The following is a 53975-nucleotide window of genomic DNA, read 5'->3' on the forward strand; positions in this document are numbered from 1 at the left end:
GAAGGTGTCGCCGAACTCGCCTAGGTCTTCGATCTCGCCGACATCGACGTAGGTGTCGGCCTTGTACTTGGTTTCGGTGTCGGCGCCGGTCTTGCCACCAATGGCGAGGCGGCAGCCGGCGGCTGTGTTGAGGTTGTCTTCGGCCATGGGGGTTCCTCCAAAGGCACATTGGATTGAGCCGCGGCGCGGCCGGTGGGGGTTGATCAGTGGGTGGTGATCACGCGGACGGTGATCGAGCCCTGGTAAGTGATGCCGTCGGCGTCGCGTTGGGCATCAGCCTGCAGCACGCGAACGGACACGGCGCGGCCCACCGTCAGCGGCAAGCGTCGCTCATCAAGGGCCGCGATCACCTCGCCGTTGATTTTCTTCACCTCAGCCTGGCCGACGGCGTCGGACCAAACGGACAGGTACAGCAGGCGCTCCTCGCGCTTGCGGCCGGCGATGGGCCGGATGTTGGTGGAGATCTCGCGATCGATCGACACATAGGGTTTGGGGGTGTTGATGGCGGCGCCGTCATAGACTGGGCAGCTGACTTCGGCTTGGAGCCGAGCGAACAGCGCCGCCTGGAGCGCCACGGATGGATCAGCCATTGCCTACCCCCTGGCTCGCCTTGCGCAGCGTTCGCCGCACGGCTGCCTCGATATCTGCCATCACATACTCCCTGTTGACGTCCATGGCCGGGCGCAACCATGGATGCGCCGGGCGGGCCGGTATGTCCGGGTGCTTGCCGAAAAAGTTCTGCCCGTCGCTCTTGTTCTTCGTTTGGCGATTCCGGTTACCCGCACGCTTGTCACCGGTGTAACCCTTCGTGCCGTACTCGAGGAAGCGCAGGTAGAAGAACCTCCGGTTGTCGCGCTTGCCGCGGATCCCGATCTGCGCGTCCAGCCCGCTGGGCGAGACGTAGACCTTCAGCGCGGCAGCAGCTGCGCCGGTGTCCTTCGGAATCAGCTGCCGCTGGGATTCAAGGATACGGTTGGCCGCAATCTCCATCGCCGGCTTCAGCTCGTTGTCCATGGTCTTGTGAATGTTGCGGAGCGTCCGGCGCAGCCGGATATCGCCCCGGATGCTCGAGCGCCTGGCCATGGACTACTCCTTGGCCTGGTCGGCCTTGTCTGGCTTCGCGGGCTTCTCGGCGGCGCCTTGCTCCGCCACTTCCTCGGCGTAGCCGCGGGCGATGAGGCCGGCGCCGTACTCCTTGTCGATCACGAACTCGGCGCCCTTATCGCGTTCGCCGGTGGCGCCGGAGAGCCGGCCCAGTGCACGAATTTTCATGGCTCACCTCATGGGTTGGGGACGCTGGAGCACAGCAGGCGCAGCATGTCCCGTTCGTTGTTGGGTAGAGGCGCCTCGACCTTGTAGGTCACGCCGGTGCGCTTGTCGGTCAGCCGCCAACCGGCAGCGATGTCGGCCCGGGGGCGGATGCGGATCTCCGCGCTGATGACTGCCTCCACTTGCTCGGCCACCGGCGTCACGCGGCCGGTGGGCAGGGTGATCTCCGCCCAGACCTCACCGACCGGCACCCACACCTGGTCGTAACCGCCGGTGTTGTTCTGCACCCGCTCGTACTTGCTCAGGCGGCATCGGTGCCGCAGCGGTCCGGCTCTCATCAGAAGCGCTTCCTGTACCAGAGCAGCCTTTCGACTGCGAGGGGCATGGCAGCGGCGATGGTGCCCACGGCCACAGCCTCGCGGTTGGCGTACCAGTGCCCGACCAGCAGCAGGACCGCCTGCTCGACATCGCGGGTCAGGCCCATTTCGTCGGGCTCGACCGGGTCGACTTCCACCAGCTTGCGGTCACAGTGCTGCTCGACGTGGGCCTTGGCCGCCTCGATGTAACCGCTGATCAAGGTGTCTTCTTCATCGCCGTCGACCCGCAGGTGCAGCTTGACGTTGGCCAAGTCCAACATCTACTTGGTCTCTTTCGGGGCTGCCGGCTTGGACTGCTTCGGCTTGGTGGCTTTGGCATTGCCGTCGGCATCAACCTCCTCCGCCAAGCCTTTGCCGATCAAGGTGTGCGCGTACTCGTCGTTGGCATCCTCGAAGGTCTCGCCCGCCTTGATCTTGTTGGTTTCAGCGCCAAGCAGCGCACCATTGCCGACAAAGCCCCACAGAATATTGATTTTCATGCTGCCTCCAGAAAAGAACAGACCGGCGATAGGCCGGCCTTCGGTGGGGTTAGGCGGTCGGGAAGCGACCTTTCACCAGGGCTTCCTTGCGGCGCACGCCGAGGCCCAGGCGCTCTTCGACCAGCAGCGCACGTTCGTTCTTGATGAACTGATCGTTAATCAGGCCCATCTTGAACAGGAACGACATGCGGTCGAACAGCGTGGTGGAGCGGGCGAAGTTGGCGGTCAGGAACTCGCCGCCGTTGGTGCCATCGCCCTCATCCATGCTGTCGGAGGTGATCACCGGGCGGCCCCACAGGATCGGAGTGACCAGGCCTTGCAGATTGGCGAACAGGTAGCGGTTCTCGCCGTCCTTCTGCAGTTCGATGTTCATCCAGTCCAGCTCGGTCATCACGACCCCGTCGGCGGACATCTGCGACTGCTTACGCACCTGGTAGATGGCGCGGCGAACCAGATCGATGGCGGTGTCGCCGGCCTTGCTGAGGGCGGTGTCGTAGGCCGTCGCCTGGGTCATCAGGCCTGGCAGGTTCTCGCCGGTACCATCGCCTTTGAGGATCTGCGCTTCCTCCTCCAGCTTGAGGTCATAGCGCAGCAGCTGCTGCAGGTAGGCGAGCATCTGCGGCACGTCATCCAGCGCCTCGTCGGTCACCGGCATCCAAACCGCAATTTTCTTCACGCGATCAGTCACCGTCTCAAAGGTGACGTTGCTGGTCGGTTTGAGGCCGCCCTCCGCCACCGGCGCAGCGCCACGGGTGTGCAGCTTCTCGCGGAAGTAGGTGTAGTTCTGGCCGGCGACCGGGACGGAGGTGAGCAGATCGCGGATACGCAGTTCCTGGCGAATGCCAGGCTGAATCACCGGGTCGTAGACGGGCGCAACGATACCAGCGCTGGTCACCTTCATTTCCTTCATGCTGGCCAAGTCCGACTTGGTCACATCCAACTCAGCCAGGCCGCCGCCCTTCTTCAGCGCCTTGTACCCGTCATCACCCTGGATGAGGTCAATGAAGCTTTTGCCCTCGCCTGGCTGGCCGCGCAGCTTGACGCCTTTCTGCTCCAGGTCAACGACTTGGTCGATGACCTTTTGCAGCTCGCCCTTGGTGTCTTCGATCTGCTTCTTCAGGTCGCCGGCAACCTTGTTGCCCTTCTCGACTTCCTCCATGGCTGCGTCGTACTTCTTCTGCAGGTCGCCGAAACCGGTCTTCAGCTGCAGTTCGAGGGAGTCCTTGATTTCTTTAACTTCGCTCATGGCGATACTCCAAAATGGTGGGTGAACAGGGTGGAAATTTCTTTCAGCTCATCCACGATCGCCGTGGCCTCGCTCCCGCCGTCACGGCGGAGCGCGGTGTAGCCGAGCGAAGCGACTGCCGCCGCTTCCTTCTGCGAGAGGCCCATGCGTTCGCGTAGCGCCTTCTCGAAAAGCCTGATGTCCGACTTGACGCTGAGGACCTGAGCCTCGGGGTTCATGCCGAACGGTACGAAGGAGGCCTCCCAGAGTTCAGCCTCCTTGATGATGCGGACGCGCCGGCCGGCGCGATCTTCGAAATCTGCCTTGATGGTGTTGAAGCCGATCGACATGCTGTCGAGGATGTCGGCCTTCATGAGCTCGTAGGCGTCACGGGCATAGCTGACGTTGAGGTTGACCTGCCCTTTCAGCAGCAGGCCATGATCGTTCTGGGTGTAATCGGCGGCGCCGACCAGGCGAGCCAGGTCGTGGTACAGGGCCAGCTTGAGTTGGCCTTTGCGGGTTGCCTTCACGCGGGTGAAGGCGCCGGGCAGGATCACGTCGTCGCCCAGGTCAACGTTGTTGAACACTGCGGCGTAGCCTTCGAAATTGCCGGCTTCGTCCACGGCCTTGAGCTCGAACGGGCATTCAAGGTTCGCCATTTTTCTGTATCTCCCACCGGGTGACCCGGGCGTAGTCGCCGCCCAGCGGCGGGTAGTTTTCCTTTTCGCGGACCTCGTCAATCGACAGCCACCCCGAGCCGCCAGAACCGCCCAAGGCGGCCTGGAAGTACGAGGCACGGCCGGCGCTGTCAGCGCGCAGCAGGCCCTCAACAACGAACTCAACAAAGCGCTGGCCGGAGCCAAACAGCTTGTCGTTGAGCTCGTCCTCGACGGAATCGATGTAGGGCTTGAGGCCGAAGGTGATGAAGCCGGTGAGCTGCTGCTCAAGGTTCGAACCCATGATCGAGGTCTTGCCAGCGCGGTTGGCCAGCCACAGCGGCACACCGTAGATGCCCGCCAGGGCCTCCTCCTGGAACTGCTGCGACTCGATGAACTGGGCATCCTTCTGGCTGATGCCAGCCGGGACGATCTTGGGGTTGCCCTGGAGGATGGCCATCTTGCCGATGTCGTCGGCATCACCCTTCCGCACATCCGGGAACTTCGCCAAGATCCGGGCCTGCTGGGCCTCGGTCAGGAACTGCTCGTAGATGACGTAGCCACCGGTAAAGCCGCCCTTGCGCATGAATCGCGCCGACCACTGCTGCCCAGCCTTGGCGAGCCCCATGGTCTCGGCCTGGTACTCGATGGGGGACAGACCGACGATGCCGTCCAGGCTGAACAACTTGAAGTGCAGCATGTACTCCGGCGACACCGGGAACGTCTCCCCCTCCTTTGGAGTGACCAGGTAGGTCAGCTCCTCCTCGGTGTCGATCTTCACGGACCGGCCATCCAGCGGCACCAGGCCAATCGGAGTGCCATGCACGTTGCGCTCGATCAAGGCGAAGGCGTTGCCCCGGAGGGCCATGTTCACAACCACGAACTTCAGGAAGTTCAGCCTGGTCATGAACGGGTTGGGCTTGCGCAGCAACTTGAGCATTGGGTCGTTGCCGGCGACCAGCGCCCGCCTGCCCTGCTTGTCCTCGTACAGTTTCAGCGGCAAGCCGCTCAGCGACTCGGAAAGGATCTTGACGCAGGACCAGACCATGCTGATCGACAGGGCCGTCTTGACGGTGACCCGCACGCCGGCCTTGGTGCGCTTGCCACCGACCTCAAGGTCAACTTCGACATAGTCACCCGTGGCCGGGTCGGTGTAGCCGAAGAAGCCCCAGGTCATGGGGTTGTACCATTTGAATGCCATGGTCAGCCTATAAGTCCGAAGAACCCGTTATCCAGGTAGTCAGCCATTCCGCCTTGGGCTTCCGGGTTGAGAGCCAGGAGCGTCACAGCGTTGAACAGCGCCATCAGCGGGTCGATCTTTGCCGAGCCACTGGCCTGCTTGGTGATGAGGATTGCGTTGCCGCGAGGCTCGACACGGGCGTTGCCACAGCACCAGGCCATCATGGGCTGGCCGCCATGCCACAGGCCGCCCTCGGCCAGCTTCCGCTCAGCGGTCTTGATCGCGCCGCCCAGCGTGTAGCCCTGCTTCACGCCGCCGATCTTCTCGCGAGGAATGCCGCGGGCCTCCAAGGCGTCGAGGATGGCGCCGATGCCGACCGGGTCGAGCCCCACCTGGTCGAGCAGGCCGGCCTCCTCCACCTGGGCAACCAGCTCAGCGATCTGGTCGACGTCATCACCAATCCGCTCAACCAGGGTCAGGTGACCGTCGTTGGCGAAGTCGCGGATGCGCGGCGCCTCAGCTTTGCGCCGCTCCAGCACGGACGGATGCGCCCAGGCGTGGGTCCAGGTCAGCCAGCGCCGGGTTTCCCGCTCACGCCCGACAGCGGCGAAGCCAAGCAAGTCATCCAGGCCGCCGCCGTCGATACCGATGTCGATTACCTCGCAGCGCTCGAGCAGGTCGTTCAAGGTTCGGCAGTCATCCGAGGCCTGCCGCTCCCAGTAGTCAGCGCCGGCCCAGCGGTCCGACAGCAGGGCCAGGCCGATCTCGACGTTGAGGTGCTTGGCCAGGAAGCCACGGAAAGACTCCTCGCCGTCCATCTGAGCTTGGGCATAGCCCCGCTCGATGAACGGCTCATCCACCGACAGCCCCAGGTTGGGGTTGGTGATGTAGGCGTTGGCGAAGTCCCGGTGGGCGCCGGCATCGAGCATCGCTTTCGGGAACTCGTACAGCACCGGCAGGAACGACTTGTCGATGATCTCGCCGTCCCGGACCTTGCGGGCGTACATCAGCTTCTGCCGGAAGACACCGGCCGGGGGTGCATCGGACTGGGTAGTTGCCCAGATGATGAAGCCCTCGGGACGAGAGGCCAGGCCGCCAGTGGCTTCCCGCAACATGGCCTCGGCATTGGCACGCTTGCCGAACACCCACAGCTCATCAACGAAAACGCCGATCGCCTTCTTGCCTGACACCGTCTCGCTGTCGGCCGCCACCACCTTGAGCGTGGCGGTGGTCTGACGGTGGGTGACCGTGCGCAAGTGGTCCTGAACCTTGAGCAGGGCGTCCAGCTCCTCGTCCGCCCGCACCATGTCGCGGATCGGGATGTAGGAGTTGTCAGCGATCTCCTTCGTCGGCGCCAGGATGATGAACTCGCCGGATGGTCGCCAGTTGAGGACCAGGGCAGTGAGCATGATGCCAGCGGCGATGGTCGACTTGCCGTTCTTCTTGCTGATCAGCAGCATGAACTCGCTGACCATGCGCCGGCCCTCGTCCGGGTCATAGGCGCCGAAGATGGCGGCGACGAACTGGTTCACCCAGTCGCGGACTGTCTCGCACATCAGCGGGCTGCCGGTGGCGTCGACCATTCGCAGGGCGCCGAACACGTCGAGCGCTTCCTCGGCTTCTGCCGGGAACAGCGGCTCGAACGGGATCAGGCTTTGGCGCGCAACGATGCGCCGCTCCCAGTCAGGGCATGCGGTTGACCACTCCATCATTTCACCGATCGCAGTGGGCCGCGGCGGGCGCCGAATTTGCCGGAGGCTGCCTCAGCAGCTTTGTCTTTCGCCTGTTCCTTCTTCCCGCTCTCCCCCTTGCGAGGATGCACGAAGGGCATCAAGGCCTTGGCCGCATCGACACGCAGCTTCGCCTCGGTGCCCATGTCGTTCATCACCGCCAGAAGGAAGTCCTTCGGGTCCTTGTGGGACAGCGCTCGGGAGAGGTCAAAGCCCGCCGGCTCCCACTCCCCTTCCAGGCTCTGGGGTGCCTCAGCAGGCTCAGCGGGCGCTGTGTCACCGGCAGCAGCCGAGCCGCTGCCTTTAACACGTTCTTTAACATCTGCTTTAACATCGCCGGGCAGTTGCCCGAGAGCCCGCAGCTTGGCCAGCTCGGCGACGACGTCGGGATCCTTGGCCAGTCGCGAACCTGCTGCAGACGCTGATTTCTCTGGGCATCCGGCCGCAATGGCTGCGTCTCGATTGGACGCACCTCCCCTGAGCGCGGCGATGAAGGCGCGCTTCTTGGGTGTTAAAGCCATTTAACAAAAATCCTGTGCGGGAAAAAAATCTGTACGTGGGGTCGGAGGCGGTCTAGCTACGGCGGAGCCCCAATATTTTGGGTACCCCCCTCCCCATGACCCGATTTTTCGATCTAGAGCCTTTGTCGTGCTTTTTTTCTTAGAAAAATAAGAATCTTATGGCGCTATAAGATCCCAGCAGCCTCCTCGGCCTGCTTCACCGAGTCGTGGCAGGGCTTGCACAGCGACTGCCAGTTGGTCTGGTCCCAGAACACGTCCCTATCGCCTCGGTGTGGAACGATGTGGTCGACGATGAACGCCGCAGTGGTCCGGCCTTGCTTCGCGCAGTAGACGCACAGTGGGTTGTCGCGCAGGTACTGCTCTCGCGCCTTCTGCCACCGGTAGTCGTAGCCGCGCTGGGAGCTGGTCATGCCGCTACGCCAGCTGCCAGGCGTCACCACCTTGACCCGCGAGCCTGCGCTCTCCTTGATGCGAGCGCCGAGCGTCTTGAGCCTGGCCATCGTTACCGGCTCCTGGGTCGGTTGAGTGCACGGCGGCCGCAGCGAGCCAGCACCATGTCCTGCACCTGGTGAATAGCCATGCAGAACTCATGCTGCTCAAGAGGATGCTCGATGGGTAGCTTCAGGTACTCATCCCATGCATCAGCGAGCAGCTGAGCAACCTTGGCTTCCTGCTCAGTAAGTTCGGTCTTCATGCCTCACCCCTGCGCCTTGCGAGACAGGAACAGGTCGGAGTAGCCGCGAAGCTTCTCCACTCCCATGAAGCCGACCGCACCGCCGGCAAACGTCGCCATGCCCTGCGGCAACCCCATCCACTCAAGGAGGGGCACCAGGGCCAGCGTGATCATTCCGCACAGTGCGCCTTCCAGCAGCATCTGCCGCGTGCTGCCACCGCCGTACACCACGCGCAGGGCGGCGATGGCGACCGACAGGCCGGCGGCGTAGAGCTGTGGCTGATGTGCAATCAACCACGCGAACACAGCGGCCCACAGGCCCGGGTCCTTTTCTGGCATGTTCGGCATCTCGATTCCTCCCGTTGCGGGGAGCGGAAACAAAAAAGCCCCGGCAGATGCCGAGGCTTATGGTGGGTGTCGGTGATGCCGAGTTTGCTCTCGCGCACCTACCGCAAAGTAACACGAAAGATACGGGCGAGGACCGGGGATGTCAAGCGGCCTCACGCCGAACATCCAAAGCACCATCAACCCATGCCACACCAGCTTTCCACAACTGGCGGGTCTTCTCCTCGCCGAACCCCAGTTTCTTGCCCACATCACGCAGGGAAGTGTCCCGCGCGGTGTAATACTTCATGATGACTGCGCCGCACTCGGCATAGCGCTGCAGCAGCCGACCGACCAGGCGATCAACGAACAGGGCCTCGTCGTCGGTGATGATTGGGTCCAGGATCGTGTTCTCCCGAGATGCACAGCACGACACGCCCGACCCCAGCACAACCCACCTCCCCCAATGCTCCAGCAGCTCCTCGGCACTTCTATCCAAATGGCTCATGTTCTTCCCCCTCAGTCCCCGGTGTAGTTTGTGCCGCCCGCGCCGCGGCGGTTGTTCTCGTGATACTGCCGCTCTGGTCCCTGGCCCGAACTGCCAGCCCCAAGCAGCTGCCTGGCCTTTGCAATCTCGGCCAGGGCGTCCTTGAGACGACTATTGAGCACTGGAACGATGTCGCTCGCCGCAAGGGGCTTCAGTGAGTGCCCGCAAAGCCATCCAGAGCCCAAGCAGTGCGGACAATCCATCTGATGGAACACACCAATGAAGAGGCCGGTGCCGCCGCAGGTGGTGCACTCAACGATGAATTTGAGCTCGCGCCGGAAGGCTGGCCCATGGCGCTTCCCTGTCATTTCGAATCCTCGCCTATGGTTGGTCATTGGGTGCGCTAGAAGCCGCGTCGTGATTGGCCTGCACGGGAAACTGCGAAACTTCGCGTAATGGCTCGGCAATGGTGTGGATGCCGCTGAAACCACGCTCATCAAGCCAGGTGTGCCACTTCTCCAGCGCCTCGCGCTTGCCGGTCTCCACCCAGGAGTGGATGTAGGTCTGCACGTTGCGGCCCATCGCGTGGTTGAGCAGCAGCTCGCCGATCAGGAAGTCGATGCCCAGGTCCACCCAGGCGGTGCGTGCGACCTTGCGCAGGTCATGGCTTGTCCACTCGCCCTGACCCAGGCGTGCGAAGATGGCGAACGCCTGGCTGTCACTGATGGCCTTGCCAGACTTGGCGGGGAACAGGTACAGGCCGTTGTAGCCGGTCGCGGACTGCTGCTGGTGGTAGCGATTGAGCAGCGCGCACACCTGGTCGGTCAGCGGCAGGTTCAGCTCAACTCTGGTCTTGGTGTGCAGCGCCGGGATGTGCCACTGGCGATCCTCCAGGCTGAAGTCCCGCCACGACGCCAGCCGAGTCTCGGACACCCGGGTGCCGTGGCACAGCATCATCAAGGCGAGCATGGCCTCGGCGGGTGCTTGTTCGAAGTGTCCGGCCAGTTGGGCGAGCAGGCCCTCTACCTGGCCATCGCGCAGCCGCGCCGCCTTGGGCTTGATCTTGGCCTTGGAGAAGTCGCTGAAGCGGATGGCGGCCATCGGATTGGTGTCGATCTTGTTGAGTTTGGCCGCCTGCTTGAAGGCCAGGGCCAGCAGCCGGAAGATCAGTCGCAGGTACTCGAGCGACAGCTCGGCCTGCAGGGGCCACATCAGGCGCTGGTCGATCTCTGCCTTGCTGACGGCTGCCAGCGACAACTCGCCGAGGCGCGGAATGAGGTGCTTGACCATGGCCGAATGAGCGGTAGCCTTGCGCTTTGTCGACAAGTTGCGGTCCTTACTCATCCGCTCATCGAACCAGGACAGCAACTGCCCTGTGGTCTGCCAAGTGCCCACGGCCACTTCAGCATCAGGCGTTGCCGTCAGGCGTGCGCGCACCTCTGGCAGCACGGCCAACACCGCTTTCGTGCCCAGGTCGGGGTAGTTGGCGATCTTGTTCCACCTGCTGCCGGTGACCAGGTACCACGACCCGCGGGAGCGGTCCTGCTTGTAGCGAAAACGGAAGGCCGGCTGCCGGGCGTCCCTCAGGTCGCGCACCTCGCCAGTGGCATGCCGGCGGATCTCGGCGTCGGACAGGGCGACGGTCAATGTCTTGCTCATGCGACCAGTACCCCCTCGCGAACCAGTATGGCCTGAGTGCGCATCACGCCCTCGGCGTGGTACTGCCGGGCGGTGTCGCGATCAACGATGCGGCTCCGCCCGTCGCATGCGTCGTGACAAGCGCTGCAAGCCCAGGCGCCTTGCATGTCGTGCGGTTTGATGCCCACTCCACAGGTGCCCGCCAGACGATAGTGGGCCAGCACGGTGGTTTCGGGGTTGCCGTTGCACACCCCAGGGATGCGCACTTGGCATTCTCGGCCACGGGCGGCCTTGGTCAGTTTGGTCTGGCGCACGGGTCGCCTCCTTGCAGGTTGATTGATCAGCGGCCGGCCAGACGAGCGCGCATGGCTGCCAGAGCGGAATTGCCGACCTCAGGCGTACGGCTTCCAGCTACCTCAGCGGGCAAGGCCAGGGGCATTTTCAGCAGAGGCTCCCCGGCCATGATCCGGCGCACAGCGATGGTGTAGTTACGCTCGAACAGCTTCGAGCTGGCATCGGCGGGCAGTTTGTTTAGGTTCTCGAATCCGCACTCCTTTGCCGCGTGCCATACCGCGTCATGGCTCCATTTGCCCTTGCCGGCCATGGCTGGATGGGCATTACGGCACGCTTGGCGGAACGCCACGGCAAGCACAGGTAGGCCCAGCATTTCCGGAGAAGGCTGGCACCACTGGATGAACTCTCCCGGGGGCGGGATGAACGCAGTACCCGACTGCCTGCAACGCATGAGGCCGAACTGGAGCTGTTCAGGGCTGCTGATGCCGGCCTCAAGGAAGGCGGTTAGCCATTGCTGCTTGGACGCGGTGTAGGTGGCCTGGTCTGGCCACGCTTGCTTCCAGGCGGTGCAGATCGAACGCAGGTCGCGGAACAGGTCATTGATCACCGCCGCGGTCTTCCGGTTGAGCTCGGCCTTCACATCAGCCGGCAACTCGTAGCCAGCTGAGACATGCTGGCCAGCCTGCACCTTGGCCCATAGACCATGCGTTACGACGGCAACCGGATTCATTGAACACCCCCGCTCTCGATCCACGAGGTATCGCCGTCATCGAGCGGCTGACCACCAGTAACAGAGCGCAGAGGAACGACCTTGGCCGCGCTCGCAAGGTCGCGCTTGATCCAACCGACCAGCTCGGCAATCCACTGACTCTCGGTCTTGGCCAGTCCCTTGGCGTCATGATGGACAACGAACTGGGCAGTGGCCTTTTCCGAGAACTCTGCGATAGGGACGCCTGATCGCTTGGCGTAAGCTTCAAGCTGCGCTTGGTCAGGAACCCAATCGAGGAACATCGCGAACGGCTCACGCGGAGAGTGTGTATTACTTCCCTTCCCTTCCTTTCCGGGGGTGAGGCATAGACCATCGCTAGACGAGCCCTCGCCATCGGCTCGAAGAGCATTCGGCGAAGTCTCTACGAAATCCGGGTGCTTCACTGTCGGCCTGTCAATCTTCTGGTGATGCCAGCCGTTGACGTGCAGGTACTGCTTCGACGCCGCCTCGTAGACAGTGATCAAGCGGTTAGTCACCAGCTCGCCGAGCAGCCCCTCGACCGCCTGCGCAGTGATGTCGTCGCCAGGAAAAACGAGCGCCTTGATGGTCTTCGGAGACATCGGGTGGTTGCCTGCGTCGTCGCAGAAGTTCCAGATACCGATGAACAGGAGTCGAGCCATCGCCGAGCACTCCATGACCTGCTCGCTAGTCCAGAACTCCGGCTTGATGGTGCGGATACGAGCCATTACTGACGCCCTCCATGACTGATAGCCTGACGCGTCAGATTCAGCGATAAGCCAAAAACTGACGTGGAATGCGCGGTATTGCCTGCATCGTCTGTGCGGTGCATAATCGACCTCGTTGTTGTTTCAGAAGACCGCCCCGCCAGGCGGTTTTTTTATGCCCGCAATTCGGGCGTTATGGGTGTCCGGCGCATCCGTGGTAGCTTTTTGCTTCCACACGAAAAGGCCATCGGAGGCCGGACATGACTGAAATCGTTGATAAAATCATTGCCACGCTGAACTCCCAGAAAGGTGAGCTGATCGGCGTGCATGCGATGCTCGCAGCAGTTGCAAGATCGCTTCCGGCGAGCCAGCTGCAGGTGCTCTTCGATGAGTTCGATACCGAACTGGCTGTAGCTCGGTCCACGCTTGCGTACTCGCCGGTGCCTGAAGAGGTCATTTCTGGCCTCGAGAACTACGTCCAGATGTGGAATGCGATTCGCACCGAACCAAACCAGTCTTAAGGGACATCTCGTAGTAGGCGGCCCTGCACTCTTCGCCCGCTTTCAGCTGTGCCTGAGGCGGAAGCGTGGCCTGGGAGATCTGGGCCGCGATGTACGCAAGCTTCTCGTCGGCACCGCCGTCCACTGGGTAATGCTTGTCCATCTGCTCTCTCCTACTGGTTAAATTCACAGCTGGTTCAGATCACTACTGGCGCAAGGCCAGGTCGCGCATAATTCGTTTCATCAGGCTGCTGACTGGTTCGCTGCCTGATGGCAAAGCTCCTTAGCTGTCACCACTCCACCGGTTAGCTCCTCGGCGAGGAATGCCCGCTTTGCGCTTATGGTGGTGGTGCCAGTGAACCAGTACGAAACCGCTGCCTGGCTAACGCCGAGCGCTTCTGCGGTTTTCGCTTGCCCGCCAAAGAAATCGACGAGCTTTTCAATGGGGGTCATGGATTTAACTCCTGATAAGCGTGCTTATACTGTATGAATAAGGAGCCTTATTTGCAAGCCTATAAGTTGCCTTATAGATTCCCGGGCATGGATACCCTCGCAGACCGAATCAAGGTAGCGCGTAAGCATGCGCAGCTGACCCAGCGCTCATTGGCCGAAAAGGTCGGTGTAGAGCAGCCCGTCATTTCCCAGCTGGAGACAGGGAAGAACCTCCGTAGCGTCCACCTCACCAAGATCGCCCAGGTATGCCGGGTTAGCCCCCTCTGGCTTGCCGAGGGCGTTGGCCAGATGACCCAGACTGATTCGCAACCAGCAAATCAGCCCATAGCGCACGAGCTGGAGCTGCTTGGAGAGCTGTCCGCATGGGATGAAGGTGATCCGCTTGATGATGATGACTGCGAAGTGCCCTACTTTGCAGAGGTGGAATTCTCAGGTGGCAATGGAATGACAGAAGTAGTTGAGGTCGCTGACCGCAAGCTGAGGTTCAGTTGCGCGACCCTTCGAGCGGCAGGCGTCGACAAGAAGAGCGCCGCAGTGGCACGCGTCAAGGGTCGAAGCATGGAGCGTCTCATCCTAGATGGCGCAGCCATAGGATTTGACATGAGCGATACGTCGATCATTGACGGCGAGATTTACGCCTTCAACCATGGCGGATTGTTGCGGACCAAGTACCTCTATCGCCTCCCCCAGGGCGCCGTCCGCATCAGTAGTGAGAACGACGACGAGTACCCCGACGAGGTCATGACAGCTGAGCAGTGGCAGGACGAGGTTCGCATGCTTGGCCGAGTCTTCTGGTGGTCAACCGTGCGCAGGTCGCCTCGACGCAAGTAATCCTCCCCGATCTTGAATAGCCCGCCGCGAGCGGGCTTTTTCATGCTTATCAGAAAATTTATAAGGAGGCTTATTGACACGAATGATAAGCGTACTTATATTTTGGTCATCGCCGGATCGACACCGGCCGCAGCAAAGGCAGCGATGGACAGGCCTCAACAGTCCAGAGGGGTGGCAACTGCCCCGGGCGTGCAGCGTAAAGCGCGAAATCAGTTATCTGGCGGGCGAATGCCGCGGTCGGAGTCACCAATTTGATTATCGATCCCGGCCTGTCGCCAGTAGCGAGGCCGCGAATCTACCGGAGTACGGCAATGCCAAGACTCACGATTGGCGCTTGGCTCTTCGTGATCTGCCTGTTTGCTGCCCTTCTGGGCAGTGCCTGGGCGCTGTATGAGCTGATCGCATGATTTCACTGGCTGGCCTTGGCGACAGGGCCAGACGGGAAATCAACCGCCACGGAAGTGAACTGCAATGGCGAAGTCGTTCAAGCAAATGATCAAGGATGGCGAGGTGCGGCGCGCCGACGCCATGAAAGTTCAACTGGAGGATCTGCACGAAGAGCCGGGATTCAACCTGCGCACCGAAGGCGAGGCCCTGGAGTTGAGCATCGACTCCCTTGCGGAGTTCATCGCCGCAGGCGGTCAAGTTCCACCGCTTGAGGTGCGGCCCCGCGCTGAAGGTGGCGTTTGGCTCGTGGATGGTCACCGCCGGCGGCGGGCACTGTTGAAGCTTGATGCTGCCGGGCGCCTCCCGCGCACGCCGAACAAGGACGACCCGGCCGTACTTGAGGCCTGGGTGCCGGTGATCGCGTTCGAAGGCAGCGATGCCGATCGGGTAGCCCGCATCATCACAAGCCAGGAGAACGAGAAGCTCTCCCCTCTCGAACTGGCTGAGGGTTACAAGCGGCTGCGGGCATTCGGCTGGTCGCCCGAGCAGATCGCGAAGAAGGTCGGCAAGACTCGACAGCATGTAGAGCAGGTTCTCACGGTGGGCAACGCGAACACCGATGTGCAGAACCTGGTAGCCGCTGGGCACGTCTCTGCCACGACAGCCGCCCAGGTTGTTCGCGAACACGGAGACAGCGCAGGCAAGGTGCTCGGCGCCGAGCTGGAGAAGGCGCAGGCCCACGGCAAGACGCGAGTCACTGCCGGCACGATCAAGGGTCCGTCGATACCCAAGCCCCGCCTTGAAGCTGTTCACACCGCCTCGCGCAATTTGATTGCATCACTAAACGCCATCGACGAAGACAGCCGCAGCCTCACGATTTCTACCGCGCTCGTCATCGAGCTGCGCAAAGCCCTGGAAGGCGCTCAACCGAGATAACCCATGGACACGATCACCGTAGGGCAATGGATTGGCCATCTTGGCCGGGGCCTGGCGCCCCGCGAGCTGGAATGCGTACTGGACGTTGCCCAGGGCATGACCTCGAAACAGATCGCGCGCCGCTTCGGGATCAGCGAGGGTGGCGTCGAAAAGCGCATCGCTGCGGCAATGTTCAAGCTCGACGTGCCGCGCCGGGCGGCCCTGGTCGCCGAGGCCATGCGCCGCAACATCATCAGCCCCATGTGTTTCCTGCTGGCTTCTCTGATCGCCATGCACGCGGTCAGCGGTGACGGCGACCCGATGCGCCGCGACCGCCGAGCGCCCGAGCGCCGCACTGCCCAAGTTCGAATCGTTCGCAAGGCCGAGGCCTTCGAGCACCACGCCTGAATCCCACCAGAGGATCATCCCATGCACCTTGCCTTCCAGGATCGCCGGCAAGTACTTGCCGCTATGCGCGCTCGATCGGTCATCGCCACCGCCGAGCTCTACCGGATGATTGGCCGCCCTGCCCCGGCGCCTGGCCCGCTTTACAAGGCCGTCACCAAGGGCAACGCCTGGCACATCATTGAGATCGCCACCGGCAAGACCAAAGGTTTCTGCTTCAGCTACAAGGCCGCGATGGTGTTTGTGGATGCGATGGAGGCAGGCGCGGCGACAAAGCGAGGGGCGCTGCAATGAACGGTGAGCCAATCCCCAGCCAGCGCGAAGCCGTGCTGGCCAAGCTCAATGCCAGCATTGACAGCTTCTTCCAAGCTGGCGGCGCAATTCAAAGCCTGCCAACCAGCGGCTACGTGCCGCATCGCCCACATCGCGCCCCAGAACGCGCCGAGGCCCATGAAAGGCCTGCAAAGGCGTCCCGCAAGAAAGTCCGCGAGCCTGGCAAGCGGACGGCGCAGCGCGAGCAGCGCATTGCGGAGGTGCGAGAGCTGGCCAAGCGCATGACCTACGCCGAAGCACGGGCACACACCGGCCTATCGATGGCCTGCCTGGGACGCTACGCCCTCGAGGGCGGATTTAAATTCAAGCCAGACCCAAATCGCGGCAAAGGCAACCTCGGCAAGCAGCTCACAGACCCAGCCAAGGACAAAGCCCTGGCCGAACGGATCACCGCCATGCGCGATGTCGGCGTGACCATGTCTCAGGTGTGCCGGCACCTGGAGATCTCGTATACGCAGATTCACCGGCTCATGCGCTTGTTCGATATCAAGTTTCCCACCACAGCAGAGAAGCGAGCACAGCGCAAAGCATGAAACGCATCACCGCGCGCATCCGGCACGGCCGGCGCCAGCAACACATCAATCTGCCGCCCAGCGGCTTGGGAGGTATCGGCCATGGCGAAGACGCCAGCCCAGCGAAAGAAGGAACAGCGCGAGCGGGACAAGTTGTCAGCGGAGGAGCGCGAGGCGCGATTGCTGTCACGCCGGATTGTCACGGACCTCTACCACAACACCGACGCCGCACTTAAGCGATCAATGGCCCGTGCCGGGATCGACGAAGAGCAGGACCTGATTTCGCGCCTCATCCACGGCGCAGATCGCCTCACCGACAAGCAGCTTGACGCACTGATTCGCACAGCGTGACGTGCCGCCGTGACAGGCGGCCCGCAAACACCTGACCCATCGCCACCATGCCGCCCGCCGGCCACGGAGAGTTACCCATGCCCATTCGCCACGCAGTGATGCACTTCATCGACAAGAAGCCGGACGGAAGCCCGGCGGTTCTTCACCTAGCCGGCAACACCATTCCCGAAAGCAGCGCCATCGAAAGCCTGCTGCATGACGTGAACGACACCTACAACGCCAAGACCGGCAAGGGCTGGGGCTTCTTCCATCCAGAGTCAGGCGCCTATCCGTTCAGTGGCTGGCTGGCCAAGACAATGACCGACGATATGGCGTTCATCGACTTCACCCGCACCGCGGCGGATCACCTGACCAGGCTGATGGAGGAGTCGAGCCTATCGGTCGGCGGGCACGTCCTGTTCGCCCTCTACACCCAAGGCATGACCGACTACCTGACGATCGCCATCCTGCAGCAAGTCGATACCGTTGCCGTCGCCCATGACCTGACCGTCGCGCCATCTCGCCAGCTCGACGCACGCACGCTGCACTTCGCTGCCCGCATCAACTTGAGCGAGTGGATGAACAACCCGGCGTCTCGGCAGTACGTGTCGTTCATCAAGCCCAAGGGCGGGCGGAAGGCTACAGCCTACTTCCGCGACTTCATCGGCGCCCAGGAGGGTGTTGACGCCCCGGGCGAAACTCGGACCCTGCTCAAGGCATTCACCGACTTTGTGAAGGATCAGGACCTGGCCGACGACACTGCCAGCGAGAAAAGCGGCGAGCTGGTGGCCTATGCCCAGGCGCAGGACAAGATCGGCGCACCGGTCAGCCTGGCTGAGCTATCTGCCCTGCTGGACGAAGATAAGCCGACGACCTTCGCCGACTTCATCAAGGCCGGAGACTACGGGATCACCGAGAGCTTCGCGCCCGACAAGCGCACCCTCACCCAGTACCGCCGCTTCACCGGTCGCGCCGAGGGCATGTCGATCAGCTTCGAGGCGCACCTGCTGGGCAAGCGCGTCGAGTTCGACCAGGACAGCGCCAGCCTCACCATCAAGAACCTGCCGACGCATCTGATCGACCAGCTCAAGCGCAACGCAGCCGCCTGACCATCCGGCGCTGCCCGCCAGCGCCTTGCCATTTTCAACGATAACGCCGACCCGGCGAGGGCGGCGCCTGCAATGGAGATTGCCGTGAGCATCCCTGTGAATGCCCTGAAAGAAGATGAGCTCCTGCACTACGCCGCGCTCGATCCGGGCGCAGCAGCGGAGCTTGCGCGACGTATCACCGAGCAAGGCCTCGACCCCAGCGCCTGCGCCGAGGAGTTGCGCGAAGAGATACGCAGCCTAGAAAGCCAGCTCGACGACGAGTCACGCGACGCTGACGAGTTGCGTGACAACGCTGAGGATGCCTGCCGCTGGATCCGGCGTGCACTCGACCCCGATGACCGCGAGCTTTCGGTGGAGCAGCTGCTCCAGAAGGCCCTGGATTGCCTGGAGTAGAACATGAGCACATTCGCAGTGTTCGGCATGACCGCGAGCGCAGCGCTTGCCGATGCCAGGAAGCAGACCAAGAACACCAGGCCCAGCGGCAAGGTGAATTGCCCCCCCATAGAGCTGACGCTCACCGAATGGACTGAGGCCGTGCAGCGCAACGCCGACGCCATCATGGCCGGCGAGAAGGTGAAGCAGCTCAGCGTCCTCTTCGATACCCCGCAGCATGCTCAGCACTTCATCGAGCTGGCCAAGAAGGCCGGGGCCTGTCGCGACCTTCGAGTACGCGCCAAGGCCGCACTGGTCGATGAGAAGGGCCGCACGATCATCAACCCCAAGACCAAGATGCCCGTCATCGGGTGGGCAGATTGGACTCCAGAGATTGCCAAAGTCGCCTGACGCGGAGGTATCCCCATGCCCACAGAAAACCGATCCAGCAACACAGAGATGGTCAGCGACAGAGAAATGACGGAGTGCCAGTTCCACAACAACTGCGGAGGCTGGTGCGAAACACGCCGAGAGCTTGAACACAACCTGTGCGAACACTGCCTTGAATCGCATGACGAAGAAATGTCCGAGCCAGCTCACGTCTCGCAGCCCCAGGGCGATCTAACGGCGCCATATGGCTGGCACGTTGAGTGGGCTGACTCAGGCGATCACTACCTGTTCACGAAGGTCGAGAAGCGTATTGAAGCCTTACGTCTCGATTCAGACGTCAAGGTCGTCCAGCTCTACACCCACGCCGATTCTGGCGAGGTTGAGCGGCTGAATCTTGAGATCGAGAAACTTCGCCTGAATTTGACGCTGAATGATGACGCGTTAATACAGGATGGCTGTGTGCGAATCGAAAACCGCGACCTTCGCTCCCTGCTAGCTGATCAGAATAATCTGTTGCGCGAAATCAAAAACGCCCGAGATTGGAATGGGTCGTACAGTTCGCTAGCGAAGAAGATCGACGCAGCCCTATCCGCCAGCGCAGAGCCGAGCGAACGAGAGTTACAGGCGCTGCAAGCAGAGAAGACCCTCGGCATTGAACGGCTACCGGCAGAGCCGAACGTGCCGGTTGAGCGCGATGAGCCGGTGGCATGGTTCACCGATGACCACATGACCGATAAATCGGCTACGACCTGGGACAGCACGGTAGCCGAGCGCTGGCGTACGAAGGGCTGGCCAGTCGGCGAGCTGTTCGCCCGCGCCGCCCTGGAGCGCAAGTCGTCCTGATCGACGGAGTACATTTGTGCTCCTTTCGTCGTAACCCCTCTCCCCTCTATTCACTGCCGCGAGCGAGCGGCCAAGGCGAAGCTATGTCCAATTACCAGTTCTGCCTGATCCTGTCCTTGTTGTTCTTCATCGCGGCCAACGGAGTCGGCTCCAATGGCGCCGCAGCGATCGGCTACCTCATCGGTATCGCCTGCGGCTTTGCAGCGCTCGCCTGGTGCTTCTTGGAGCGCAAGAAATGACCCGCCTCGCCCTCTGCCTCCTGCTGCTGGCTACCGGCGCCAGCGCAACCGAGAACGTCATCGACGTGCAGCACGACAGCCAGCGCGGCGTCACCTGCTACCTGCTGAATGGGGTCGGCATCAGCTGCATCCCCGACAGCCAGCTGCAGGCCGGCAACGAGCGCCAGCTCTCCCCGCACGAAACCCAACCCGAACCTACACCCGCAGGCGCTTCAGGGCGCTGGATTGATGAGAGGTATTCGCTGTGAAACTGACCGACAACGATCTGCTCTTCCTGGCGGCCAAGGCCATCGGCGGTGCTTTCGATGCACCTACTGAGTCCATCACCCTGGATGGTGGAATCGAGTACACACAGTGGAACCCGCTGGAAGATGACGGCGATGCTCTGCGATTGGCGATTGAGCTGGCGATCGAGATCAGCCCGTGCCCAGCCACCGACAGCGTGATGTGCGAGCCCAAGGGTAAGCCGGAGTCGATCATCACCACCGAAGCCTTGGACGACTTCGGCGCACGTCGCGCCATCGTTCGTGCTGCCGCAGAAATTGGCAGGGCTCAGCCATGACCGCCCTGGCCGAAGCGAAAACCTGCACCTGCCCGAGTGGCGACGGCTCACTGCGCTGGCCGTGCCCGCGCCATCCGCCGAAGAAGCGCAAGAAGAAAGGGAAGCACAGGAGGAAGTCAGAATGATCGCCCTCGCCTACATGGCCTACCTGATCTATCGGGGGCCGCGATGACCGACGCCAGCCTTTACCACGGCGACTGCCTGGAGGTCATGCAGTCGATCCCCGACGCCAGCGTCGACCTGGTGCTTGCTGACCTGCCATACGGCACCACCCAGTGCGCCTGGGATGTGGTGATTCCCTTCGCCCCCCCTGTGGGAGCAGTACTTGAGAATCGCCAAGCCCGAAGCAGCCATCGTTCTCTGCGCGGCTCAGCCGTTCACTTCGATGCTGGTGGCCAGCAACCCTGGGATCTACAAGTATGAGTGGATCTGGGAAAAAGGCGCAGCAACTGGGTTCCTGAACGCAAAGAAGCAGCCTCTTCGGGCGCATGAGAGTGCCCAGGTCTTCTATCGACGCCAGCCGATATATCACCCGCAGATGACCTCTGGCCACGAGCGCAAGACTTCTAAGCGCAAGTCGGTGGATTCCGAGTGCTACGGCAAGGCTCTGCAGCTGACCGAGTACGACTCGACGGACCGATACCCGCGCTCAGTTCAGTTCTTCTCTAGCGACAAGCAGAAGGCCAACTTCCACCCAACCCAGAAGCCGATCAGCTGGATGCGATTTCTGATCGCCACCTACACCAACCCCGGACAGGTGGTGCTCGACAACACCATGGGCAGCGGTACGACCGGCGTCGCCTGCGTGCAACTGGGCCGGCGCTTCATCGGCATCGAGCAGGACGAAGCGCACTTCGGGACCGCGCAACAGCGCATCGCTGAGGCCATCACCATTCGCGACACCCCGGCAGCGCAGATCGAACTGTTCGAAGCGCGGGCCTAACCCCTCCCCCAACTACTCAAGCCCGCCGACATGCGCGGGCATGGAGAGCTATTGCCATGACGAAAGAAGAACTGGCCGCCCAACTGAACGGCCTCGAATACCCGGCCCGCATCCCCGGCGCGCTAATCGTCGCAGCACAGAGTGCTGGCCTGGTGATCCTCTGCGGAGCCAGCGACGACCTGATGGAATTCTACGGCGCACGGCGTGAGGAGATCGGCTGCTACGACGGCGGCACGGCATTCGTCGATACAGACGGCGTCCTCCCCGACCGCGACTGCCTGGATGGCGACGAGGAGATCGCCGAGTACGTGCAGCGCCAGAAGTCGGCCAAGCCGATCGAGGCACTGTGGTGCAAGGAAGACGGCTACAGCTGGACCTACAAGACCGACATTCCGCACGCGACCTTCGAAGTCGTAGAGGACGAAGAGCCCTACTGCCGCGGGATCGTGTTCGCCCTGGCTGACCTGGCCTGACATTTACCTGCCGCCACCGGCGGCGTGGAGAGAAACCATGTTCATGACACCGGATGAGGTAGCCGACATGACGGGCTACCTCCGCCCCAAGGACCAGGTCCGCTGGTTGCAGGCAGAGAAATTTGGGTATGTGCTGGGCGCCGACGGAAAGCCGAAGGTGCTGAGACAAGTCGTGCTCGCCCGCCTGGGCGGGCATGCTGAGAAGAAAGGGCCGGAACTCCGGTTTTGATAGAAAGGACGACCCATGAGGCCGCGAAAGAAGGACAGGCACCTGCCACCGTGCATGTACATGAAGCACGGGGCGTACTACCTGGTCAGGAAAGGAAAGTGGGAGCGCCTGGACAAGGACTACCAAGGCGCCCTGCTCGCCTACGCCAAGATCATGGGCGGCAAGGGTCAGGGCGGAATGCCGAAGCTGATCGATGACGCGCTGGACGCGATGCGCGGGCGCCTGGCAGACAACACCATCAAGCAGTACGAGGCGGCGGCCGAGCGGCTGAAGAACAACTTGGCCGAGTTCGAGCCACGCCAGGTGCTACCGAGGCATGTGGCCGCACTCAAGCTGCACATGTCCGACACGCCGAACATGGCCAATCGGGTGATCTCGTTCCTCCGGACGGTGTTCGCCTACGCGCTGGAACAGCAGATTGTCGACTCAAACCCCTGCACCGGCATCAAGCGGCACGCCGAGAAGAAACGGGACCGGTACATAACCGATGAGGAGTTCGCAGCAATCTGCGGCGCCGCGTCCCCCTACATACGATCGATCCTCGAGATGTGCTACCTCACGGGGCAGCGCATTGGCGATGTGCTGGCCATCAAGCTTTCGGACATCACCGAAAAGGGGATCGCCTTCGACCAGCAAAAGACCGGGGCAAAGCTCATCGTTGGCATGACCCCGGATCTTGAGCAACTGATCGCAAGGGCGAAGGCCATCCCCAGAAAGGTGCGCGGCCTCACGCTGTTTTGCACCCGAAGCGGCGGCAAGCCGGTCTCCTACGAGACGGTGAAGGACGCCTTCAAGAAGGCCTGCGAGAAAGCGAAGGTCGCCGGGGCAACAATCCACGACCTCAGGGCGAAGTCGCTGACCGACACTGACGACCAGGGCAACGATGCCCAAAAACTCGGTGGGCACACCAACGCCAAGATGACCGAGCGCTACCTGCGCCTACGTAAAATTGACATCGCACAGCCACCAGCAATGCCGAAAAAAAGCCTGTAGTATTAGACGTTTCGCAATTGTCTAATAGACGCACAGCTGTAAGGCCCTGAATGTCCAGTATTTCCGACCATACCCCGATGATGCAGCAGTACTGGAAGCTGAAAAACCAGCATCCGGACCAGCTGATGTTCTACCGCATGGGCGACTTCTACGAGATCTTCTACGAAGACGCGAAGAAGGCCGCGAAACTGCTGGATATCACCCTGACCGCCCGCGGGCAGTCGGCCGGCCAGTCGATCCCCATGTGCGGGATTCCGTTCCATTCGCTCGAAGGCTACCTGGCCAAGCTGGTCAAGCTCGGCGAGTCGGTGGTGATCTGCGAACAGATCGGCGACCCGGCCACCAGCAAGGGGCCGGTGGAGCGTCAGGTGGTGCGTATCATCACCCCCGGCACGATCAGCGACGAGGCGCTGCTCGACGAGCGCCGCGACAACCTGATCGCCGCCCTGCTGGGCGACGAACGCCTGTTCGGCCTGGCCGTGCTGGACATCACCAGCGGCAACTTCACCGTGCAGGAGATCAAGGGCTGGGAGAACCTGCTGGCCGAGCTCGAGCGCATCAACCCGGTGGAGCTGCTGATCCCGGATGACTGGCCGCAGGGCCTGCCGGCGGAGAAACGCCCGGGCGCGCGACGCCGCGCGCCGTGGGATTTCGACCGTGACTCGGCGCGCAAGAGCCTGTGTCAGCAGTTCGCCACCCAGGACCTCAAAGGCTTCGGCTGCGACAAGCTGACCCTGGCCATCGGCGCCGCGGGCTGCCTGCTGGGCTACGCCAAGGAGACCCAGCGCACCGCCCTGCCCCACCTGCGCAGCCTGCGCCACGAGCGCCTGGACGACACGGTCATTCTCGATGCGGCCAGCCGCCGCAATCTGGAGCTGGACATCAACCTGGCCGGCGGTCGCGACAATACTCTGCAGTCGGTCATCGACCGCTGCCAGACCGCCATGGCCAGCCGCCTGCTGACCCGCTGGCTGAACCGCCCGCTGCGCGACCTGAAAGTACTGAAGGCGCGCCAGGACTCGATCCGCTGCCTGCTCGACGGCTACCGCTTCGAGAAGCTGCAACCGCAGCTCAAGGAAATCGGCGACATCGAGCGCATCCTCGCCCGTATCGGCCTGCGCAACGCCCGCCCGCGCGACCTCGCGCGCCTGCGTGACGCCCTCGGCGCCCTGCCCGAGCTGCAGAACGCCATGGCCGAACTGGAAGCACCGCACCTGGCCCGCCTGGCCGCCATCACCGGCACCTACCCAGAATTGGCCGGGCTGCTGGAGCGGGCGATCATCGACAACCCGCCAGCGGTGATCCGCGACGGCGGCGTGCTCAAGACCGGCTACGACAGCGAGCTCGACGAGCTGCTGGCCATGAGCGAGAACGCCGGCCAGTTCCTCATCGACCTGGAAGCCCGTGAGAAGGCTCGCACTGGCCTTGCCAACCTCAAGGTCGGCTACAACCGTGTGCACGGCTACTACATCGAACTGCCGACCAAGCAGGCCGAGCAGGCGCCGGGCGACTACATCCGCCGCCAGACCCTCAAGGGCGCCGAGCGCTTCATCACCCCCGAGCTCAAGGCGTTCGAGGACAAGGCGCTGTCGGCCAAGAGCCGCGCCCTGAGCCGCGAGAAGATGCTCTACGACGCCCTGCTCGAGACCCTGATCGGTCACCTGGCGCCGCTGCAGGACAGCGCCGCCGCCCTGGCCGAGCTGGACGTGCTGAGCAACCTGGCCGAGCGCGCGCTGAACCTGGACCTGAACTGCCCGAGCTTCGTCGACGAACCGTGCCTGCGCATCGACCAGGGCCGTCACCCGGTGGTCGAACAAGTGCTGACCACGCCGTTCGTGGCCAACGACCTGGGCCTGGACGACAGCACGCGCATGCTGATCATTACCGGCCCCAACATGGGCGGTAAATCCACCTATATGCGCCAGACCGCACTGATCGTGCTGATGGCGCATATCGGCAGCTTCGTCCCGGCGGCCCGCTGCGAGCTGTCGCTGGTTGATCGCATCTTCACCCGCATCGGCTCCAGCGACGACCTGGCCGGCGGCCGCTCGACCTTCATGGTCGAGATGAGCGAAACCGCGAACATCCTGCACAACGCCACCGACCGCAGCCTGGTGCTGATGGACGAAGTCGGCCGCGGCACCAGCACCTTCGACGGTCTGTCGCTGGCCTGGGCCGCGGCGGAGCGCCTGGCCCAGCTGCGCGCCTACACGCTGTTCGCCACCCACTACTTCGAGCTGACCGTGCTGCCGGAGAGCGAGCCGCTGGTGGCCAACGTGCATTTGAACGCCACCGAGCACAACGAGCGCATCGTGTTCCTGCACCATGTGCTGCCTGGCCCCGCCAGCCAGAGCTATGGCCTGGCCGTGGCGCAACTGGCCGGGGTGCCGGCGCCGGTGATCCAGCGCGCCCGCGAACACCTGGGCCGCCTGGAAACCGCCAGCCTGCCCCATGAAGCGCCGATTGCCAGCAAGAGCAAGGGCGAGCCAAGCGTGCCGCACCAGAGCGATATGTTCGCCAGCCTGCCACACCCAGCCATCGAGAAGCTGGGCAAGCTGGAACTGGACGACATGACGCCGCGCCAAGCTATCGAAATGCTATATCAACTGAAAAACCTGTTATAACGGCCCACCGCGCAAGCTGGTAGAATCCGGCGCGGTTTGCGAGTGCTGCGGGTTATTAGCCTGGCCTGCAGCCACCACCGTGAACCGCGCTGCCCTGGAAGGAAGGGCAAGCTGCCGTCGCCTGAGGAGAGAATTAGAAATGACCTTCGTCGTCACCGACAACTGCATCAAATGCAAGTACACCGACTGCGTGGAAGTCTGTCCGGTGGACTGCTTCTACGAAGGCCCGAACTTCCTGGTCATTCACCCGGACGAGTGCATCGACTGCGCGCTGTGCGAACCTGAATGCCCAGCCCAGGCCATTTTCTCGGAAGACGAAATACCTGCCGGCATGGAGAACTTCATCGAGCTGAACGCCGAGCTCGCGGAGATCTGGCCGAACATCACCGAGAAGAAAGACGCCCTGCCAGATGCCGAAGAGTGGGATGGCAAAACGGGCAAGATTGCCGATCTGGAACGCTGATCGCGTCCTGGTACGAAAAAGGCCCGCAAGGGCCTTTCTCATTTTCAGCGGGCAAAAAAAAGGGGCGGTTTGACCCGCCCACATTTTTTCCGTAGTCCCTGTATGTCCCAATCATCATCCTGATGAATCGCGTCCCGCGATGTCCTTGGCCGTCATCCTTGAAAGCCTGTGTCAGTCCGTCGACACAGTTCGAATACTAGCGATTCCTCGATGGGAAACAAGCGGTAGTTCTCCCCACCTGCTCCAGGTGCCAGATTTTTATTCGCGTTAAAAATGCTTATTTTTCAATTTGTTATGAAATGTACGTCATTGGAAACGACATTGATTTACTGATCCCTACAGCGAACGCTTACACAACGAGTAAGCAATTGCTTACACGCAATACCACGAGGGTGGATAAGTAAACATTGCGGCGATGAGGTCCGCGACCTCAGCCTGTCGCCTGGTTTAAACGCAAACGCCCCGATCGATGTCGGGGCGTTTGCGTTTACATCTCAGCAACGGTTACTGAAACAACGACTCGCTGGACAGGCCATTCTTTTCGAGGATCTCACGCAGACGCTTGAGCCCCTCTACCTGGATCTGTCGGACGCGCTCACGGGTCAGGCCGATTTCCAACCCGACATCCTCGAGGGTGCTGCTCTCATGGCCACGCAGGCCAAAGCGGCGGACTACCACCTCGCGCTGCTTGTCGGTCAACTCGCCCAGCCACTGATCGATGCTCTGTGACAGGTCATCGTCCTGCAGCAGCTCGCAGGGATCGGTGGGGCGATCGTCGGTGAGGGTGTCGAGCAGTGTCTTGTCGGAGTCCGGCCCGAGCGAGACATCCACCGAAGACACGCGCTCGTTGAGACCCAGCATGCGCTTGACCTCTGCCACTGGTTTTTCCAGCAGGCTGGCGATTTCTTCCGGGGACGGCTCGTGGTCAAGTTTTTGTGTCAGCTCGCGGGCAGCGCGCAGATAGACATTGAGCTCCTTGACCACGTGAATGGGCAGGCGGATGGTGCGGGTCTGGTTCATGATCGCCCGCTCGATGGTCTGGCGGATCCACCAGGTCGCATAGGTCGAGAAGCGGAAACCACGCTCGGGGTCGAACTTCTCCACCGCGCGAATCAGGCCCAGGTTGCCTTCCTCGATCAGGTCGAGCAAGGACAAGCCGCGATTGACGTAACGGCGGGCAATCTTGACCACCAGGCGCAGGTTGCTTTCGATCATGCGCTTGCGGCCGGCAGGGTCGCCTTTCTGCGACAGGCGTGCGAAATGCACTTCTTCCTCCGGCGACAGCAGAGGCGAGAAGCCGATTTCGTTGAGATACAGCTGGGTGGCATCGAGCGCCCGGCTGTAATCGATGTACTTGTGCTGCTTGGACGATGCGCCCTGTTTCGACTTGGTCCGAACCGAAGGTACAGCAGGTTCGTCTGACACCACATCCGTTTCCAAAACGATACCCGCTTCCATGAGAAGCAGATCATCGTCGATGTCAAACTCCGGCACTTCTTTACTGAGAGCCATTGTTATAGTCCTTTGCTGAGTTCGAACTCAGACTCGAGCGTCACCTTTCCATGGCAGCGCTGGAGCCTGTCCCCTCTACATCCAAGGAACAGGCTGGGACAACAATCAACGGCGTGGCAGGAACTGGAGAGGATCGACGGGTTTACCCTGACGGCGAATCTCGAAATGCAGCTTCACCCGATCAGTGCCCGTTGACCCCATTTCTGCGATCGTCTGCCCTGCCTTGACCTGCTGCCCCTCCCGAACCAAGAGCCTGCGGTTGTGACCGTAGGCACTGACGTAGGTATCGCTGTGTTTGATGATGATGAGCTCGCCATAGCCCCTCAAGCCACTGCCGGCGTAGACCACCGCTCCATCAGACGCAGCAAAAACAGGCTGTCCCAAATCACCGGCGATATCAATGCCTTTATTCAAACTACCGTTTGAAGCAAATTTTCCAATCAGCACGCCGCTCGCCGGCCACGTCCATCCACCCACGGCACGCTCTGCGGCGGGCACTTGGGCAACCGTTTGCGAGGTGGTGGAAGGGGCAGTTGTGGCACTTTTGCCATTGCTGGTCGGTGGCGAGGTGGTCGAGACCGGACGGCGGGTGACCGTGGTCCTGCTCGACGAAGAAGGGCCGCTGGTGACCACCGTGGTGCTACCGCCGGCGCCACTGCTGAAGCGGATAGGCTGGCCCGGGCGAATGGTGTAGGGGGCGGCGATGTTGTTGCGCGCCGCCAGTTCCTTGTAGTCCCAACCGTAGCGGAACGCGATGGAGAACAGCGTGTCGCCTGGCTTGACGATGTACTGCCCCGAGGTGACGGTCGGGCGCTTGGGCGCCGCGTTGTTGCGGTCCACCACGCGCGCGCCGTTCGAGCCGGTACTGGAGCAGCCGGCCAGCAGGGTCCCCATGGCCAGCGCAATCACCAGAAGCTTCAAACCCGACCGATCCTTGCGCTGCCGCATGACTGTGTGACCCACCCGCGCTCCCCTCATGGTGCCAAAAGATGACGCTGCAAAATGCAACAATGTTTCAATTATAACCGAGCCTCTCGTCTTGCGGTGGCTCGTCCTCCCCGCCAGCACCGGGAGCCACGCCTGATAGACAGGCGCCAGTCGCACTAATTCGCCGACGGCGCAAATATTGTGGCGCGCCGCTCAGGCCAGCGGGCCGTTGAGCAGCGGCACGAAGCGTACCGCGCCCAGCACCCGGCGCGAGAAACCCTGCTCCTCGCGCACGATCAGCATCAGTTGCTGCGCCTCTCCGGCGGGCCCGACCGGGATCACCATGCGCCCACCGGGCGCCAACTGATCGAGCAATGCCTGCGGCACCTCGGGCGCCACGGCCGTGACGATGATGCCATTGTAGGGCGCCAGCGCCGGCCAGCCTTCGCAGCCGTCCCCCCAGCGGAACACCACGTTGCGCAGGTTGAGCTCGATCAGGCGCTCCTTGGCCCGGTCCTGCAGGACCTTGATCCGCTCCACCGAAAACACCCGCTCGACCAGCTGGGCCAGGATCGCTGTCTGGTAGCCCGAACCGGTGCCGATCTCCAGCACCTTGTCCAGCGGCCCGGCTTCGAGCAGCAGCTCGCTCATGTGCGCCACCATGAACGGCTGGGAAATGGTCTGGTTATGGCCGATCGGCAGCGCTGTGTCTTCATACGCGCGATGGGCCAGGGCCTCGTCGACGAACAGGTGGCGCGGAGTGCGGCGAATGGTCTCGAGCACCTTGGTGTTCGAGACGCCCTCTTCGTACAGGCGCTGGATCAACCGCTCCCGGGTACGCTGCGAGGTCATGCCGATCCCACGGCGCATCAGATCGTCCTGCTCGCGCATCAGAGCACGCCCTCCAGCCAACCCTCGAAACGCTCGAAGGCATCGTTGAAGGTGCGGTCCAACTGCAACGGGGTGATCGACACATAGCCTTGCATCACCGCATGGAAGTCGGTGCCAGGGCCGCCGTCTTCGGCATCGCCCGCCACGGCGATCCAGTAGCCTTCCTTGCCACGCGGGTTGACCACCTTGGTCGGCGCCGCCGCCCGCGCCCGGTGCCCCAGGCGGGTGAGCTGGATGCCTCGGATGTGTTCCAGCGGCAGGTTGGGGATGTTGACGTTGAGCACGGTGCGTGGCGGCAGCTCCAGCCGCGACTGCGCCTCCACCAGCCGGCGGGCGATGTAGGCGGCGCTCGGCAGATTGTCGGGCAGGCGCGAAAGCAGCGAGAAGGCCAGCGAGGTACCACCGAGGAAGCGCCCTTCCAGCGCGGCGGCGACCGTGCCGGAATACAGAACGTCGTCGCCCAGGTTGGCGCCCAGGTTGATGCCGGACACCACCATGTCGGGGGTCTGCGGCAACAGGCCGTTGAGCCCCAGGTGCACGCAGTCGGTCGGCGTGCCGTTGAGGCTGATGAAGCCGTTGGCCAGGGGCTGCGGGTGCAGCGGCCGGTCCAGCGTCAGCGAACTGCTGGCGCCGCTCTTGTCTTGATCCGGGGCAATCACCACGCACTCGGCATAGTCCACCAGCGCTTCGTGCAGCGCGGCGATGCCGGGTGCGGTAACACCGTCGTCATTCGAAATCAGAATACGCATGGGCTGTCCGTCTGCCCTGCCGGCACCAGATCGACGAGTTCGCGCACCACCACGGTGGCGAAGCATCCGGCCGGAAGGACGAATTCCAGTTGCAGGATATCAGGCTCGGGATAATGCCACGTCAGCCGCCCAATAGGGAGCCGCAGGATGCGCCGTTCGTGATCCATGCCCGCTCGCGCCAGCCATTGGCACAACGCCGGATGACGCGCGGCGACCGCGGACTCGAGGGCGAGGGTCGCGCCCTGGCTGGGCGCCTCGCCGTCGCCCCACAGCGGACCGGTGGGGTGCAGGTCGAGAATGGCCAGGCGCGGATCGCTGCACTCGGCCTCTGTTGCGGGGAAGAAGCTGCGCTTGTCCGTGAAGGCCAGCAGGTCGCCGACCTGGGCACGCTGCCAGCTGCCGTCGGCGACGCGCTCGGCCAGCACCTGGTTGAACAGGTAACTGCGCCCGGCGGAAAGCAGCCGCGAGCGGACATTACGCTGCTCTGGCAGGGCTTGCCTCGCAGCCCAGTCCTGGGCGTCGTGGACGTTGCCTCCGGCATGGCCGAAGCGCTGGGCACCGAAATAGTTGGGCACGCCCTGCTGCTTCAACTGCGCCAAGCGTGCGTCGAGTGCCTGGTGATCGGCATTCAGACTGGTCAGGCGCAGGGTGAAGCCGTTGGCCGAGTGGGCGCCGCGCTGCAGCTTGCGCTGGTGACGCACCTGATTCAGCACGCGCAGGGTAGCGTCTTCGGCACGAGACAGGTCCGGGTCGGCCTTGCCGGGCAGGTGCAGGCTGAACCACTGGCGGGTCAGCGCCTGACGGTCCTTCAGGCCGGCGTAGCTGATGGCGCGCAGCGGCACGCCGGCGGCGCGGGCCAGGCGGCGGGCGGCCTCCTCGGTATTGAGCTCGCGCTTCTCGACCCACAGCCACAGGTGCTCACCCTCGCCGGACAGCGGGATATCGAGCACCTCGTCGACCTGGAAATCTTCGGCGACCGCCTTGAGCACCGCGGTGCCCAGGGCATCACCGCAGGCACGCGGCCCCAGCAGTTCCACTTCGGTCATGCTGGCAGCAGCAGGGCTACCGCGTGCACGGCGATACCCTCCTCACGGCCGGTGAAGCCCAGCTTCTCTTCGGTGGTGGCCTTGACGTTGACCTGGTCGAGTTCGACCTGCAGGTCTTCGGCGATCTGCTGGCGCATGGTTTCGATGTGCGGGGCCATCTTCGGTGCCTGGGCGACGATGGTGGCGTCGACGTTGCCGACCTTCCAGCCCTTGTTGCGCACGACGTCGACCACATGACGCAACAGCACGCGACTGTCGGCGCCCTTGAACTGCGGGTCGGTGTCGGGAAAGTGCTTGCCGATATCGCCCAGTGCCGCGGCGCCAAGCAGGGCATCGCTCACCGCGTGCAATAGCACGTCGCCATCGGAGTGGGCCAGCAGGCCGAACTTGTGGGGGATACGCACCCCGCCCAAGGTAATGAAATCACCGTCGCAGAAACGGTGGACATCGTAGCCGTGGCCAATACGCATAGAAAAACGCCCTGATTGAGTCAGGGCGTGATTCTACCTGCTTTTGAGGTATTGGGGCTGCTTCGCCGGCATGCCCGCTCCCACGGGGATTGCAGGTGCTGTCAGACCCTGCCCAACGCCTGCGCATGATGACGCAAGTGCTCATCGATGAAGCTGGCGATGAAGTAGTAGCTATGGTCATAGCCCGGCTGCAATCGCAGGGTCAGCGCATGCCCCCCCTTGCGCGCCGCCTGTTCCAGCGCTTGCGGCTTGAGCTGCTTGTCGAGGAAATCATCGCGATCGCCCTGATCCACCAGCAATGGCGGGCACTGTTCGACCTCGGCCAGCAACACGCTGGCGTCCCATTCCCGCCAGCGCGCACGGTCATCCCCCAGGTAACGGGAAAACGCCTTCTCGCCCCACGGGCAATCCATCGGATTGCTGATCGGCGAGAACGCCGACACCGAGCGATAACGCCCGGGGTTGCGCAGGGCGCAGACCAGTGCGCCATGGCCGCCCATGGAGTGACCACTGATGCCGCGCTGGTCGGACGCCGGGAAGTGCGCCTCGATCAACGCCGGCAGCTCATGCACCACATAATCGTGCATGCGATAGTGCTGCGCCCAGGGTTGCTGGGTGGCATTGAGATAGAAACCGGCACCCAGGCCGAAATCCCAGGCACCGTCCGGATCTCCCGGCACCTGCTCGCCGCGCGGGCTGGTGTCGGGGGCGACGATGATCAAGCCAAGCTCGGCGGCCAGGCGCTGCGCGCCGGCCTTCTGCATGAAGTTCTCATCGGTGCAGGTCAGGCCGCTGAGCCAGTACAGCACCGGCAACTTCTCGCCCTGCTCGGCCTGGGGCGGCAGGTACACGGCGAACACCATGTCGCAGCCGAGCACCTTGGAAGTGTGGCGGTAACGCTTGTGCCAGCCGCCGAAGCTCTTCTGGCAGGAGATGTTTTCCAGCGTCATGGCATGGCCTCAGAAGTGGATCACGCTGCGGATGCTCTTGCCTTCGTGCATCAGATCGAAGGCCTTGTTGATGTCTTCCAGGCCCATGGTGTGGGTGATGAAGGTATCCAGCGGGATCTCGCCCTTTTCCGACATTTCCACATAGCTCGGCAGCTCGCTGCGGCCACGCACGCCACCGAAGGCCGAGCCGCGCCACACGCGACCGGTCACCAGCTGGAACGGACGGGTGGCGATTTCCTGGCCGGCACCGGCCACGCCGATGATCACCGACTCGCCCCAGCCCTTGTGGCAGCACTCCAGCGCCGCGCGCATCAGTTGCACGTTGCCGATGCACTCGAAGGAGAAGTCCACGCCGCCGTCGGTGAGATCGACGATGACTTCCTGGATCGGGCGGTCGTGATCCTTCGGATTGACGCAGTCGGTGGCGCCCAGCTGGCGGGCGATCTCGAACTTGGCCGGGTTGATGTCGATGGCGATGATGCGCGAGGCCTTGGCCTTGACCGCGCCGATGATCGCCGACAGGCCGATGCCGCCGAGGCCGAAGATGGCGACGGTGTCACCGGGCTTGACCTTGGCGGTGTTGAGCACGGCGCCGATGCCGGTGGTCACGCCGCAGCCGAGCAGGCAGACCTTCTCCAGCGGGGCTTCCTTCTGGATCTTGGCCACGGAGATTTCCGGCAGCACGGTGTACTCGGAGAAGGTCGAGGTGCCCATGTAGTGGAACAGCTGCTGGCCCTTGTAGCTGAAGCGGGTGGTGCCGTCCGGCATCAAGCCCTTGCCCTGCGTGGCGCGGATGGCCTGGCACAGGTTGGTCTTGCCCGACAGGCAGAATTTGCACTTGCCGCATTCCGGGGTGTACAGCGGGATCACGTGATCACCGACCGCCACCGAGGTCACGCCCTCGCCCACCGCCTCGACGATGGCGCCACCTTCGTGGCCGAGGATGGACGGGAAGATGCCTTCCGGGTCGGCACCGGACAGGGTGTAGGCATCGGTATGGCAGACGCCCGAGGCGACGACGCGCAGCAGCACTTCGCCGGCCTTGGGCATGGCCACGTCCACTTCGACGATTTCCAGGGGTTTCTTGGCCTCGAAGGCTACGGCAGCACGGGACTTGATCATCAAAGGTCTCCAGAAAAGGGGTCGGTTACTGGCTGCCAGTGTAATTCACCGCCTTTTGATGAATAATCCAGCCATTCACAAAACATTATTGCCATTCAGGGATAATCCATGAGCAGTCGCTGGGAAGGCATCGACGAGTTCGTCGCAGTGGCCGAATCGGGCCAGTTCACCGCCGCCGCCGAACGTCTTGGGGTGTCGTCTTCGCACATCAGTCGGCAGATCGCCCGCCTGGAGGAACGCCTGCAGACTCGTCTGCTGTACCGCAGCACGCGACGGGTGACCCTGAGCGAAGCCGGGCAGACCTTTCTCCAGCACTGCCAGCGCCTGCAGGATGGCCGCGAGGAAGCGCTGCGTGCCATGGGCGACCTGGCCAGCGAACCCAAGGGCCTGCTGCGCATGACCTGCGCGGTGGCCTATGGCGAACGCTTCATCGTGCCGCTGGTGACGCGCTTCATGGCGCAGTACCCGCAGTTGCGGGTCGAGGTGGAACTGAGCAACCGCACCCTCGACCTGCTGCACGAAGGCATGGACCTGGCGATCCGCCTGGGGCGCTTGCAGGATTCGCGGCTGGTGGCCACGCGCCTGGCGCCGCGGCGCATGTACCTGTGCGCCTCGCCGGCCTACCTGGAGCGCTATGGGCGGCCGCACAGCCTGTCGGAGCTGGCGCGGCACAACTGCCTGGTGGGTAGTTCGGACCTGTGGGCGCTGCAGCAGGAGGGTCGCGAGATCACCCAGAGGGTGCAGGGCAACTGGCGCTGCAACAGCGGCCAGGCGGTGCTGGACGCGGCGCTGCAAGGCATGGGGCTGTGCCAGTTGCCGGATTACTACGTGCTCGAACATTTGCACAGTGGGGCGCTGGTATCGTTGCTGGAGGGGCATCAGCCACCGAATACGGCGGTGTGGGCGTTGTATCCGCAGCAGCGGCATCTGTCGCCGAAGGTACGCAGGTTGGTTGATTACCTGAAGGACGGGTTGGCGCAGTTGCCGGAGTATCGCACCACTCCCCTGTAGGAGTGGGCGTGTCCCGCGCAGCAGGCAGCGCGTGGCATTGCCGGCGTTCGCGGGGTATGCCCGCGCCTACAGAGGTAGTGCCAGGTCGGTGCTCAGCGACGCCCGGCCCAGCGCTGGCGCAGCCACTCCAGGTCTTCCGGGCGGGTCACCTTGATGTTGTCGCTGCGCCCTTCGACCAGGCGTGGCGCATAGCCGGCCCATTCGATGGCGGACGATTCATCGGTAACCGCCACATCAGACACCAGGCACTCGGCCAGCGCCCGATGCAGCATGCCGAGGCGGAACATCTGCGGGGTGTAGGCCTGCCAGACGGTACTGCGATCGACCGTGGCCGCCACCCTGCCCTCGCCGTCGGCACGCTTGAGCGTGTCCCGTGCGGGAACGGCCAGCAACCCACCTACAGGATCTTCAGCCAAGGCTGACAACAACTTGTCCAGATCGCTGCGTGCCAGATTCGGCCGCGCGGCGTCGTGCACCAGCACCCAGTCATCGTCCGACGCGCCTTGGGCATGCAGCAGCAACAAAGCGTTGAGGACCGAATCGGCCCGTTCACGCCCGCCCGGTGCACGCTGGATGTTCACATCGCTGGCGCAGCGCAGGCCGGGCCAGTAGGGATCTTCTTCGGCAATGCTGACCACCACGCCCTTGAGCGCTGGATGGCCGAGGAAACAGTCGAGGCTATGCTCGAGGAGGGTCTGACCGCCCAGCTGCAGATACTGCTTGGGTCGGTCGGCAGCCATGCGGGCACCGACGCCCGCGGCGGGAATCACGGCCCAGAAGGCCGGCAGTTCGTTTGTCATTTCTGCGGCAACTGGTAGAGGGTTTCGCCCTCCTTGACCATTCCCAGCTCATGACGAGCCCGTTCTTCCACGGTCTCCATACCTTTCTTCAACTCCAGAACTTCAGCATCGAGCACGCGATTGCGCTCCAGCAGCCGCTCGTTTTCCGCGTGCTGGTCAGCGATCTGCTGCTTGAGTTCGGTCACTTGCGCCAAGCTGCCATTACCTACCCAAAGGCGATACTGCAGGCCGCCGAGCAGCAGGAGCAGGACGAGGAACAACCAATAGGGACTGCGCATGAAGATATCCAGGGTAAAAAAGGCCGCCGCAGCGAGCTTCCGATAGCACGAAGCCTGGCCGAGGCCAGGCTTCGTCGACAGAAACCCGTGGAGACAACCGAACGATCAGTGCGAACGTTCAGCCGGCCCCGGCTGCTGCCTTTTTACCATCTCTTGCTCAGCCGCGAAACTCGGCACGGCCGCGATAAACCGCCTTGGCGCCCAGTTGCTCTTCGATACGCAGCAGTTGGTTGTACTTGCTGACGCGGTCGGAACGGCACAGCGAACCGGTCTTGATCTGGCCGGCGGCGGTACCCACGGCCAGGTCGGCGATGGTCGAGTCTTCGGTTTCACCGGAACGGTGCGAGATCACCGCGGTGTAGCCGGCGGCCTTGGCCATCTGGATGGCTTCCAGGGTCTCGGTCAGCGAGCCGATCTGGTTGAACTTGATCAGGATCGAGTTGCCGATGCCCTTCTCGATGCCTTCCTTGAGGATCTTGGTGTTGGTCACGAACAGGTCGTCGCCGACCAGCTGGACCTTCTCGCCGATCTTGTCGGTCAGGATCTTCCAGCCGGCCCAGTCGGACTCGTCCAGGCCGTCTTCGATCGAGATGATCGGGAAGCGCTCGGTCAGGCCCTTCAGGTAATCGGCGAAGCCTTCGGCGTCGAACGACTTGCCTTCACCGGACAGGTTGTACTTGCCGTCTTCGTAGAATTCGGAAGCCGCGCAGTCCAGGGCCAGGGTCACGTCGGTGCCCAGCTTGTAGCCGGCCTTCTCGACGGCTTCGGCGATGGCGCCCAGGGCGTCCTCGTTGGAAGCCAGGTTCGGGGCGAAGCCACCTTCGTCACCGACGGCGGTGTTCAGGCCACGGGCCTTCAGCACAGCCTTGAGGTGGTGGAAAATCTCGGTGCCCATGCGCAGGCCATCGGAGAAGGTCTTGGCGCCAACCGGCTGAACCATGAACTCCTGGATGTCGACGTTGTTGTCGGCGTGCTCACCACCGTTGATGATGTTCATCATCGGTACCGGCATGGAGTACTGGCCTGGGGTGCCGTTGAGGTTGGCGATGTGCGCGTACAGCGGCAGGTCCTGGTCCTGGGCGGCGGCCTTGGCGGCAGCCAGGGACACGGCCAGGATGGCGTTGGCGCCCAGCTTGGCCTTGTTCTCGGTACCGTCCAGCTCGATCATGGCGCGGTCCAGGGCTTTCTGGTCGGACGGATCCTTGCCCAGCAGCAGGTCGCGGATCGGGCCGTTGATGTTGGCAACGGCCTTCAGCACGCCCTTGCCCAGGTAACGGCTCTTGTCGCCATCACGCAGCTCCAGCGCTTCGCGCGAGCCAGTGGAAGCACCAGACGGCGCACAGGCGCTGCCGATGATGCCGTTGTCGAGCAGTACATCGGCTTCCACGGTGGGGTTGCCACGCGAATCGAGAACTTCACGACCTTTGATGTCGACGATCTTTGCCATTGTTGTAAGCACTCCAGAATTGACGAAAACAACGCAGCTTTGGGAATTCTTGCCGTTCACCAGGCGACATGGCACGGGCAGGCCTGGCGAAGGGAGCCCCTGACCGATAGGTCAGGGGTGGAACGGGCGGTACTTTACCCGAGAAAAGGGCTTTACGCGGTTTCTACCGTCGGAAAACTTTTCACCAGGTCGTCCAGTTGCTTGAGCTGGCCGAGGAACGGCTCCAGCTTGTCCAGGCGCAGGGCGCAAGGACCGTCGCACTTGGCGTTGTCCGGATCCGGGTGGGCCTCGAGGAACAGGCCCGCCAGGCCCTGGCTCATGCCGGCCTTGGCCAGGTCGGTGACCTGGGCACGGCGGCCACCGGCGGAATCGGCGCGACCACCTGGGGTCTGCAGCGAGTGGGTGACATCGAAGAACACCGGGTACTCGAACTGCTTCATGATGCCGAAGCCGAGCATGTCCACCACCAGGTTGTTGTAACCGAAGCTCGAACCGCGCTCGCACAGGATGAGCTGGTCGTTGCCGGCCTCGACGCACTTGGCGAGGATGTGCTTCATCTCGTGCGGCGCGAGGAACTGCGCCTTCTTGATGTTGATCACCGCACCGGTCTTTGCCATCGCCACGACCAGGTCGGTCTGGCGCGACAGGAAGGCCGGCAGCTGGATGATGTCGCACACCTTGGCCACCGGCTCGCACTGGTAGGGCTCGTGCACGTCGGTGATCACCGGCACGTTGAAGGTCTTCTTGATCTCCTCGAAGATCTTCAGACCCTCTTCCATGCCCGGGCCACGGTACGAGTTGACCGACGAACGGTTGGCCTTGTCGAAGCTGGCCTTGAACACGTACGGGATGCCGAGCTTCTCGGTCACCCGCACGTACTCCTCGCAGACCTTCAGGGCCAGATCACGGGATTCCAGGACGTTCATGCCGCCGAACAGGACGAACGGCTTGTCGTTGGCGATCTCGATGTTACCGACGCGAATGATCTTCTGAGTCATGGGTCAGGCCTTGTTCTTCTGTGCCAGGGCAGCCTTGACGAAACCACTGAACAGCGGGTGGCCGTCACGTGGGGTCGAGGTGAATTCCGGGTGGAACTGGCAGGCGACGAACCATGGGTGGTCCTTCGACTCGACCACTTCGACCAGCGCGCCATCTTCGGAACGACCGGAAACCACCAGGCCGGCGTCGATCAGCTGCGGCAGCAGGTTGTTGTTGACTTCGTAGCGGTGACGGTGGCGCTCGGTGATCACATCCTTGCCGTAGCAGTCATGGACCTTGGAACCGGCGACGATCTGGCAGTCCTGCGCGCCCAGGCGCATGGTACCGCCCAGGTCGGAAGCTTCGGTACGGGTCTCGACCGCGCCGGTGGCATCGGCCCACTCGGTGATCAGACCGACGACCGGGTGGCCGCTGCTGCGGTCGAACTCGGTGGAGTTGGCGTCCTTCCAGCCCATGACGTTACGGGCGAACTCGATCACGGCCACCTGCATGCCGAGGCAGATGCCCAGGTACGGGACCTTGTTCTCACGGGCGTACTGCACCGCGGTGATCTTGCCTTCCACGCCGCGCAGGCCGAAACCGCCCGGGACCAGGATGGCATCGGCGCCTTCGAGCAGGCTGGTGCCCTGGTTCTCGATGTCTTCGGAGTCGATGTAGCGCAGGTTGACCTTGGTACGGTTGGTGATGCCGGCGTGGCTCATCGCTTCGATCAGCGACTTGTACGCGTCCAGCAGCTCCATGTACTTGCCGACCATGGCGATGGTCACTTCCTGCTCAGGGTTGAGCTTGGCGTCGACCACCTTGTCCCACTCGGACAGGTCGGCGCTGTTGCACTGCAGGCCGAAGCGCTCGACGACGAAGTCGTCCAGGCCCTGGGCATGCAGCACGCCTGGGATCTTGTAGATGGTGTCGACGTCTTCCAGCGAGATCACCGCACGCTCTTCGACGTTGGTGAACAGCGCGATCTTGCGGCGCGACGACGCATCGACCGGGTGGTCGGAGCGGCAGATCAGCACGTCAGGCTGCAGGCCGATGGAACGCAGTTCCTTGACCGAGTGCTGGGTCGGCTTGGTCTTGGTCTCGCCGGCGGTGGCGATGTACGGCACCAGGGTCAGGTGCATCAGCATCGCGCGCTTGGAACCCACTTCGACGCGCAGCTGGCGGATCGCCTCGAGGAACGGCTGCGACTCGATGTCGCCCACGGTGCCGCCGATCTCGACCAGCGCGACGTCGGCGTCACCGGCGCCCTTGATGATGCGGCGCTTGATCTCGTCGGTGATGTGCGGGATGACCTGGATGGTCGCGCCCAGGTAATCGCCACGGCGTTCTTTACGCAGCACGTGCTCGTAGATGCGGCCGGTGGTGAAGTTGTTGTTCTGGGTCATCGTGGTGCGGATGAACCGCTCGTAGTGGCCCAGGTCGAGGTCGGTCTCGGCGCCGTCGTGGGTGACGAACACTTCACCGTGCTGGAACGGGCTCATGGTGCCCGGGTCGACGTTGATGTACGGGTCCAGCTTGAGCATGGTGACCTTGAGCCCCCGCGCTTCCAGGATGGCCGCCAGGGAAGCCGAGGCAATGCCTTTCCCCAATGAAGAAACAACACCGCCCGTGACGAATATGTAGCGCGTCATGAAAAACCCTAGAAGTCTGCGTTAAGGCGGTCAGCGCCGCCGGAGAAAGCGAAGGAAGGCCGAAGCCCCCGATCACCTGCGTCAATCACAGTGCATCTCGAAAAACTGCCGCGTCTGTACAGACCAGGGGTGTCCCCGGCATGGAGCTCGCTCGTCATTTTAAGAAATCAGCCCAGCAAAAAACTGCTTGGTAATCGGCAACTCCTGTGTTTTTGCGCAACCCACAGAAGCTGTATCAAGAAGGGAGGGTAGTCTACCGGAATGTACCCTTCATCTCAAACCTTGCACGTTCGTCGGTGGCTGCCAGTGCAGCTGGCAATCCGCCTGCGTCAGCTCGGGCAGGTTGGCCACCGCCAGCAATTGCTCACCCCGATACAGCAGCGGCAGGCGTGGACGCACGAAGTGCGGGATCTGCCATTCATTGAGCAGACGCTTGAGATCGCGACGGCCGCGGCCGGGCACCTGCACGACCTCGCCGCCCTGGCGGTAGCGGATGCACAGGTCAGCGCCCGCCTGGCCGGGCGCCAGGTGGACCCTGCCATTGCCCGGCAGGCGCAGGGGGCGTGCACTGTCGAGCCAGGGCTGTTCGCCCGCCACCGAGCTCAGCCAATCCCCGCTCAACCACCAGATGCGTCCATCGCTGCGGTGCAGCTCGCCATCGGTCAGACGCCAGATCGGAGCGGCATCGGGGGCCGCGTCGCGCAGATCGCTCCAGCCCGCCCAGTGGCGACTATCCGGCAGGCGAGTACGCTGGCTGAGCCAGAACTGCAGGGCGTTGCGCTGGCGCGCCGACGACAACGCCGCGAGCGTTTCGAGACCGAGGGAGTCCAGGCCCAGCCAAGGCAGCGGCGCATTGTCGCAGGCGGCTGCCAGGTCGCTGGCGGCCAGTTCGTCCAGCAGGCCCAGCGCCTCCCCCAGGTGTTCAGCGCTGCGTGCCAGATTAGCTTCGGCCTGGGGCCAGCGCTGGCGCAGCAGCGGGAAGACCTCGCCACGAAGGAAGTTGCGGGCGAAGGCCGTATCGCCGTTGGACGGGTCGTCGACCCATGCCAGCCCATGGGCATCGGCATATGCCTGCAACTGTTGGCGCGACAGCCCCAGCATCGGCCGCACCAGAGTGCCCCGCCCCAGCGCCCGCTGTTGTGGCATGGCGGCCAATCCACGCAAGCCTGCGCCACGCAGCAGGCGAAACAGCAGAGTTTCGGCCTGATCGTCACGGTGCTGGCCGGTGAATAGCACCTCGCCTGCGCCCAACCGTTTTTCGAAGGCGCCGTAGCGGGCATTGCGGGCCGCCTGTTCCAGGCTGGCGCCGGGGGCGATCTGGACAGGGACCACATCGAGTTCGACACCCAGTGCGGCGCACACTGCTTGGCAGTGATCGGGCCAGGCGTCGGCGGCGGCTTGCAGGCCGTGATGGACATGAATGGCGCGCAAGGGAGGCGCTGGGTGGTTGTGGGTGTAGTCGGCGAGCAGGTGCAGCAGGACAGTGGAGTCCAGGCCGCCGGAGAAGGCGACGTACCAGGCGGGGGCGTTGAGCCAGAGGGTGAGGTTGAGCATCAGGGCCTCACAGGGCATTAGATCGCCGGGGGCGCTTTGCGCCCCTTTCGCGACACAAGGCCGCTCCTACAGGGTGGCGCCAGTTTCGAATACTGCGCGATCCTGCAGGAGCGGCCTTGTGCCGCGAAAGGGCCGCGAAGCGGCCCCCGGAATCCATCAGAGGCCGTAGCTCATCAGGCGATCGTAACGGCGCTTGAGCAGCGCGTCGTTGTCGAGCTTGCCGAGCATGTCCAGCTGTTCGATCAGGTCGGCGCGAACATTGGCCGCCATCTTCGCCGGATCACGGTGAGCGCCGCCCAGCGGCTCCTGGATGACCTTGTCGACGATGTTCAGGCTCTTCAGGCGCTCGGCGGTCACGCCCATGGCCTCGGCGGCGTCGGCCGCACGGTCGGCGGTCTTCCACAGGATCGAGGCACAGCCTTCCGGCGAGATCACCGAGTAGGTGGAGTACTGCAGCATGTTCAGCTGGTCGCACACGCCGATGGCCAGCGCGCCGCCGGAACCACCCTCACCGATCACGGTGGCGATGATCGGGGTCTTCAGGCGCGCCATCACGCGCAGGTTCCAGGCGATGGCCTCGCTCTGGTTGCGCTCTTCGGCATCGATGCCCGGGTAGGCGCCCGGGGTGTCGATGAAGGTCAGGATCGGCATCTTGAAGCGCTCGGCCATTTCCATCAGACGGCAGGCCTTGCGGTAGCCTTCCGGACGCGGCATGCCGAAGTTGCGGCGCACTTTTTCGCGCACTTCACGGCCCTTCTGGTGGCCGATGACCATCACCGGCTTGTCGTTCAGGCGCGCGGTACCGCCGACGATGGCGGCGTCGTCGGAGAAATGACGGTCGCCGTGCAGCTCCTCGAACTCGGTGAAGATGTGATCGATGTAGTCGAGGGTGTACGGGCGGCGCGGATGACGCGCCAGACGGGCGATCTGCCAGCTGGTCAGGTTGCCGAAGATGCTCTCGGTCAGGGTGCTGCTCTTGTCCTGCAGACGGGCAATTTCATCGCTGATGTTCAGCGAGTTGTCGTTGCCCACCAGGCGCAGCTCTTCGATCTTGGCTTGCAGGTCGGCAATCGGCTGTTCGAAATCGAGGAAATTCGGGTTCATAGGCTTCCGTCTTGGGTCTACGGCCAGGCGGCCGGCCGGTGGATCCGTTTGGCGCCCTACCTTAAGGGATCAGGCGCATAAAGGTCGAGATTAAAATGCGTCGTTTCAACGGTATTGCAGGAAGACGTTCTCACGCCCGAACTGGTCACGCAGGGCCTGAATCAGGCCATCGGCCGGGTCGATGCACCACTGGTCGCCGAACTGCAGCATGGCCTTGGCGTCGCTGCCGGTGTACTCCAGGGTGATCGGGCAGCCGCCGCGATGGCGGGTGATCAGCTCGCCCAGCCAGCTCAGGCGATCGCCCTTGAGCGCGTCATGGGTGATTTTCAGGCGCAGGCTCTCGGCCAGTTTGGTCCGGGCATCCTCCATGGTCATCACCGTCTTGACCCGCAGGCGCAGGCCGCCGGAGAAGTCGTCGTTGCTCACCTCCCCTTCCACCACCACCATGGCGTCGGTCTGCAGCAGGGCCTGGGCGGCCATGAAGGCATCGGCGAACAGCGAGGCCTCGATGCGCCCGGAACGGTCATCGAGGGTGACGAAGCCCATCTTGTCGCCCTTCTTGTTCTTCATCACCCGCAGGGCAATGATCATCCCGGCGATGGTCTGGGTGTCCCGCGCAGGTTTCAGGTCGACGATGCGCTGGCGAGCGAAGCGGCGGATCTCGGTCTCGTACTCATCGATCGGATGGCCGGTGAGGTACAGGCCGAGGGTGTCCTTTTCGCCCTTGAGGCGCTCTTTGAGGGTCAGATCGCGCACCTTGCGGTGGTTGGCGTAGACGTCCGCGTCCGCCTCATCGAACATGCCGCCGAACAGGTCGATGTGACCACTGTCAGCGGTATGGGCGGCCTGCTCGGCGGCCTTGACGGCCTCGCCCAGCGCCGACAGCAAGGTCGCACGGTTAAGGTCGATGTTGGCCTGGTAGGCCTTGATCTCGTCATGGAAGTGCGGGCCCAGGCGGTCCAGCGCGCCACTGCGGATCAGCGCGTCCAGGGTGCGCTTGTTGACCCGCTTGAGGTCGATGCGCTCGCAGAAGTCGAACAGGTCCTTGAACGGACCGCCTTCGGCGCGGGCCTCGACGATCGCCTCCACCGGGCCCTCGCCCACGCCCTTGATCGCGCCCAGGCCATAGACGATACGGCCGTCGTCGTTGACGGTGAACTTGAAGTCGGAGAAGTTCACGTCCGGCGCGTCGAGGCGCAGCTTCATGCTGCGCACTTCCTCGACCAGCACCACCACCTTGTCGGTGTTGTGCATATCCGCCGACAGCACCGCGGCCATGAACGGCGCCGGGTAGTGGGTCTTCAGCCAGGCAGTCTGGTACGACACCAGGCCGTAGGCGGCGGAGTGGGATTTGTTGAAGCCGTAGCCAGCGAACTTCTCTACCAGATCGAAGATGTTACCGGCGAGGTCCGCATCGATGTTGTTGGCCACGCAGCCTTCGATGAAGCCACCGCGCTGCTTGGCCATTTCCTCGGGCTTTTTCTTACCCATGGCCCGGCGCAGCATGTCGGCGCCACCGAGGGTGTAGCCGGCCATCACCTGGGCGATCTGCATCACCTGCTCCTGGTACAGGATGATGCCGTAGGTGGGCGCAAGTACCGGCTTCAGGCCTTCGTACTGGTAGTCGGAGTGCGGGTAGGCGAGCTCTGCGCGACCGTGTTTGCGGTTGATGAAGTCGTCCACCATGCCCGACTGCAACGGCCCGGGGCGGAACAACGCCACCAGTGCGATGAGGTCTTCCAGGCAGTCGGGCTTGAGCTTCTTGATCAGCTCTTTCATGCCGCGCGATTCGAGCTGGAACACCGCCGTGGTCTCGGCCTTCTGCAGCAGCTCGTAGGTCTTGCGGTCGTCCAGCGGGATGAAGTCGATATTGACGTCGGGCAGGTTCTTCTTGGCCTGCTCGCGGTTGATGATCTCCATCGCCCACTTGATGATCGTCAGGGTACGCAGGCCGAGGAAGTCGAACTTCACCAGGCCCGCAGCCTCGACGTCGTCCTTGTCGAACTGGGTCACCAGGCCGCCGCCTTCTTCATCACAGGCGATCGGCGAGAAATCGGTGAGCTTGGTCGGCGCGATCACCACGCCACCGGCGTGCTTGCCGGTACCGCGGGTGACACCTTCGAGCTTCAGGGCCATGTCCCAGATCTCGCGGGCGTCCTCGTCACCTTTGAGGAAGTCGCGCAGGATCTCTTCCTGCTCGTAGGCCTTCTCCAGGGTCATGCCCACTTCGAACGGGATCATCTTCGACAGGCGGTCGGCCAGGCCGTAGGACTTGCCCTGCACCCGCGCCACGTCGCGCACCACCGCCTTGGCGGCCATGGTGCCGAAAGTGATGATCTGGCTCACCGCGTTGCGCCCGTAGGCCTCGGCCACGTAGTCGATCACCCGGTCGCGGCCATCCATGCAGAAGTCGACGTCGAAGTCGGGCATGGAAATACGTTCAGGGTTGAGGAACCGCTCGAACAGCAGGTCGTAAGCCAGCGGGTCGAGGTCGGTGATCTTCAATACATAGGCCACCAGCGAGCCGGCACCCGAGCCCCGGCCAGGGCCGACCGGAACGTCGTTGTTCTTGGCCCACTTGATGAAGTCCATAACGATCAGGAAGTAACCGGGGAAGCCCATCTGGATGATGATGTCCAGCTCGAACTTCAGGCGGTCCAGATAAACCTGGCGCTTCTCTTCGTAGTTGGGCGTGGTCTCCTTCGGCCAGAGCACCGCCAGGCGCTCTTCCAGGCCTTCGTGGGAGACATGGCGCAGGTAGTCGTCGATGCCCATGCCGTTGGGCGTGGGGAAATCGGGAAGGAAGTACTTGCCCAGCTGCACGGTGATGTTGCAGCGCTTGGCGATCTGCACGGTGTTGGCGATGGCATCCGGCAGGTCGCTGAACAGCTCGGCCATCTCTTCGGCGGACTTGAGATACTGCTGATCGCTGTAGCCACGCGGACGACGCGGGTCGTCGAGGGTCCAGCCCTCGCCGATGCACACGCGGGTCTCGTGGGCATCGAAGTCCGACTGTTTGATGAAGCGCACGTCATTAGTCGCCACCAGCGGTGCGCCGAGCTTGTCGGCCAGGGCTACGGCGGCATGCACGTACTCTTCGTCGCCGGCACGATTGGTGCGCTGCACCTCGACGTAGAAACGATCCGGGAACATGCCCATCCAGTCGCCAAGGAGCGCCTCGGCCTCATCCTGGCGGCCGGCCATCAGGGCCATGCCGATATCGCCCTCCCTGGCCGCGGACAAGGCGATCAACCCCTCGCTGGCCGGGGCGATCCAGTCACGCTGGATGATCACCAGGCCGTTGCGCTGGCCATCGGTCCAGCCTCGCGAGATCAGCTCGGTGAGGTTGCGGTAGCCCTTGGGGTTCATGGCCAGGAAGCAGATGCGCGACAGCGGCGCTTCGGGATCGGCCCCGGCCAGCCACAGGTCGGCGCCGCAGATCGGCTTGATGCCGGCGCCCATGGCAGTCTTGTAGAACTTCACCAGCGAGCACATGTTGCTCTGGTCGGTGATCGCCACCGCCGGCATGTTCATCCCGGCCAGAGCCTTGGCCAGCGGCTTGATCCGTACCAGGCCGTCGACCAGGGAGAATTCGGAGTGCACGCGAAGGTGAACGAAGGAGACCGACATGAAGGATCCTGTAGCAGCGCTGAACGACAAGGGCGGGATTGTAGCGTAAACGGGCTCAATGCATGGGGCCGCTTCGCAGCCCTTTCGCCGCGGTTCGTCGCTACGACTAGCCGGCGCTGCAACTGTGGGAGCCGGCTTGCCGGCGAAAGGGGCGCGAAGCGGCCCCAATGTACTAGATCAAAGAGCTGGAGACCCCTTCACGGGCTTCCCATGCGGCTCGCACCGGGGCGAACGAACGCCGATGAATGGGCGTCGGCCCAAGACGGGCCAAGGCCTCGAGGTGCACCGGGGTCGGATACCCCTTGTGCCCGCCGATCCCGTATCCCGGATAGATCAGCTCGAAGGCGCTCATCTCGCGGTCGCGGGTGACTTTGGCCAGGATCGAGGCAGCCGCGATCGCCGGCACCTGGGAGTCGCCCTTGACCACGGGGGCCGCCGGCACGGCCAGCTTCGGACAGCGGTTGCCGTCGATCAGCGCCAGTTTCGGCGTGATGTGCAGCCCTTCGACCGCACGCTGCATGGCCAGCATGGTGGCGTGCAGGATATTCAGTCGATCGATTTCCTCGACCTCGGCCCGGGCGATGCAAAAGCTCAGGGCCTTTTCGCGAATCTCGTCGAACAGCGCATCGCGCCTGGCTTCGGTGAGTTTCTTCGAATCGTTCAGCCCAAGAATCGGGCGGTTCGGATCGAGGATCACCGCGGCAGTGACCACCGCGCCGCACAACGGGCCACGGCCCACTTCGTCAACGCCGGCCACCAGTTCTTCGACCAGGTTGAAATCCAGTCCCATCTGCATGTCAGCGGTCCTTCAACAGGGCAAGCACCGCGTCGGCCGCCTGATTGGAGGCATCACGGCGCAAGGTGCGGTGAATCTGGTCGAAGCTCTCGGTCTGCTGCGAACCATCCTTGACCAGCGGAGCCAGGGTCTGCGCCAGGGCCTCGCTGGTAGCGGCGCCCTGCAGCAGCTCCGGCACCAGCAGGCGCTGGGCCAGCAGGTTGGGCAAAGACACATACGGGCTCTTGACCATGCGCTTGAGGATCCAATAGGTCAGCGGCGCCAGGCGATAGGCCACCACCATCGGCCGCTTGTACAGCATCGCTTCCAGGGTCGCGGTGCCGGATGCGATCAGCACGGCGTCACAGGCGGCCAGCGCCCTGTGCGATTGACCGTCCAACAAGGTAAGCGGCAACTCGCGTCCTTCCAGCATCTGCTCGACCTGGGCACGCCGGGCGGCATTCGCGCATGGCAGCACGAAGCGTACGCCGGGCACCAGTTCGCGAAGACGCTGGGCGGCATCGAGGAACAGGGCACCCAGACGCCCCACCTCGCCGCCACGGCTGCCCGGCATCAACGCAACCACAGGGCCGGCGCCCAGCCCCAGCTCGGCGCGCGCAACGCCACGGTCGGCCTCGAGGGGAATGGTGTCCGCCAGCGGATGGCCGACGAAACGCACCGGCACACCCTGCTCTTCATAGAAGCGCGCCTCGAACGGCAGCAGGGTCAGCATCAGGTCGCAACCTTCGCGGATCTTCAGCACGCGCTTCTGCCGCCAGGCCCAGACCGACGGGCTGACATAGTGCACGGTCTTGATCCCGGCCTGACGCAGTTTGAGTTCGATATTGAGGGTGAAGTCAGGGGCATCGATGCCGATGAACACATCGGGCTTTTCGGCGATCAGCGTCTGGATCAGGTCCTTGCGCCGCTTGAGCAGCTCACGCAGGCGACCGAGCACCTCGACCAGGCCCATGACGGCCAGGCGCTCCATCGGGAAGTAGGAGGTCATGCCTTCGGCTTCCATCAATGGGCCGCCGACACCGATGAAACGGACGTCGGGGTGACGGGCCTTGATAGCGCGCATCAGGCCAGAGCCGAGGATGTCGCCACTGGCCTCGCCCGCGACCAGCGCAACACAGAGCTGGGCCATGTCAGCGGGTGATGCCGCGGGCGGAATTGGCGATCGACTGGCGGAATACTTCGACTTCCGGGAACTGGCTGACCAGCTCATCCAGCCCCTTCATCGCCTCTTCGACGGTCAGGCCCTGACGGTAGACGATCTTGTAGGCACGGCGCAGGGCGTGTAGCACCTCGTCGCTGAAACCACGGCGGCGCAGGCCTTCGAAGTTCATGCTGCGCGCCTCGGCCGGGCTGCCGAAGACCGTGACGTAAGCCGGGACATCCTTGCCGATCGCGGTGCCCATGCCGGAGAACGCGTGGGGGCCGATGTGGCAGTACTGGTGCACCAGGGTGTAACCGGACAGGATTGCCCAGTCACCGACATGCACATGCCCGGCCAGCGCCGTGTTGTTGACCAGGATGCAATGATTGCCGATCACGCTGTCATGGCCGATATGGGCATAGGCCATGATCAGGTTGTGATCGCCCAGGGTCGTTTCCGAACGGTCCTGGATGGTCCCGCGGTGGATGGTGACACCCTCGCGGATCACATTGTGATCACCAATCACCAGGCGCGTCGGCTCCCCCTTGTACTTCAGGTCAGGGGTGTCCTCGCCGATCGAGGAGAACTGGTAGATGCGGTTGTGCTTGCCGATACGGGTCGGCCCCTTGAGCACCACATGCGGGCCGATGACGGTGCCCTCCCCGATTTCCACATCGGGGCCTACGATCGACCAGGGGCCGACCTCGACACCCTCGGCCAGCCGGGCCGAGGGGTCGATGATCGCCCGCGGATCAATCGAACTCATAGGGAGCGTTCCGCACAGGTGATCTCGGCCGAGCAGACTGGCTTGCCGTCGACCAGGGCGCGGCATTCGAACTTCCAGATCATGCTCTTGCGGCTGAGGAACTTGGCTTCCAGCACCAGCTGGTCGCCCGGCAGTACCGGCTGGCGGAAGCGCAGCTTGTCGGAACCGACGAAGTAGTAGAGGGTGCCGTCGGCCGGCTTGGCGTCGAGCATCTTGAATCCGAGAATCCCGGCCGCCTGGGCCATCGCCTCGATGATCAGCACGCCCGGCATGATCGGATGCGCCGGGAAGTGGCCATTGAAGAACGGCTCGTTGATGCTGACATTCTTGTAGGCACGAATGCTTTGGGCCTCGAAGTCCAGATCCGTGACCCGGTCCACCAGCAGGAACGGGTAACGGTGAGGCAGGTATTCGCGAATCTCGTTGATGTCCATCATTTCGGGGGGAAGCCTGTAATAAGAATAGGGAGCGCAGGTGCTGACCACACGCTCCTTTTGCAGATCCAAAGAGGAGCCAGCTAGCGACGGTTCACGCTTGCTCAGGGAATGGTATCAGCCTTCTGATGCCGGCTGGCCACCTGAGGTCACGGTGTCGACTCGTTTTTCCAGCTGCTGGAGACGCTTGGACATCTCGTCCAGCTGGCGGATACGCGCGGCGCTCTTGCGCCACTCGGCCAGGGGTTGCATGGCCGTACCGGAAGAATAGCCACCGGGTTCGGTAATCGAACGGGTGACCATGGTCATGCCGGAGACGAATACGTTATCGCAGACGTCGATATGGCCGACCATACCGACACCACCGGCGATCATGCAGTGCTTGCCGATCTTCGTGCTGCCGGAAATACCGACACAAGCCGCCATCGCGGTGTGGTCACCGACCTGGACGTTGTGAGCGATCTGGATCTGGTTGTCGAGCTTGACGCCATCGCCGATGAGCGTATCCGACAGCGCGCCACGATCGACCGCGGTGTTCACGCCGATCTCCACGTCGTCGCCGAGGGTCACGCCACCAATTTGCGCGATCTTGCGCCAGATGCCCTTCTCGTTGGCGAAGCCGAAGCCTTCACCACCGATCACCGCCCCTGACTGGATCACCACGCGTTTGCCGATGGTCACGTCGTGATACAGCGTCACGCGCGGAGCCAGCCAGCCGCCCTCACCGACGACGCAACGTGCGCCGATGAAGCAGTGCGCGCCAATGGTCACATTGGCCGCGATGCGCGCGCCGCTCTCGATCACCGCGAACGGGCCGATGCTGGCACTGGCGTCAACCCGTGCATCCTCCGCCACCACGGCGCTGGGATGAATTCCCGCCACAGCCTTGGGTTTGGGATCGAACAGGTGCGAGATTCGGGCGTACGCCAGGTAGGGGTCGGCAACGATCAGCGCGTTGCCGGCGAAACCGTCGGCGTCCTCGGCCTTGAGCAGCACCGCGCTGGCCTGGGTATCCTCCAGGAATTTGCGGTACTGCTTGTTGGCCAGGAAGCTCAATTGCCCGGACCGGGCCTCCTGCAAGGTGGCCAGTCCGGTGATTTCCAGCGCCTCGGGGCCGTTCAGCGTGGCCCCGAGGGCCTCGGCCAGCTGGCCGAGCGTCATCGTCACGGTCATATCAACGCGCTTGGTTCATGCGCTCGATAACCTGGCGGGTGATGTCGTACTGCGGCTTGACATCGATCACCGCGCCACGCTCGAGCACCAGGTCGTAACCGCCCTTCTTGATCACTTCCTCGACGGCGCCGTCGAGCTTGGGCTTGAGCTGCTTGAGCATGTCACGGTCGGCAACGGCCTTGGCCTCGTTCAGTTCCTTGGACTGGAACTGGAAGTCGCGGGCCTTCTGCTTGAACTCGAGCTCGAGGCGTTCGCGCTCCGGCTGAGGCATCTTGTCGCCACCCTTGATCAGGCGGTCCTGAATACCCTTGGCGCTGCTTTCCAGGCCCTTGAGCTTGGTCAGTTGCGGGCCGAATTTCTTCTCGGCGTCGACCGCGTACTTCTTGGCCGCGTCGGATTCCAGCAGCGCCATCTGATAGTTCAGCACGGCAACCTTCATTTCGGCGAAAGCCGGGGTGGCGACCAGCGCCGCGGCCACTACGGCCAGTTGAGTCAACTTACGCACGATGCACTCCTGGATAAACCGTTGTCGTTAAGCGAGGGCCGACCTCAGAAGGTCTGGCCCAGAGAGAATTGGAACACTTGCGTGTCGGCGTCGTCCGGCTTCTTGATCGGCATCGCCAGGCTGAAGCTCAGCGGGCCCAGCGCGGTGATCCAGGTCACACCCAGACCGACGGAGCTGGCCATGTCCGAGAAACCGACTTTCGCGCAATCGGGCTTGGAGCCGCAATTGGTGTCGAACACGTTACCCACGTCCCAGAACACGGAGGTGCGCAGCGAGCGCTGGTCCTTGACGAACGGCAGCGGGAACAGCAGCTCCACGCCACCCTGGACGAGCACGTTACCACCGAACGGCAGCGGATCCTGGTCCGGGTCGGCAATGGTGCCCGGGTTCCTGCCGGTACTTGGCGTACTGCGCGGACCGAGGCTGCTGTCCTTGAAGCCACGCACCGAGTTGAAGCCACCGGCGTAGTAGTTCTCGTAGAACGGCAGGCCCGAGGTACCGCCGAAGCCATCACCATAGCCCAGCTCGGTGTGCAGGCGCAGGGTGTAGTCGTTGTTGATTGGCTTGAACAGCTGGCCGCGGTAGTCGAGCTTGTAGAACGACAGGTCGCTGCCCGGTACGGTGGTTTCCAGAGTCAGGCTCTGGGAGTGACCACGGGTGGCCAGCACGCCCTTGTTCAGGGTCGACTCGGACCAGCCGATCGAAGCCTTGAAGTTCAGGAAGTTGTCGCCTTCGTCCTGGATGAACTTGAAGATTTCATCGACGGTGTAGCGGCCGGTCTTGAGCTTGTCCTGCTGCACGGTCAGGCCGTAGGTCAGGCGCGAAGTCTCGCTGATCGGATAGCCGAGGCTGACACCGGCACCCAGGCTGTCGACCGCATAGCTGGCCACGTCGACATCGAGGTCATCGTAGTCGGTGCTGCGGTAGAAGGCGTTGTAGCCCAGGCTGACGCCGTCGGCGGTGAAGTAGGGGTCTACGAAGCCGAAGTTGTAGCGGGTCTGGTACTCGGAACGGGTCAGGCCGATCGACACCTTGTTACCGGTACCCAGGAAGTTGCTCTGACTGATCGAGCCGCCCAGGATCAGGCCGGCGCTCTGGGCGAAGCCGACGCTGGCGGTGATCGAGCCGGACGCTTGCTCTTCGACGCTGTAGTTGACGTCGACCTGGTCGTCGGTGCCCGGCACCGGCGGGGTCTCGACGTTGACTTCCTTGAAGAAGCCCAGGCGCTCGAGGCGGGTCTTGGACTGGTCGATGAGGTAGGTCGAAGCCCAGCCGCCTTCCATCTGGCGCATCTCGCGACGCAGCACTTCGTCTTCGGTCTTGGTGTTGCCGCGATAGTTGATGCGGTTGACGTAGGCGCGCTTGCCCGGATCGACGACGAACATGATGTCGACCGTGTGATCCTGATCGTTCGGCTGCGGTACGCCGTTGACGTTGGCGAAGGTGTAACCCTCGTTACCCAGGCGACGAGTGATCAGGTCGGAGGTAGTGGTCATCACCTTGCGCGAGAACACCTGGCCGGGCTGCACCAGCAGCAGCGACTTGACCTGGTCTTCCGGCACTTTCAGGTCGCCGGAGAGCTTCACGTCACGGACGGTGTATTTCTCGCCTTCGTTGATGTTGACGGTGATGTAGACATGCTTCTTGTCTGGCGTGATGGATACCTGGGTCGAGGCGATATCCATGTTGATGTAGCCGCGGTCGAGGTAGTAGGAACGCAGGCGCTCCAGGTCACCGGACAGCTTTTCACGGGCGTACTTGTCATCGTTCTTGAAGAACGACAGCCAGTTGGTGGTCTTCAGCTCGAACAGCTGCGACAGGGTCTCGTCGTCGAAGACCGTGTTGCCCACCACGTTGATGTGCTGGATCGCGGCGACGGTGCCTTCGTTGATCTTGATCTTCAGGCCGACGCGGTTGCGTGGCTGCGGCACGACTTCGGCGTTTACCTCGGCCGAGTAGCGGCCTTGGGCCACGTACTGGCGTTGCAGTTCGTTACGCACGCCTTCCAGCGTCGCACGCTGGAAAATCTCGCCTTCGGCCAGGCCCGATTGCTTCAGGCCCTTCATCAGGTCTTCGGTGCTGATCGCCTTGTTGCCCTCGATCTCGATGCTGGAGACCGACGGGCGCTCGACCACGTTGATGATCAGGACATTGCCGTCGCGGTTCAGCTGGATGTCCTGGAAGAAGCCGGTCTTGAACAGCGAGCGGGTCGACTCGACCAGGCGGCGGTCGTCGACCTGGTCGCCGACGTTCAGCGGCAAGGCGCCGAACACGCTACCGGCGGACACCCGCTGGAGGCCGTTGACACGAATATCGGAGATAGTGAAGGACTCGGCGTGAACTTCAGCGATCATCAGTGCGGAGAGCACCGCAGTTAGCAGCAGACGTTTCATGAAGTCCTTTTATTCCAACTGGCAATAAACAACCCGCCGCCACGAGGCGGCAGGTTTCGCGATTGAGCGAAGCTTTTATAGTCGACCCAGATCGTTGATCAGGGCGAGCAACATCACCCCGATGACCAAACTGATACCGATCTGGACCCCCCAACCTTGCACCCGATCCGAGAGCGGGCGACCGCGCGCCCACTCGATCAGGTAGAACAGCAAATGCCCCCCATCCAGTACCGGGATGGGCAGCAGATTCAGAACCCCCAGGCTTATGCTCAGATAGGCCAGGAAATTCAGGAAATCCCCGACGCCCGACTGGGCTGAAGCGCCCGCCACTTTAGCAATGGTTATCGGTCCGCTCAAGTTTTTTACCGAGAGCTCCCCGAACAGCATTTTCTTCAGCGATTCAAGGGTCAGGACGCTCATGTTCCAGGTGCGCGAGAGGCCCTCGCCCACCGC

Annotated in this window: 67 protein-coding genes (2 of these 67 cut by a window edge); 21 read left to right on the plus strand and 46 right to left on the minus strand. The window is 63.0% G+C overall.

The window, feature by feature from the left end; translation table 11 throughout:
- The 21 genes from N7422_RS02425 to N7422_RS02525 all read right to left on the minus strand — a co-directional run.
- A protein-coding gene (locus tag N7422_RS02425; RefSeq protein WP_279804972.1) for a hypothetical protein crosses the window boundary here: on the minus strand, positions 1-147 show its 5' end (the start). The gene continues 354 nt to the left of window position 1, outside the view; only the first 147 of its 501 coding nucleotides appear in the window; its start codon is at positions 145-147; its stop codon lies off the left edge, out of view.
- 56 nt (positions 148-203) lie between these two features.
- Positions 204-590 carry a DUF3168 domain-containing protein gene (locus N7422_RS02430; RefSeq protein ID WP_279804973.1) on the minus strand — a complete coding sequence of 129 codons (387 nt, stop codon included), beginning with the start codon at positions 588-590 and terminating at the stop codon, positions 204-206.
- On the minus strand, positions 583-1083 hold the full coding sequence (locus N7422_RS02435; protein WP_279804974.1) for an HK97-gp10 family putative phage morphogenesis protein: 501 nt from the start codon (positions 1081-1083) through the stop codon (positions 583-585). The genes N7422_RS02430 and N7422_RS02435 overlap by 8 nt, the downstream gene beginning before the upstream one ends.
- Positions 1084-1086: 3 nt before the next feature.
- Complete coding sequence (locus N7422_RS02440) at positions 1087-1272, minus strand: hypothetical protein (protein ID WP_279804975.1); 186 nt, start codon at positions 1270-1272, stop codon at positions 1087-1089.
- A gap of 8 nt (positions 1273-1280) precedes the next feature.
- Complete coding sequence (locus N7422_RS02445) at positions 1281-1607, minus strand: phage head closure protein (RefSeq protein ID WP_279804976.1); 327 nt, start codon at positions 1605-1607, stop codon at positions 1281-1283.
- Positions 1607-1906 (minus strand): head-tail connector protein, encoded by a 300-nt coding sequence (locus tag N7422_RS02450; protein ID WP_279804977.1) that lies wholly within the window; start codon positions 1904-1906, stop codon positions 1607-1609. Before N7422_RS02450 ends, N7422_RS02445 begins: the two co-directional genes overlap by 1 nt.
- A complete protein-coding gene (locus tag N7422_RS02455) occupies positions 1907-2125 on the minus strand; it encodes a hypothetical protein (RefSeq protein WP_279804978.1) in 219 nt (72 codons plus the stop codon). It lies immediately after the preceding gene.
- A gap of 49 nt (positions 2126-2174) precedes the next feature.
- Positions 2175-3371, minus strand: coding sequence for a phage major capsid protein (locus tag N7422_RS02460; RefSeq protein ID WP_279804979.1), 1197 nt, complete (start codon positions 3369-3371; stop codon positions 2175-2177).
- On the minus strand, positions 3368-4009 hold the full coding sequence (locus N7422_RS02465) for an HK97 family phage prohead protease (RefSeq protein ID WP_279804980.1): 642 nt from the start codon (positions 4007-4009) through the stop codon (positions 3368-3370). Before N7422_RS02465 ends, N7422_RS02460 begins: the two co-directional genes overlap by 4 nt.
- Complete coding sequence (locus N7422_RS02470; RefSeq protein ID WP_279804981.1) at positions 3996-5207, minus strand: phage portal protein; 1212 nt, start codon at positions 5205-5207, stop codon at positions 3996-3998. The genes N7422_RS02465 and N7422_RS02470 overlap by 14 nt, the downstream gene beginning before the upstream one ends.
- A 2-nt stretch (positions 5208-5209) precedes the next feature.
- Positions 5210-6898 carry a terminase large subunit gene (locus tag N7422_RS02475; protein ID WP_279804982.1) on the minus strand — a complete coding sequence of 563 codons (1689 nt, stop codon included), beginning with the start codon at positions 6896-6898 and terminating at the stop codon, positions 5210-5212.
- Entirely contained in the window at positions 6895-7437 is a 543-nt protein-coding gene (locus N7422_RS02480) for a terminase small subunit (protein WP_279804984.1), read from the minus strand. The genes N7422_RS02475 and N7422_RS02480 overlap by 4 nt, the downstream gene beginning before the upstream one ends.
- 164 nt (positions 7438-7601) lie before the next feature.
- The gene (locus tag N7422_RS02485) at positions 7602-7937 is read right to left on the minus strand and encodes an HNH endonuclease signature motif containing protein (RefSeq protein ID WP_279804985.1); all 336 of its coding nucleotides are present in this window, start codon (positions 7935-7937) and stop codon (positions 7602-7604) included.
- Between the two features lie 2 nt (positions 7938-7939).
- The gene (locus tag N7422_RS02490; RefSeq protein WP_279804986.1) at positions 7940-8131 is read right to left on the minus strand and encodes a hypothetical protein; all 192 of its coding nucleotides are present in this window, start codon (positions 8129-8131) and stop codon (positions 7940-7942) included.
- A 3-nt stretch (positions 8132-8134) separates the two neighbouring features.
- A complete protein-coding gene (locus N7422_RS02495) occupies positions 8135-8458 on the minus strand; it encodes a phage holin, lambda family (protein ID WP_134692840.1) in 324 nt (107 codons plus the stop codon).
- A 142-nt stretch (positions 8459-8600) separates the two neighbouring features.
- The gene (locus N7422_RS02500) at positions 8601-8942 is read right to left on the minus strand and encodes an antiterminator Q family protein (protein WP_279804988.1); all 342 of its coding nucleotides are present in this window, start codon (positions 8940-8942) and stop codon (positions 8601-8603) included.
- A gap of 11 nt (positions 8943-8953) precedes the next feature.
- Positions 8954-9289 (minus strand): hypothetical protein, encoded by a 336-nt coding sequence (locus N7422_RS02505; RefSeq protein ID WP_279804989.1) that lies wholly within the window; start codon positions 9287-9289, stop codon positions 8954-8956.
- A 13-nt stretch (positions 9290-9302) separates the two neighbouring features.
- The gene (locus N7422_RS02510; protein WP_279804990.1) at positions 9303-10580 is read right to left on the minus strand and encodes a site-specific integrase; all 1278 of its coding nucleotides are present in this window, start codon (positions 10578-10580) and stop codon (positions 9303-9305) included.
- Complete coding sequence (locus N7422_RS02515; RefSeq protein ID WP_279804991.1) at positions 10577-10873, minus strand: DUF1364 domain-containing protein; 297 nt, start codon at positions 10871-10873, stop codon at positions 10577-10579. The genes N7422_RS02510 and N7422_RS02515 overlap by 4 nt, the downstream gene beginning before the upstream one ends.
- Before the next feature lie 26 nt (positions 10874-10899).
- Positions 10900-11583 (minus strand): replication protein P, encoded by a 684-nt coding sequence (locus N7422_RS02520; protein ID WP_279804992.1) that lies wholly within the window; start codon positions 11581-11583, stop codon positions 10900-10902.
- A complete protein-coding gene (locus N7422_RS02525; protein WP_279804993.1) occupies positions 11580-12308 on the minus strand; it encodes a DnaT-like ssDNA-binding domain-containing protein in 729 nt (242 codons plus the stop codon). Before N7422_RS02525 ends, N7422_RS02520 begins: the two co-directional genes overlap by 4 nt.
- Positions 12309-12547: 239 nt before the next feature.
- Here N7422_RS02525 and N7422_RS02530 point away from each other — a divergent pair, with 239 nt between their 5' ends.
- The gene (locus N7422_RS02530) at positions 12548-12808 is read left to right on the plus strand and encodes a hypothetical protein (RefSeq protein ID WP_279804994.1); all 261 of its coding nucleotides are present in this window, start codon (positions 12548-12550) and stop codon (positions 12806-12808) included.
- A gap of 222 nt (positions 12809-13030) precedes the next feature.
- Here the strand turns inward: N7422_RS02530 and N7422_RS02535 are convergent, their stop codons facing one another.
- A complete protein-coding gene (locus tag N7422_RS02535) occupies positions 13031-13240 on the minus strand; it encodes a Cro/CI family transcriptional regulator (protein WP_279804995.1) in 210 nt (69 codons plus the stop codon).
- Between the two features lie 87 nt (positions 13241-13327).
- On the opposite strand from N7422_RS02535, the gene N7422_RS02540 reads away from it, so the two are divergent.
- The 19 genes from N7422_RS02540 (at position 13328) to fdxA (ending at position 26193) form a co-directional block, all read left to right on the plus strand.
- Positions 13328-14071 (plus strand): helix-turn-helix transcriptional regulator, encoded by a 744-nt coding sequence (locus N7422_RS02540; RefSeq protein ID WP_279804996.1) that lies wholly within the window; start codon positions 13328-13330, stop codon positions 14069-14071.
- Between the two features lie 471 nt (positions 14072-14542).
- Positions 14543-15394, plus strand: coding sequence for a ParB N-terminal domain-containing protein (locus N7422_RS02545; RefSeq protein ID WP_279804998.1), 852 nt, complete (start codon positions 14543-14545; stop codon positions 15392-15394).
- A gap of 3 nt (positions 15395-15397) precedes the next feature.
- The gene (locus N7422_RS02550; RefSeq protein ID WP_279804999.1) at positions 15398-15781 is read left to right on the plus strand and encodes a helix-turn-helix transcriptional regulator; all 384 of its coding nucleotides are present in this window, start codon (positions 15398-15400) and stop codon (positions 15779-15781) included.
- Between the two features lie 21 nt (positions 15782-15802).
- Positions 15803-16072, plus strand: coding sequence for a hypothetical protein (locus N7422_RS02555; protein WP_279805000.1), 270 nt, complete (start codon positions 15803-15805; stop codon positions 16070-16072).
- Positions 16069-16644: a hypothetical protein gene (locus N7422_RS02560; RefSeq protein WP_279805001.1), complete on the plus strand. Its 576-nt coding sequence runs from the start codon at positions 16069-16071 to the stop codon at positions 16642-16644. The genes N7422_RS02555 and N7422_RS02560 overlap by 4 nt, the downstream gene beginning before the upstream one ends.
- Before the next feature lie 81 nt (positions 16645-16725).
- Positions 16726-16974: a hypothetical protein gene (locus tag N7422_RS02565; RefSeq protein WP_279805002.1), complete on the plus strand. Its 249-nt coding sequence runs from the start codon at positions 16726-16728 to the stop codon at positions 16972-16974.
- Between the two features lie 77 nt (positions 16975-17051).
- On the plus strand, positions 17052-18062 hold the full coding sequence (gene yejK, locus N7422_RS02570; RefSeq protein ID WP_279805004.1) for a nucleoid-associated protein YejK: 1011 nt from the start codon (positions 17052-17054) through the stop codon (positions 18060-18062).
- An 84-nt stretch (positions 18063-18146) separates the two neighbouring features.
- Positions 18147-18455: a hypothetical protein gene (locus N7422_RS02575; protein ID WP_279805005.1), complete on the plus strand. Its 309-nt coding sequence runs from the start codon at positions 18147-18149 to the stop codon at positions 18453-18455.
- Between the two features lie 3 nt (positions 18456-18458).
- Entirely contained in the window at positions 18459-18845 is a 387-nt protein-coding gene (locus N7422_RS02580; protein ID WP_279805006.1) for a hypothetical protein, read from the plus strand.
- 15 nt (positions 18846-18860) lie between these two features.
- Positions 18861-19667 carry a hypothetical protein gene (locus N7422_RS02585; RefSeq protein WP_279805007.1) on the plus strand — a complete coding sequence of 269 codons (807 nt, stop codon included), beginning with the start codon at positions 18861-18863 and terminating at the stop codon, positions 19665-19667.
- A gap of 83 nt (positions 19668-19750) precedes the next feature.
- Positions 19751-19906 carry a hypothetical protein gene (locus N7422_RS02590; RefSeq protein ID WP_279805008.1) on the plus strand — a complete coding sequence of 52 codons (156 nt, stop codon included), beginning with the start codon at positions 19751-19753 and terminating at the stop codon, positions 19904-19906.
- Complete coding sequence (locus N7422_RS02595) at positions 19903-20154, plus strand: hypothetical protein (RefSeq protein ID WP_279805010.1); 252 nt, start codon at positions 19903-19905, stop codon at positions 20152-20154. Before N7422_RS02590 ends, N7422_RS02595 begins: the two co-directional genes overlap by 4 nt.
- A complete protein-coding gene (locus tag N7422_RS02600; protein ID WP_279805012.1) occupies positions 20151-20468 on the plus strand; it encodes a hypothetical protein in 318 nt (105 codons plus the stop codon). Before N7422_RS02595 ends, N7422_RS02600 begins: the two co-directional genes overlap by 4 nt.
- Before the next feature lie 325 nt (positions 20469-20793).
- Complete coding sequence (locus tag N7422_RS02605; protein ID WP_279805013.1) at positions 20794-21411, plus strand: site-specific DNA-methyltransferase; 618 nt, start codon at positions 20794-20796, stop codon at positions 21409-21411.
- 56 nt (positions 21412-21467) lie between these two features.
- Positions 21468-21884 carry a hypothetical protein gene (locus N7422_RS02610; protein WP_279805014.1) on the plus strand — a complete coding sequence of 139 codons (417 nt, stop codon included), beginning with the start codon at positions 21468-21470 and terminating at the stop codon, positions 21882-21884.
- 37 nt (positions 21885-21921) lie between these two features.
- Positions 21922-22113 carry a DUF4224 domain-containing protein gene (locus tag N7422_RS02615; protein ID WP_039614784.1) on the plus strand — a complete coding sequence of 64 codons (192 nt, stop codon included), beginning with the start codon at positions 21922-21924 and terminating at the stop codon, positions 22111-22113.
- A gap of 15 nt (positions 22114-22128) precedes the next feature.
- Complete coding sequence (locus tag N7422_RS02620; protein ID WP_279805015.1) at positions 22129-23106, plus strand: tyrosine-type recombinase/integrase; 978 nt, start codon at positions 22129-22131, stop codon at positions 23104-23106.
- A 50-nt stretch (positions 23107-23156) separates the two neighbouring features.
- Positions 23157-25730: a DNA mismatch repair protein MutS gene (mutS, locus tag N7422_RS02625; RefSeq protein WP_279805016.1), complete on the plus strand. Its 2574-nt coding sequence runs from the start codon at positions 23157-23159 to the stop codon at positions 25728-25730.
- 139 nt (positions 25731-25869) lie between these two features.
- Positions 25870-26193, plus strand: coding sequence for a ferredoxin FdxA (gene fdxA / locus N7422_RS02630; protein WP_136916276.1), 324 nt, complete (start codon positions 25870-25872; stop codon positions 26191-26193).
- Positions 26194-26697: 504 nt separating this feature from the next.
- On the opposite strand, the gene rpoS is transcribed toward fdxA, so the two are convergent.
- From rpoS to N7422_RS02670, 8 genes are all read right to left on the minus strand, one after another.
- Positions 26698-27705, minus strand: a complete 1008-nt coding sequence (rpoS, locus tag N7422_RS02635) for an RNA polymerase sigma factor RpoS (protein ID WP_279805018.1) — start codon at positions 27703-27705, stop codon at positions 26698-26700.
- A gap of 105 nt (positions 27706-27810) precedes the next feature.
- A complete protein-coding gene (locus tag N7422_RS02640; protein WP_279805019.1) occupies positions 27811-28668 on the minus strand; it encodes a peptidoglycan DD-metalloendopeptidase family protein in 858 nt (285 codons plus the stop codon).
- A 177-nt stretch (positions 28669-28845) separates the two neighbouring features.
- Positions 28846-29484 carry a protein-L-isoaspartate(D-aspartate) O-methyltransferase gene (locus N7422_RS02645; protein ID WP_279805099.1) on the minus strand — a complete coding sequence of 213 codons (639 nt, stop codon included), beginning with the start codon at positions 29482-29484 and terminating at the stop codon, positions 28846-28848.
- A gap of 38 nt (positions 29485-29522) precedes the next feature.
- The gene (surE, locus tag N7422_RS02650; protein WP_279805020.1) at positions 29523-30272 is read right to left on the minus strand and encodes a 5'/3'-nucleotidase SurE; all 750 of its coding nucleotides are present in this window, start codon (positions 30270-30272) and stop codon (positions 29523-29525) included.
- Entirely contained in the window at positions 30260-31318 is a 1059-nt protein-coding gene (truD, locus tag N7422_RS02655; RefSeq protein WP_279805021.1) for a tRNA pseudouridine(13) synthase TruD, read from the minus strand. Before truD ends, surE begins: the two co-directional genes overlap by 13 nt.
- Positions 31315-31788, minus strand: coding sequence for a 2-C-methyl-D-erythritol 2,4-cyclodiphosphate synthase (ispF, locus tag N7422_RS02660; protein ID WP_279805022.1), 474 nt, complete (start codon positions 31786-31788; stop codon positions 31315-31317). Before ispF ends, truD begins: the two co-directional genes overlap by 4 nt.
- Before the next feature lie 101 nt (positions 31789-31889).
- Positions 31890-32738: an S-formylglutathione hydrolase gene (fghA, locus tag N7422_RS02665; RefSeq protein ID WP_279805023.1), complete on the minus strand. Its 849-nt coding sequence runs from the start codon at positions 32736-32738 to the stop codon at positions 31890-31892.
- 9 nt (positions 32739-32747) lie between these two features.
- Positions 32748-33860 (minus strand): S-(hydroxymethyl)glutathione dehydrogenase/class III alcohol dehydrogenase, encoded by a 1113-nt coding sequence (locus N7422_RS02670; RefSeq protein WP_279805024.1) that lies wholly within the window; start codon positions 33858-33860, stop codon positions 32748-32750.
- A 108-nt stretch (positions 33861-33968) separates the two neighbouring features.
- Between N7422_RS02670 and N7422_RS02675 the strand changes: the two genes are divergently transcribed.
- Positions 33969-34871, plus strand: a complete 903-nt coding sequence (locus N7422_RS02675; protein WP_279805025.1) for a LysR substrate-binding domain-containing protein — start codon at positions 33969-33971, stop codon at positions 34869-34871.
- 92 nt (positions 34872-34963) lie between these two features.
- On the opposite strand, the gene ispD is transcribed toward N7422_RS02675, so the two are convergent.
- The 16 genes from ispD to rseP form a co-directional block, all read right to left on the minus strand.
- On the minus strand, positions 34964-35671 hold the full coding sequence (gene ispD, locus N7422_RS02680; RefSeq protein WP_279805026.1) for a 2-C-methyl-D-erythritol 4-phosphate cytidylyltransferase: 708 nt from the start codon (positions 35669-35671) through the stop codon (positions 34964-34966).
- A complete protein-coding gene (ftsB, locus tag N7422_RS02685; protein ID WP_011535259.1) occupies positions 35668-35949 on the minus strand; it encodes a cell division protein FtsB in 282 nt (93 codons plus the stop codon). Before ftsB ends, ispD begins: the two co-directional genes overlap by 4 nt.
- A 157-nt stretch (positions 35950-36106) precedes the next feature.
- Positions 36107-37396 carry a phosphopyruvate hydratase gene (gene eno, locus N7422_RS02690; RefSeq protein WP_003252333.1) on the minus strand — a complete coding sequence of 430 codons (1290 nt, stop codon included), beginning with the start codon at positions 37394-37396 and terminating at the stop codon, positions 36107-36109.
- 152 nt (positions 37397-37548) lie between these two features.
- Positions 37549-38394: a 3-deoxy-8-phosphooctulonate synthase gene (kdsA, locus tag N7422_RS02695; RefSeq protein WP_279805027.1), complete on the minus strand. Its 846-nt coding sequence runs from the start codon at positions 38392-38394 to the stop codon at positions 37549-37551.
- Positions 38395-38397: 3 nt separating this feature from the next.
- Positions 38398-40026, minus strand: a complete 1629-nt coding sequence (locus tag N7422_RS02700; RefSeq protein WP_279805028.1) for a CTP synthase — start codon at positions 40024-40026, stop codon at positions 38398-38400.
- Between the two features lie 270 nt (positions 40027-40296).
- Positions 40297-41580 (minus strand): tRNA lysidine(34) synthetase TilS, encoded by a 1284-nt coding sequence (gene tilS, locus N7422_RS02705; protein ID WP_279805029.1) that lies wholly within the window; start codon positions 41578-41580, stop codon positions 40297-40299.
- A 156-nt stretch (positions 41581-41736) separates the two neighbouring features.
- Positions 41737-42684, minus strand: a complete 948-nt coding sequence (locus N7422_RS02710; RefSeq protein ID WP_279805030.1) for an acetyl-CoA carboxylase carboxyltransferase subunit alpha — start codon at positions 42682-42684, stop codon at positions 41737-41739.
- 105 nt (positions 42685-42789) lie between these two features.
- Entirely contained in the window at positions 42790-46314 is a 3525-nt protein-coding gene (gene dnaE / locus N7422_RS02715) for a DNA polymerase III subunit alpha (protein ID WP_279805031.1), read from the minus strand.
- A gap of 172 nt (positions 46315-46486) precedes the next feature.
- Positions 46487-47110, minus strand: coding sequence for a ribonuclease HII (gene rnhB / locus N7422_RS02720; protein ID WP_279805032.1), 624 nt, complete (start codon positions 47108-47110; stop codon positions 46487-46489).
- Position 47111: 1 nt separating this feature from the next.
- Positions 47112-48239, minus strand: coding sequence for a lipid-A-disaccharide synthase (gene lpxB / locus N7422_RS02725; protein WP_279805033.1), 1128 nt, complete (start codon positions 48237-48239; stop codon positions 47112-47114).
- Between the two features lies 1 nt (position 48240).
- Positions 48241-49017: an acyl-ACP--UDP-N-acetylglucosamine O-acyltransferase gene (lpxA, locus tag N7422_RS02730; protein ID WP_279805034.1), complete on the minus strand. Its 777-nt coding sequence runs from the start codon at positions 49015-49017 to the stop codon at positions 48241-48243.
- Complete coding sequence (gene fabZ / locus N7422_RS02735; RefSeq protein ID WP_003252314.1) at positions 49014-49454, minus strand: 3-hydroxyacyl-ACP dehydratase FabZ; 441 nt, start codon at positions 49452-49454, stop codon at positions 49014-49016. The genes lpxA and fabZ overlap by 4 nt, the downstream gene beginning before the upstream one ends.
- Before the next feature lie 114 nt (positions 49455-49568).
- Positions 49569-50624, minus strand: coding sequence for a UDP-3-O-(3-hydroxymyristoyl)glucosamine N-acyltransferase (gene lpxD / locus N7422_RS02740; protein WP_279805037.1), 1056 nt, complete (start codon positions 50622-50624; stop codon positions 49569-49571).
- 1 nt (position 50625) lies between these two features.
- Entirely contained in the window at positions 50626-51129 is a 504-nt protein-coding gene (locus N7422_RS02745; RefSeq protein WP_279805038.1) for an OmpH family outer membrane protein, read from the minus strand.
- 44 nt (positions 51130-51173) lie between these two features.
- Positions 51174-53522, minus strand: a complete 2349-nt coding sequence (gene bamA / locus N7422_RS02750) for an outer membrane protein assembly factor BamA (protein ID WP_279805039.1) — start codon at positions 53520-53522, stop codon at positions 51174-51176.
- A 75-nt stretch (positions 53523-53597) separates the two neighbouring features.
- On the minus strand, positions 53598-53975 hold the end of the coding sequence (gene rseP, locus N7422_RS02755; protein WP_279805040.1) for a sigma E protease regulator RseP. The gene runs 975 nt beyond the window's last position; 378 of the gene's 1353 nt are visible here — the last part of the coding sequence; its start codon lies off the right edge, out of view — the gene reads right to left on this strand; the stop codon is at positions 53598-53600.

This window comes from Pseudomonas sp. GD04091, assembly GCF_029836165.1.
In the GTDB taxonomy this organism is placed as follows: Bacteria; Pseudomonadota; Gammaproteobacteria; order Pseudomonadales; family Pseudomonadaceae; genus Aquipseudomonas.

Coding starts and splice junctions, on each gene's coding strand:
- N7422_RS02455 (WP_279804978.1), bottom strand. CDS start 2,125: ATGAAAATCAATATTCTGTGGGGCTTTGTCGGCAATGGTGCGCTGCTT.
- N7422_RS02495 (WP_134692840.1), bottom strand. CDS start 8,458: ATGCCGAACATGCCAGAAAAGGACCCGGGCCTGTGGGCCGCTGTGTTC.
- N7422_RS02480 (WP_279804984.1), bottom strand. CDS start 7,437: ATGGCTTTAACACCCAAGAAGCGCGCCTTCATCGCCGCGCTCAGGGGA.
- N7422_RS02580 (WP_279805006.1), top strand. CDS start 18,459: ATGAGCACATTCGCAGTGTTCGGCATGACCGCGAGCGCAGCGCTTGCC.
- N7422_RS02460 (WP_279804979.1), bottom strand. CDS start 3,371: ATGAGCGAAGTTAAAGAAATCAAGGACTCCCTCGAACTGCAGCTGAAG.
- N7422_RS02550 (WP_279804999.1), top strand. CDS start 15,398: ATGGACACGATCACCGTAGGGCAATGGATTGGCCATCTTGGCCGGGGC.
- N7422_RS02540 (WP_279804996.1), top strand. CDS start 13,328: ATGGATACCCTCGCAGACCGAATCAAGGTAGCGCGTAAGCATGCGCAG.
- N7422_RS02595 (WP_279805010.1), top strand. CDS start 19,903: ATGACCCGCCTCGCCCTCTGCCTCCTGCTGCTGGCTACCGGCGCCAGC.
- dnaE (WP_279805031.1), bottom strand. CDS start 46,314: ATGTCGGTCTCCTTCGTTCACCTTCGCGTGCACTCCGAATTCTCCCTG.
- N7422_RS02475 (WP_279804982.1), bottom strand. CDS start 6,898: ATGATGGAGTGGTCAACCGCATGCCCTGACTGGGAGCGGCGCATCGTT.
- N7422_RS02500 (WP_279804988.1), bottom strand. CDS start 8,942: ATGAGCCATTTGGATAGAAGTGCCGAGGAGCTGCTGGAGCATTGGGGG.
- mutS (WP_279805016.1), top strand. CDS start 23,157: ATGTCCAGTATTTCCGACCATACCCCGATGATGCAGCAGTACTGGAAG.
- N7422_RS02590 (WP_279805008.1), top strand. CDS start 19,751: ATGTCCAATTACCAGTTCTGCCTGATCCTGTCCTTGTTGTTCTTCATC.
- lpxB (WP_279805033.1), bottom strand. CDS start 48,239: ATGGCCCAGCTCTGTGTTGCGCTGGTCGCGGGCGAGGCCAGTGGCGAC.
- N7422_RS02615 (WP_039614784.1), top strand. CDS start 21,922: ATGTTCATGACACCGGATGAGGTAGCCGACATGACGGGCTACCTCCGC.
- N7422_RS02470 (WP_279804981.1), bottom strand. CDS start 5,207: ATGGCATTCAAATGGTACAACCCCATGACCTGGGGCTTCTTCGGCTAC.
- surE (WP_279805020.1), bottom strand. CDS start 30,272: ATGCGTATTCTGATTTCGAATGACGACGGTGTTACCGCACCCGGCATC.
- N7422_RS02450 (WP_279804977.1), bottom strand. CDS start 1,906: ATGTTGGACTTGGCCAACGTCAAGCTGCACCTGCGGGTCGACGGCGAT.
- lpxA (WP_279805034.1), bottom strand. CDS start 49,017: ATGAGTTCGATTGATCCGCGGGCGATCATCGACCCCTCGGCCCGGCTG.
- lpxD (WP_279805037.1), bottom strand. CDS start 50,624: ATGACCGTGACGATGACGCTCGGCCAGCTGGCCGAGGCCCTCGGGGCC.
- yejK (WP_279805004.1), top strand. CDS start 17,052: ATGCCCATTCGCCACGCAGTGATGCACTTCATCGACAAGAAGCCGGAC.
- eno (WP_003252333.1), bottom strand. CDS start 37,396: ATGGCAAAGATCGTCGACATCAAAGGTCGTGAAGTTCTCGATTCGCGT.
- kdsA (WP_279805027.1), bottom strand. CDS start 38,394: ATGACTCAGAAGATCATTCGCGTCGGTAACATCGAGATCGCCAACGAC.
- N7422_RS02440 (WP_279804975.1), bottom strand. CDS start 1,272: ATGAAAATTCGTGCACTGGGCCGGCTCTCCGGCGCCACCGGCGAACGC.
- N7422_RS02505 (WP_279804989.1), bottom strand. CDS start 9,289: ATGACAGGGAAGCGCCATGGGCCAGCCTTCCGGCGCGAGCTCAAATTC.
- N7422_RS02700 (WP_279805028.1), bottom strand. CDS start 40,026: ATGACGCGCTACATATTCGTCACGGGCGGTGTTGTTTCTTCATTGGGG.
- truD (WP_279805021.1), bottom strand. CDS start 31,318: ATGACCGAAGTGGAACTGCTGGGGCCGCGTGCCTGCGGTGATGCCCTG.
- N7422_RS02565 (WP_279805002.1), top strand. CDS start 16,726: ATGGCGAAGACGCCAGCCCAGCGAAAGAAGGAACAGCGCGAGCGGGAC.
- N7422_RS02530 (WP_279804994.1), top strand. CDS start 12,548: ATGACTGAAATCGTTGATAAAATCATTGCCACGCTGAACTCCCAGAAA.
- N7422_RS02610 (WP_279805014.1), top strand. CDS start 21,468: ATGACGAAAGAAGAACTGGCCGCCCAACTGAACGGCCTCGAATACCCG.
- N7422_RS02710 (WP_279805030.1), bottom strand. CDS start 42,684: ATGAACCCGAATTTCCTCGATTTCGAACAGCCGATTGCCGACCTGCAA.
- bamA (WP_279805039.1), bottom strand. CDS start 53,522: ATGAAACGTCTGCTGCTAACTGCGGTGCTCTCCGCACTGATGATCGCT.
- N7422_RS02435 (WP_279804974.1), bottom strand. CDS start 1,083: ATGGCCAGGCGCTCGAGCATCCGGGGCGATATCCGGCTGCGCCGGACG.
- N7422_RS02670 (WP_279805024.1), bottom strand. CDS start 33,860: ATGATCAAGTCCCGTGCTGCCGTAGCCTTCGAGGCCAAGAAACCCCTG.
- N7422_RS02485 (WP_279804985.1), bottom strand. CDS start 7,937: ATGGCCAGGCTCAAGACGCTCGGCGCTCGCATCAAGGAGAGCGCAGGC.
- fghA (WP_279805023.1), bottom strand. CDS start 32,738: ATGACGCTGGAAAACATCTCCTGCCAGAAGAGCTTCGGCGGCTGGCAC.
- N7422_RS02545 (WP_279804998.1), top strand. CDS start 14,543: ATGGCGAAGTCGTTCAAGCAAATGATCAAGGATGGCGAGGTGCGGCGC.
- ispD (WP_279805026.1), bottom strand. CDS start 35,671: ATGACAAACGAACTGCCGGCCTTCTGGGCCGTGATTCCCGCCGCGGGC.
- N7422_RS02645 (WP_279805099.1), bottom strand. CDS start 29,484: ATGACCTCGCAGCGTACCCGGGAGCGGTTGATCCAGCGCCTGTACGAA.
- N7422_RS02560 (WP_279805001.1), top strand. CDS start 16,069: ATGAACGGTGAGCCAATCCCCAGCCAGCGCGAAGCCGTGCTGGCCAAG.
- fabZ (WP_003252314.1), bottom strand. CDS start 49,454: ATGATGGACATCAACGAGATTCGCGAATACCTGCCTCACCGTTACCCG.
- N7422_RS02510 (WP_279804990.1), bottom strand. CDS start 10,580: ATGAGCAAGACATTGACCGTCGCCCTGTCCGACGCCGAGATCCGCCGG.
- N7422_RS02555 (WP_279805000.1), top strand. CDS start 15,803: ATGCACCTTGCCTTCCAGGATCGCCGGCAAGTACTTGCCGCTATGCGC.
- tilS (WP_279805029.1), bottom strand. CDS start 41,580: ATGCTCAACCTCACCCTCTGGCTCAACGCCCCCGCCTGGTACGTCGCC.
- N7422_RS02520 (WP_279804992.1), bottom strand. CDS start 11,583: ATGAATCCGGTTGCCGTCGTAACGCATGGTCTATGGGCCAAGGTGCAG.
- rnhB (WP_279805032.1), bottom strand. CDS start 47,110: ATGCAGATGGGACTGGATTTCAACCTGGTCGAAGAACTGGTGGCCGGC.
- rpoS (WP_279805018.1), bottom strand. CDS start 27,705: ATGGCTCTCAGTAAAGAAGTGCCGGAGTTTGACATCGACGATGATCTG.
- N7422_RS02490 (WP_279804986.1), bottom strand. CDS start 8,131: ATGAAGACCGAACTTACTGAGCAGGAAGCCAAGGTTGCTCAGCTGCTC.
- ispF (WP_279805022.1), bottom strand. CDS start 31,788: ATGCGTATTGGCCACGGCTACGATGTCCACCGTTTCTGCGACGGTGAT.
- N7422_RS02465 (WP_279804980.1), bottom strand. CDS start 4,009: ATGGCGAACCTTGAATGCCCGTTCGAGCTCAAGGCCGTGGACGAAGCC.
- N7422_RS02430 (WP_279804973.1), bottom strand. CDS start 590: ATGGCTGATCCATCCGTGGCGCTCCAGGCGGCGCTGTTCGCTCGGCTC.
- N7422_RS02585 (WP_279805007.1), top strand. CDS start 18,861: ATGCCCACAGAAAACCGATCCAGCAACACAGAGATGGTCAGCGACAGA.
- N7422_RS02525 (WP_279804993.1), bottom strand. CDS start 12,308: ATGGCTCGTATCCGCACCATCAAGCCGGAGTTCTGGACTAGCGAGCAG.
- fdxA (WP_136916276.1), top strand. CDS start 25,870: ATGACCTTCGTCGTCACCGACAACTGCATCAAATGCAAGTACACCGAC.
- ftsB (WP_011535259.1), bottom strand. CDS start 35,949: ATGCGCAGTCCCTATTGGTTGTTCCTCGTCCTGCTCCTGCTGCTCGGC.
- N7422_RS02445 (WP_279804976.1), bottom strand. CDS start 1,607: ATGAGAGCCGGACCGCTGCGGCACCGATGCCGCCTGAGCAAGTACGAG.
- N7422_RS02535 (WP_279804995.1), bottom strand. CDS start 13,240: ATGACCCCCATTGAAAAGCTCGTCGATTTCTTTGGCGGGCAAGCGAAA.
- N7422_RS02675 (WP_279805025.1), top strand. CDS start 33,969: ATGAGCAGTCGCTGGGAAGGCATCGACGAGTTCGTCGCAGTGGCCGAA.
- N7422_RS02620 (WP_279805015.1), top strand. CDS start 22,129: ATGAGGCCGCGAAAGAAGGACAGGCACCTGCCACCGTGCATGTACATG.